This is a genomic window from Duganella rhizosphaerae, from assembly GCF_040364205.1.
In the GTDB taxonomy this organism is placed as follows: Bacteria; Pseudomonadota; Gammaproteobacteria; order Burkholderiales; family Burkholderiaceae_D; genus Rugamonas; species Rugamonas rhizosphaerae.
The window spans coordinates 166461-221661 of sequence record NZ_BPWK01000009.1; the positions used below are offsets into that span (position 1 = coordinate 166461).

The window sequence follows — 55201 nt, forward strand, 5'->3', positions numbered from 1 at the left end:
AATACATCGATCAACGGTTTACCTTGAGTCAAAAAGAAACAAACCTGCGCTTCAAACAAATAGAACTGCGTTTCAAAGACCTTGAGACACGCATGGATGAGCAAGCCTCTCAAATCCAAGACCTCCAGTCGGAAATCAAAGATCTCCGATCGGAATTCCGCTACATCACTCGCTGGATCATGGGCAGCCAGTTTGCCATCGTGCTATTCCTGCTGGGGCTGGCTGCAAAGATTTATTACCCGTCCTGAGCGGCGTCTTAGGCCAGCCGCACCAGCGGATTGGCGATGATGTTGTCGATCTGGCGGATCGCCTCGTCACAGGCGGCGGCTATGGCTTCGTCCTCGGTGTCGCGCATGAACTGCATGGTGGCGCCTTCGAACACTTCCACCCCGTCCGCGCCGGCGCGCTCGATGTCGCAGCTGGCGGTCCAGCGGCGGTCAGTGGTCGGCAACGCGGTCGGCACGATTTCCCAACCCTTGTAATGAATCTTGTCCATGACGCTCTCCTCGATAAGCAAACAGACTATCACGAAGCGCCAGGCGCGCCGCGCACGGATGCGCTGCGCGCCCGCCTGATCAGTCCTCGCTGTCCTGGTGCGCGGTGCGGCCGATCGGCTGCTCCATATTCGCCAGGAACCAGCTCAGCGAAGTCATCACCGCCACATGGCGCTTCAGTTCCAGCGGGCTGACCTTGTCCAGCGTGTCGGCCGGCGTGTGGTGGTAGTTGAAGTAGGCCGAGGAATCGACCATCGGCTCGAACACCGGCACGCCGGCTCGCTCCAGCGGACCGGTATCGGTCGGGCCGGTGATGTCGCGGCGCTCGAACTGCCCTGCACCGATCGGCGCCAGCGCATCCTTCAGCGGCGCGAAGTACTTCACCATCGGCGGCGTCACGCTGCCGATGAAACCGAACGGACGGCCGCCGCCGCTGTCCGACTCGATGGCGGCGAAGTGCTTATCCAGCTTGCCCTTGTTCGCCTCAAAGTAAGCCTTGCCGCCACGGGTGCCGTTTTCCTCGTTCATCCACGCGATCACGCGGATGGTGCGGCGCGGGTGCAGGTCCAGCTTCTTCAGCGTCTCGATCACGCCCATGGCGCCGGCCACGCCGGTGCCGTCGTCGTTGGCGCCGGTGGCCAGGTCCCAGGAATCGAGGTGGCCGGAGACGATCACCACTTCATCGGCCTTGTCGCTGCCCGGCCAGTCGGCGATGACGTTGAAGCTGTCGGCGTCCGGCAGGGTTTGCGGGGTCAGCGTCAGGTGCATCTTGACCGGGCCGCGCGCCAGCAGGCGATCCAGCAGCAGCACGTCCTCGGTGGTGATGGCGGCGGCGGGAATGCGCGCGCCGTCGACCAGGCCGGTCACGCCGGTATGCGGAATGCGGAAATTGGCGCCGCCGACCGAGCGCACCAGCGCCGCCGCCGCACCCAGTTCAGCGGCCATCTTCGGACCGCTATAACGGAAGCCCGCGCCCGGACCGTAGGCCGCGCCGGCGTGGCCGCGATCGGCCAGTTCCTGGTCGAACGGCACGTCCATCAGCACGATGCTGCCCTTCACCTGGGCCGCCTTGGCCTTCAATTCCTCCAGGCTGCGCACCACCAGCACCGGCGCGGTCAGGCCTGCGGCGGGCGTGGCGCCCGAGCCGCCCAGCGCCGTCAGCACGATCTTTTGCGTGATGCCGGCCGGACGGCCGTTGTAGTCCACCAGTTCCGCCGTCTCCGCGCCGCGCACCCAATGCGGCACCTTGACCGGTTGCAGCGTGACCTTGGCGCCGAGCTTGCGCATGGCGGCCGCCACCTGCTCCACCGAGGCCGCGGCGCCTGCGGATCCGGACAGGCGCGGCCCAATCAGGTCGGTCAGGTCGGCCAGGCGCTCGTAGGCCCAGTCGCTCTTCATCGCGCTGTCGCGGATCTGGGCCAGGGTGGCCGGATCGTTGGCTGGAGCGGCAGTCGCGCCAACGCTCAACAGACAGCTGGCAAGGACGGTCAGGGACAACGGGGACTTGAAGACGGATTTCATGCGTTTCCTATGGATGTGGAGGTGAGTTGCAAAAACGATCTAAACGATAACCTATCGTGGAGATCTTGTCATCAATGTTGATTTGTTATGGCCGTTGCACTACCATGAACCTTCAACCATGCGAAGAAAGCGCCTATGCTCAAGGGTTCACTCTGCACCGTGCGCCACCTGCTGACCGCCGACCTGAACACCTTCATCGCGCTGGTCAACGACCTGCCGTCGCGCGGCGACCACTTCTCCGCGCACTTCAAGTCGCCGGAAACGATGCGCAAGGAGTTCGTGCAAAACGGTTTCGTCAACGAGGACAGCGAGCTGTTTGTCATCGAGGACAGCCTGCACCACATCGTCGGCGTCATCACGCATTTCAAAAGCCGCACGCCGGTCACGCGCGAAATCGGCTACCGCCTGTTCGACCCCAAGCTGGCCGGACGCGGTTACGTGACCGAGGCATGCCGGATGCTGGTCGACTACCTGTTCAAGGTCCACCAGTTTCACCGCCTCGAGTTGCTGACCGCGCCGGAGAACGTGGCCTCGATCCGGGTGGCGCAAAAATGCGGTTTCAGCGCCGAAGGCACGCTGCGCCAGAGCTTTTTCATCAATGGCCGCTACCAGGATGTGCAGGTTTTCAGCCTGCTGCGCCCCGAATGGGAGGCGCTCAGGGGCTAAATGTTACAAGCCATTACCGGAATGGCCAGTTTGTAAGCATGTGTATAAGACGTGGTGTATTCCCTTCCAGGCTATATAGTGGAGTCACTGGCCGACGTATCATTCCGATCCGGGCCACAGTAAGGGGAAATACCATGTTGAGCAAAAAATTTATGGGTGTAGCGTTACTGGCCGCAGCAGCAGTATCGTCGTCGGCCTACGCAGGCGACCGTGATTTCAACACGGTAGCCGGTGCTGTGGTAGGCGCCGCCGTTGGCCACAGCGCCGGCGGCCGAGATGGCGCCATTGTCGGCGGCCTGGTTGGCGCGGCGGTGGGTAACAGCATCAACACCAATGACCGCTACTACGGTGGTGGGCGCGGTGGCCGTTACGTCGAGACCCGTGTGTATTCGCAGCCTGCACCGGTCTACTACGAGCCGGCTCCGGTCTACTATGAGCCAGCGCCACGCTACTACGCTCCGCCTCCGCGCGTGGTGTACGTTGAACCGGCCCGCCCTTACTACCGCGAATATCGCGAAGAGCGCTGGGAACATCATCACCACCATCGCGATCGCTGGGATCGTTAAACTCCCTCTAGAAGCCCCTCACACGTGAGGGGTTTTTTTTCGTCCCCCCCCCGCTAGTCCTGCGTAACGGCGCGGGCCGAGGGGGAATCATGACGACTACAGACGCAATCATCGCTTTGGAACTGGGCCACTACCGGCTGCGCGAGCAGATCGGCGGATCGGCCTACGGCATCATCTGGCGCGCCAGCGGGCCGGCGGCCACGCGCGATGTCGCCATCAAGTTGATCAATCGCGAGCAGATGGCGCGCGCCCTGCCCGCCCAGCGCGACCGCTGGATCACCAGCGCGAACAATGAAATCGGCTTCCTGCAATCGCTGGAGCCATGGGACGAGCGCCACATCGTGCGCCTGCTCGACAGCGGCTGGCACGAGGGCCTGCCGGTGCTGGCGCTGGAACTGATGGCGACGGACTTGGGCAAGCACATGATCGCGCTGAAGGGCCGCGGCGAGGCCGTCCCGCTGCCACGGATACTCAACTGGATAGGCCAGATCAACCAGGCGCTGGCCAAGGTGCATCAATACGGCTGGCGTTACCTGGACCTGAAACCGGCCAACGTGCTGCTGGACCGGGACCTGGGCACCATCAAGCTGGCCGATTTCGGCACCAACCGCCAGTTGGGCAGCCTGCAAGTTCACTCGTATGCCGGCACCGCCAATTGGCAGGCGCCGGAACAGTTCTTCCCGGCCGACGGCGGCGGCTATGCCACCGGCCCGCGCAGCGACTATTTTTCGCTGGGCGCGATGTTCTACTTCCTGATCACCGGCGGCCTGCCGCTGCGCTTCTGCAGCGATTGCGGCCACGCCTATCGCGAACACCACACCGGTGGCGCCAACCTGCTGCGCGGCTTGAACGGCGGCGCAATTCCGGCGGCGCTGCACGCCGAGGAAGAGGCACGCTTCGCCGCAGCGATTCCCGCGCAGATGCGCGATGCGGCACTGGAGCTGCTGCGGGCGCTGCTGCATCTCGATCCGGCGCAACGTCCGCGCCACGCGATCCAGATCAGCCGGATGCTGCACGCTATCCAGGGCCTCAAGCCGCAGCGCGGCATGTTCGATCCCCCAGGTCCCGTCCACTGCATGAATCGTCCGACCGCCGACAACCACTGGCACCACATTCAGGGGGCATGATGGCTATCTCGTTGCGCCGTGCTTTCACCGCACCGCCGGTCGCCCGGTCATCCACCGCGCGCCGCGCATCGTTCGCCAAACCACGCCTCGGCGACATGTGCGCTGCGATCGCGCGCGCAGCCGCGAGGAATATCGGCTTGGCCTTCACGCTCATCATATTGGCAGCCCTGTGCGGCATGCAGGCGCTGGCCTTGCTGCGCGCGCCGGCCGCATGGCTGCCGGCCGCTATCACGGTCAAGCTGGCGCCAGGCGAAACCATCGCACTGGGCCAGCACGAACTGGCCGCGCCGCAGTCGGACCGCAACCATTTATCCCTGCGGCGCGACGCGCAGGATGGCTGGACGCTGCGTAACCTGAGCGCGACCCGCCAAGTGATACTGCTGCGCGAAGGCAGCGAGCAACGCATGGGCAGCACGCCGCTGCTGGCTGGGCAGCGCTTCCAGATCGACGGCGCGCTGTTCGACGTGCGGGCAGCCGGTTCCGGTAGCATCACCTTCGCCCGCGACGGCCACGAATGGCGCTACGACGGCGCGGTGCTGTATCGCGACGGTCATCAGCAGGCCAATTGCCCTGAATCGCATGTGGCGTCCAAACTGCTGTCGCTGTGGAACCGCGCCATGCCGGGAGTGCTGACGATTTCACGTCCGCTGTCCTTCGGCGGAAATCTGTACTGCGACAACCGCCTCGGGCTGGCGCAAGTGACTCCCGGCGCGGCGCAAATCACGCGCGGCAACGGCGGGCTCCAGCTCTCGGCCGGCAATCCCGATGGCGACCGTGCGGCGGTGCTGGTTCACGGCGCCGGCGCGCAGTCCGACTTGCGCAGGCAGGAGGCGTCGCTGGATGGCGTGAAAGCGATTGTGGTAGGCCATACGCGCTTCCAGCTGAACGCCGGCGGCGGCCAGCTCACGCTGCAGCCCAGCCGCCACGTCAGCCTGTTCAACGCGCCGGATCTGAAGCTGCCGGAACACGTCACGTGGCAATGGCAGCAGCGCGCGCTGTGGGATGGCGGCCAGTCCAACGCCATCTGGACCGGCCTCGCCGCCAGCCTGGCTTGCATGGCGGCGAGCCTCGCACTGTCCGCGCGCCGGAACGAACGCGCTCAAGGCGCCGCCATGGCGCTGGCCACAGGCGGTGTGCTGATCTGCGGTGTTATCGCATTGATCGCCCAGCGCGCGGGCTATGCGCCCAGCGCCGCCAGCTCGATGCTGCTGGCCGCCTGCGCGCTGCTGCTGTGGCTCGCGCTGCCCGGCCGCCTCACGCTGCTGACCGCGGCCGGCGTGGTGCTGCTGGCCGCCGGCCTGCTGTCGCAGCTGGAGCTGGGCCTGGGCGCGCCCGAATCCTCCTGGCTGCGCTACTACCAGAAAAGCGCCGCCATGCTGGCGATAGGCGCCGGCCTTGGCGGCCTGCTGCGCCTGTGGGCGCAACGCCAGGCCGCGCGCGGCGCCCATATCCGGCAACGCAGCATCGAATGGCTGCTTGCCCTGTTCGCCGCCGTGGCGCTGGCCGCGCTGGCCGCGCAAGTGTTGTGGGGCGACGAACAAGGCGTCTTCGACCTGCAACCGGTGGAGCTGGCAAAACTCGCCCTCACCGCCCTCACCGCACACTGCCTGGCGCTGCGCTTCAACTGGCACGCCGGTGCGCAAAAGCTGTCCGAGCACGGCGCCCGCTGGCTGCAGCTGATCGCGCCCGCGCTGCTGTTCCTGGCGCTGCTGGGCCTTTCGCTGGTGCAGGTCGACGACTTCTCGCCGCTGATTCTGCTGCTCATCTGGAGCACCGTCATGGCCTTCGCCTACGCGCTGGCCGCGCGCAACCGCAGGCTGGCGTGCGCCCTGCTCGGCATGACGCTGACGGCGGCCGGCGCCATCGTCTACCTGCGCTGCGTCGGCACGGACGACCTGATACGCTGGGGCTTCTACGCCGACCGCTTCCTGGTCTGGCTCAACCCCGCCGAACATCCGCACACCGGACAACAGCTGCTGCTGGGCGCGCGCGCCATCAGCGAAGGCGGCTGGCTGGGCGCCGACCACTGGCTCGGCCTGCGCTCGCTCGGCATGGCGGCCGGCGGCGCGGTGCAGATCCCCGCTGTGCAGGACGATTTCGCCGCGTCCTTCTTCCTCAACCGCCATGGCCTGCTCGGCGGTCTGCTGCTGTGGGTGGCGCAAGCCGCTTTCCTGGCCGGCATCGCCTTCACGGCGGCCCGCGCCTACCAGGCCGGCGCAGCGGCGCGCGACTTCCGCCACGCCTGGTCCGGCCGCTTCCGCTATTTCGCGCTGTGCGGCGGCGGCGCCTTCGTGCTGGGCCACTTCCTGCTCTCGTGGGGCACCAACCTGGCGATCTTCCCCATCATGGGTCAGCCCATGAGCTTCCTCTCGGCCGGCGGCAGCCACCTGCTGTTTTTCCTTTGCCCCCTGCTAACGTTTAGTGCCATCAGCGCGCAATCTTTAGAAGGAGAATGAATCATGCCGATCTATGTACAACACGAAGTCCTGGGCCGCATCCCCGACGTCTTCAACGCCGAAGCGATCTGGCAGGCGCCTGGCCTGGCGCTGTTCTCGCGCCGCCCGCTGCTGCGCGACCTGCTGGAACGCAGCCCGCGCGAGCACAAGGGCCGCGCCGCCACGCGCTGCTTCTCCCACGTGACGCTGATGCTGCCGCAAGAAGAAGTCGACGACGACTACCACCTGACCCGCGGCGCCCGCGCGCGCGACCTGGCGCAGACGCTGACGGCGCTGCATCAGAAGGACTTCGGCGACCTGCTGGGCGGCGACCAGGTACGCTACGACGTGATCGGCACCTCGCAGCTGGCGCCGGGCGAGATCGAGGTCAAGTTCGGCCACGCCGTGTACCTGCCGGCGGCGGACGAGAAGATCCTCTACAACGTCAGCGTCTCGCGCGACAGCGCGATCTGGCATCCGGTATGCCCGATCTACCCCAACCAGCGCCTGGCGCTGATCGGCGGCGAAGGCGGCGAAGCGAGCTTCATCGCCAGCGGCTGGCCATTCGGCCCGGATGGCGCCATCCTCATCATCAACGACGGCCCGGATGCGCCGCCCGTCGTACAGATGCGCCCCAAGGACGCCTTCGAATGTAGCTTCGATCCGCGCAGCGGCTACTACACCATCAAATCCCTGCGCGAAGCGCCGGGCGGCAGCCCGCGCCTGATGCTCAAGATCGGCCGCACCGGCGCCGCCGCGTCGCGCCCCCAGGCCAGTGCGGCCATCGACGGCATCAGCATCAACCCGGTGGCGGCCAACATCGCCAGCAAGCCGGCGGTATGGCAGAGTCGCGCCAACGGCGGCGCCGCGCCCGAGATGACGGCGATCCCGGTCAGCCACAGGCCGGCCAACAACGCGGGCGAAAGCGACGCCACCTACGCGCCGATCTCGCAGCAGCGCGTCAGCCTGGTGGCGCTGGCCATGCCGCGCCTGAGCCGCTACCGCGACACCGGCGCGCAGGCGATGGAGCTGCCGTTCAACCGCGCGCTGGCCTTGTCCGCCGACGGGCCGGCGGCCATCAGCTTCGTGGTCGACGCCGCCGATGAGCTGTACGCCTGCACCGCCGAGGGACGTCAACGCATCACCGCCCCGGCCACTTTCACGCCGGTCGATACGCAGGCGATCCGCGTGCTGGCGGCCGCGCCGCAGATGGCGGACCGCTACCGCGCCATGATCTGCCTGGCGCAGCCGGTCGGCGCCTCGGTGGCGAGCGGCGCGCGTTTCAGCTTCGGCCGCAACTCGCCGATGCTGGCGGCGCTGCGCCTGCTCGATTCGCCGCGCTTCCTCAAGCGTGCCAACGGCGCCAACACCGCCAGCGCAGACCGCATCGGCCTGTCGCGCGAGGCCTTCAGTTTCGAGGCGACGGCGCAGGGCTACAAGATCGGCCGCCTCAGCGCCTCGCAGGCCTTGTACCACCTGGACGACAAGCTGGAATTCGTCGCCAGCGTCGGCGACGCCGATACCGGCACGCCCTACCTGCTGCCCAGCGGTCATCACCTGGTGGCGGGCCATTATGTGCTGCGCTTTGACGCCTGAGATCACAAGGAGCTTGCATGGAAACGGCTAAACTCTACGCCGCCGGCGCCTTCGCGGCGGGGCTGGTGATCACGCTGTTCCTGGCCGCCTACCTGACGCCGCGCCAGTGGTGGCGCCGTCCGAACGCGCGCGCGCTGCTCATCATGGTGGTTGGCGCGTGGGGCTTCGGCAGCCTGATACTGTACGCGGTGCACGGCCGTCAAACCGTGAACGACGTCGCCGTCGTTGCCACGCCGGACCGCAACGCGGAAGCGCGCGCCATCACGGCGGCAGCGACGGCGAGGGAGGCCGCAGCCCGCGCGACATCGGCATCGACGGCCCTGATCAGCGGCCAGTCGTTCGCCGTCCATCGCGACCTGAACCTGCGCACCGCGGCCGGCGTGCACTCGGCGCGCCTGGTCACCGTGCCGGCCGGCGCCACCGTCACGCCGACCGGCGCGCGCAACGGCGACTGGTGGCAGATCAAGGCCAGCGTCGCCGGGCATGAGAACACCGGCTGGGTCAACAGCCTGTGGCTGCGCCGGAGCGGCGAATGAGGCCCGGGCATTCCGCCACGCCGTCCCGCGCCAGCATTTTTTCGGCTAAGCTGTGGCCTTTCGCCTCCCGCGCCACGGCGCCCGCCCCGATGACACGAATCACCGACATGCAGGACTTCGGCCCCGGCCTGGACATCGCCGCCCGCAGCAGCGCCAGCATCAGCAAACTGCAAGTGCCGGAGAACCAGGACAACCTGCTCATCATCGACGCCACCGGCCACGCCGTCTTCCTGCGCGACCAGTGCCCACATGGCGTCACGCTGCCCGACTGGCCGCGCGGCCACGTGCGGCTGGCGGTATTGGACGGCATGGGCGGCCACGGCAACGGCCGCGAAGCCGCCGAAGCCGTCGCCACCGGCCTGCTGCTGGTCCCGGCCTGCGCCACGCAGGACGAACTGGGCGCCCGCCTCGACGCCCTGCACGCCCGCTTGCAGCAGCAGTTCCGCAGCGAGGGCGACGACGACAGCTTCCGCCGTCCCGGCACCACGCTGACGCTGCTCGAGATCCCGCCCGGCGCCGCGCCGATGCTGTACCACGTCGGCGATTCGCGCCTCTACGAAATCACCGCCCAGGGCGCCCGCCCGCTGACGGTGGACCACGTGCCCGCCACCTCGTTCGCCATGCACGGCCTGCTGGGCGAGCGCGAATGGTGGCAGCAGGTGCACGGCGAACACCGCGCGCAGATCGCGCAGGCCTACATCCTCGGCAATGCCTTCACCAATCCGCAGGTGCTGGACGACGGCCTGCTGGCGCTGAGCGCGGCCAACCTGCCGCCGTTCCTGCACCAGCTGGCCGACCGCCGCCTGCTGACCGTGCGCGCGGACGCTACCTATCTGCTAGCCACCGACGGCTTCTGGTCCTGCGGCCGGCCGCTGCAATGGACCGCGCGCTGGCCTGCGCTGCTGGCCCAGCCGGGCCACTCGGCCGGCGCCGCGCTCGACGCCCTGTTCAACGACTATGCCGACCATCCGCCGCCCGAGCTCCACATCGACAACCTGAGTGCCATCGTGCTGCGCTTCGCGCCGGCCCGCGATCCCGCGCACAGCGAAAACGTTGACGAAACGGCACTCCCGCACGCATCAATGCCGTCGCATTTTTGACAACTGGCGGCGCAGGTGTTGCGCCGCCGGGTTGAATGGCCTCGAGATCGCCACATCGATTGCCAAACAGCGTGTAAACCGCATAAACTGACGGGTATCCCATCGGTCGGTTCACCATGAAAAAATGCAGTAATGCCCAGCACCCGCATTGCACCTACTGGGTCATGCCAGGAGCGCAAGCTTGCGAAGGCGGCCACGCCCAAGCAGAGCCCTCCAGCTTCGACCTGCTGAGTGCCGTGCGCAGCACCCGTTCCGGCGTACCCGGCACGATGCTGGATGCCGTCCCTGCCGCCGCCCACGCACCCGCCACCTACGCCCGCCCCCTGCAGCGCGCCCAATCCGAGCGCCCGCAGCTGCACATCAGCGGCTTCGACCCGCGCGCCGCCGGCGGCCGCCAGACCCTGAAGATGGAATTGCGCGGCATGCCGGAAGCCTGCGCGCCGCAGCTGACGCTGCAGGTGCAGTCCGACCTGATCCCCAACGGCGCCGCGCGCCAGCAGTTCGTGCGCGCCACCAGCGGCGAATGGCGTCCCGTGTTTGTCGAGTTCTCCTCGCGCGGCAAGGAGCACGGCCAGTACCAGATCAGCATCGAGCTGTTGAGCCAACACGCCGAACTGGCCTCGCGCAAATGGGTGTGCACCTTCGTCATCCTGGTGCCGCGCCTGGACGCCACGCTGACCGAAATCCACCGCATCTTCCTCAGCACGCACAAGAACGTGCGCGTGATGGCGGACGACGCCTCCATCGCCCGCGTCAGCGCGCAGGGCGCCGACAACCTCGATATCGATGTCACCGCGCGCAACGCCGGCATCGCCCACCTGGACCTGAACGCACCGGCCGGCAAGGTCGACCTGGGCTTCACCACCATCGCCTGGGACGAGGACCTGATCGAGATCGACATGCCATTGGCGAGCGCCATGCATCCGCATCCGAGCCGCGCGGCCTGCCTGGTCAACGCCGCGCCGGAAGCCGGTGCGCAGCGCCAGATCCGCCTGTTCGCGATGGAAGAATGCGTGCTGGGACGCTTTGAACTGGTCGATCCGGAATCGCACCTGCTGCTGACCCACTACGGCGCCGACGGCCAGGAGACCAACGGCCTCACGCGCCGCCTGTCCGGCCGCCACGCAGTGATACGCCGCTCGGGCCAGGGGTTTGAAATTGAAGACGTGTCGCGCTACGGACTGCTGCTGGACGGCGTCTGGCCGGGCAAGTACAAGCCGACCGCGCTGCGCCTGGGCATGCGCATTGAACTGAGCGCCAGCATCAAGGGCATCGTGGTGTTGTCGGTGTCGGCCATCATGCCGCACGGCGTGATCCTGCACCGCATCGACCAGGGCGCCAATGCCGAATGCTTCTACCTGCTGATGCCGGAAACGCATCCGGGCTATCCGGTCAAGGCGTTCGCCGCCGCGCCGCACGCGGCCGCGCTGCCGCTGCTGCTGCATCGCGACGGCGGCTTCTGGCACCTGGACCAGTTGACCGGCAAGGAAACCGCGCTGGCGCCAACCGTGCCGCTCGATAAGCTGAGCCGCATCGCGCGCCACAACCGCTTCGCCAGCGATCCGTATCCGGAGCACTGGATCATCCGCACCGGCGCCACCGACCTGTATAGCACCCAGGCGGCCAACGCCATGTCGACCGCCTGAGCTGAAGCGCTTACGCCGGTTTCTTCGCCGGCAGCGGAATGAACTCGGTCTCTCCCGGCACTTTGTCGAAACGCTGCGCCTCCCAATCCTCGCTGGCCTGGACGATGCGCTCCTTGCGCGACGAGACGAAGTTCCACGACATGAAGCGGTGGCCGTCGAGCGGCTCGCCGCCGATCACCACGAACTGCGCATCCGCCTCGGCCTTGATCAGCTGCGCCGTGGTCGTATCCAGCAGCGCCATCGTGTGCAGCGCCAGCGGCGCGCCGTCGATGTGCAGCTCGCCGAAAATCGGATAGATGGCCGCTTCCGCCGGCAGGCCGCTCAGCGCCAGCTCATGGCCGGCCTTCAGGCTCACGTCCAGGTACAGCGTCTGGCTGTAGGTCTTGACCGGAGAGGTCTGGCCGAACGCCGAACCGACCAGCACGCGCACGCGCGCGCCGTCGACATCGAACTCGGGAATATCTTCGGACGGCGTGTGGCAGAAGCCAGGCTCGTCCTCTTCATGCGCGACCGGCAGCGCGGCCCACAGTTGCAGGCCGTGCGTGCGGTGCGGCTTGCCGACCAAATCCTTGGGAGTGCGCTCGGAGTGGACGATGCCGCGGCCGGACGTCATCCAGTTGATCGCGCCGGGTTCGATGCGCTGCACGCTGCCGATGCTGTCGCGGTGGTCCATCGCGCCTTCAAACAGATAGGTCACGGTGGCCAGGCCGATATGCGGATGCGGACGCACGTCATGGTCGGCGTCGAGCGGCACGTCGACCGGACCAAAATGGTCGAAGAAGATGAACGGGCCCACCGCCTGCTTGATCGCGGACGGCAAATAGCGGCGCACGACAAAGCCGCCGCCCAGGTCTTTCTCGTGGCCTTTGAGCAGATTCGAAATCGTCATGATCTTATCCCAGCACGGTGGTGACTTCCGTGGTCACGGAGGTCATCAGTTTGTGGATCGGGCATTTCTGCGCGGCGGCCAGCAATTCGTTGCGCTGGGTCTCGGTCAGGTTGCCGGTCAGGTGCAGCGTGGCGGCCAGGCGGTAGGTGCCCTGGCGCTCTTCGCTGGCGTCGCGCTCCATGCTCACTTCCACATGCTCGAGCGGGATGTTCTTGCGCTTGGCGTACCACACCACGGTCAGCGCCTTGCATGCGCTCAGCGCCGCGTCGTACAGGTCGTGGGGCGAAGGGCCGGCATCGTTGCCGCCCTCCTCCACCGATCCGTCCGTGGACAGGATATGGTTGCGCACATGGACGATGTGACGCATTGGCAGCGACTGGTCGCGCAGTACTTTGATAGTCATACGGTGGTCCTTGAAAACGGCATTATCAAAACCGTCACTCTACACCGTTTGACCTGGTTGCGCCTCCCCTAAACGTTCAGAGGCCGTTCAGCAGCACCAGCGAAAAATCGGCGCCGCTTTGGCGCAGCTTGATCAAGGGCGCGTGCTCGGGATCGTTGTACCAGGCCTGCGCATGCTCCATCGATGGGAACTCGACGATGATCTGCGTTTCCGGCAGCAGCGGCGCGCCTTCCAGCACCACCGGCGCCACTTTCGCCAGCGGCTTGCCGCCGTGTTTTTTTGCCAGCGCGGGCATGCGGGCGCTGTACTCGGCCACCCAGTCCGAGTTGCGTAAGGTGAGATATCCGATTGCGTAGGCTGCCATGATGAACTCCTTGCTGTTGAATGAGGCTTCATTATTATTCGAATCCCCAATAGCATAAATGAGCTAGAATTTCATGGACTCGTAACTAAAACTTCCGAATATGAGCGATAAACTCCGCAGCATGCAGGTATTCGTGGCCGCCGCCACCGCGCGCAGCTTCGCCGCCGCCGCGCAGACGCTCGACATGTCGCCGGTCATGGTCGGCAAACACGTGCAGGCGCTGGAACAGGAACTGGGCGCGCGCCTGATCGAGCGCACCACGCGCAGGCAGTCGCTGACCGAAATCGGCGCGGTCTACCTGGAGCGCTGCCGCGACGTGCTGGCCGGCGTGGAGGCGGCCGACCGCGTGGCCGAGCATCTGCGCGCGGAACCGCAGGGCAGCCTGCGCGTCTCCGCCCCCGCCACCTATGGCGAACACCGGCTGATGCCCGTCATCGGCGCCTACGCCGCGCTGTACCCGCAAGTGAAAATTGACCTGATGCTGACCAACCGCGTGGTCGACATGGCCGAGGAAGGCGTCGACGTCGCGATCCGCTCCGGCGCGCTGGCGGACAGCGGCTTGATCGCGCGGCCTTTGCGGCCGGGCCGGGTGCTGGTCTGCGCCAGTCCGGGCTATCTAAAAAGGCGCGGTACGCCGCGCCATCCGTCGGACCTGGAACAGCATGACTGCCTGATGTTCTCGGACTGGCGTCCGCATGCGACATGGCGCTTCCGCAAGGGAGAACAGGAGATCGAGGTGCCGGTGAGCAGCTCGTTCGTCAGCAACACCGGAATGTCGCTGGTGTCGGCCGCGATCGCGGACATGGGTGTGGCGATGCAGGCGGATGTACTGCTGGAGCCCGCGCTGGCGGCGGGAAAACTGGTGCGGCTGCTGCCGAAGTGGGAACTGCCGTCGCGGCCCATGCACATACTGCGCCGGCCGGAGGCGCGCCCCAGCGCCAAAGTCCGCAGCTTCGTCGACTTTGCGCTGGAGCGGCTGGGGTGATTACACGACTTTTTTAACGAACTCGGTTTTCAGGCTCATGGCGCCGAAGCCGTCGATCTTGCAGTCGATATCGTGGTCGCTGTCGACCAGGCGAATATTCTTGACCTTGGTGCCCACTTTGACGGTGCCGCCGCCGCCCTTCAGTTTCAAATCCTTGATCACGGTCACAGTATCACCGTCCTGCAGGATGTTACCGACGGAGTCGCGATACACCTTGGCGCCTTCTTCTGCCGCTTCGGCAGCGGTGGCGCTCCACTCGTGCGCGCATTCCGGGCACACCAGCTGGGCGCCGTCTTCATAGGTGAATTCGGAATTGCATTTCGGGCAGGGTGGCAAAGCGCTCATGATACGGTCCAATTTTTTTGAAGAAGGCAGCATTATACCAGTGCTTACCTGAAGTTAGACCAACTTTCGCGCCACACGGAAGCCAACGATATCGTTGGCGAGCACCGCGGAAAAGCCGTTGCGCACCGAGGAGCGCAGATAGCGCGGGTTGTACAGCCACGAGCCGCCGCGCAGCACGCGCCGCACCTGGTCGCCGCCCTCTTCCCATGCGCTGCCGTCGACCGGCGCGCCGATGTAGTTATCGTGCACCACGTCCTGGGTCCACTCCCACACGTTGCCGTGCATGTCGAACAGGCCCCACGGGTTGGGCTGGAAGGTCCCGGCCTTGTTGGTCCCTTGCAGATACGCGCCGCGCGGGCTGCCGTTGTAGGTGTAGTGGCCGTCGTAGTTGGCCTGCTCGGTGGTGATGGCGTCGCCGAAGCTGAAGGCGGTCTTGGTGCCGGCGCGACAGGCGTATTCCCACTCCGCCTCGCTCGGCAACCGGTAGGTCTGGCCGGTTTGCCCGGACAGCCAGCGCACATACAACTGCGCGTCGACCCAGCTGACGCCCACCACGGGATGCTCGTCGGTCTGCGCAAAGCCGGGCGCGCGCCAGTCGGTATCCGATTGCGACTCCCAGCCGGTGGCGCGCACGAACTGCCGCCACTGTCCGACCGTGACGGGCGAACGCCCCATCGCAAACGAATGCTCGATGCCGACCCAATGCTGCGGCGTTTCGCGCTCCAGCCAGTTTTTCTGCGCGCCGGCCTTGATCGCCGCCGCCTGCTCATGCTCGTGTGAACCCATCTGGAAACGGCCGGTAGGTATCAGCACCAGGTCGGGGCCGACGCCGGTGCCGTCGATAAAGCGGTCGCGCAACACGCCGTTGGCGTCGGCGACCGGGCTGCCCGCCGTCGGCATCAGCACGGCCAGTTCGGCGGCGTTGCGCTCGGCCTGCTGCTTGCGGTGGCGCTCCTGCTCGGAGCGATACGCCGCTTCCGCCTTCAGCTGCGCGGCTTTGCGCTGCTGCTCCTCGCGTTCCTCGCGCGCTTTCCTGGCGTCGGCATCGCGGCGCGCCTGCAATTGCTCGCGCAAGGCCTGCTTGCGGGCCAGCGCCGCGGCTTCGGCCTCGGCGCGCTGCTTGGCCTCCAGCGCGCGCCGCTGCTGGTCCAGCTTCACTTTTTCTGCCGCCGCTGCCTGGGCGTCGGCCTGGCGGCGCGCGGCCTGTTCCGTCGCCAGTGCCTGCCGTTTCTGTTCGGCGGCGCGGGCCTGTTCCGCCTGCGCCGCCTTGGCCTCGGCGTGCGCCGTTTGCTCGGACTGGCGCTGCCGCTCGCGCTCCTGCGCCTGCCGCGCCTGAGCCGCCAACTCTTCTTCGCTCGGACCGTCGGCGCGGCGCAACTCGGTCAACAGTTCGCCGACCGAGGCCGGGCGGCGCTCCTGCGCGTAGGCGAAGCCGTTTTGCAGCACCTTCCACTGCGCCGGGTTGAGCCCCTGCGGCGGCGACGGATGGAAGTCGGCCGGTCGCATATCGTCAAACGGCATGCGGCCTTCCAGCAGCTGGTAGATCATCACGGCGACGGCATAGACGTCCAGCTTAGGCGAAGGCTGGCGCTGATGCGTGCCCGCCTCCGGTGCGCGGTAGCCGACGGTGCCGGCGTTCGGCGTCTGCAAACCGAGGCTGCTGCCGGCGCTGCGCGCGCGCGAAGCGATGCCGAAGTCCAGCAGCTTGATCTCGCCGCGCTGGGTCAGGAACACGTTGCCAGGCTTGATGTCGCGGTGAACCAGCTTGTGCTTGTCCCATGCATATTGCAAGGCGTCGCCGATGGGCGTCAACAGGCGATAGACGGCTTCCAGCGGCAACGGGCCCTGCTCGGCCAGATAAGCATCGAGGTCCTGGCCCTCCAGGTATTCCATGATGATGAAATAGCTGGAGGTGGCCGGGTCCTGCGCCCATTCATAGACGCGGACGATGTTTTCATGCGCCAGCTTGCGCGCCTGCGTCGCTTCCTCGATCAGCAGCTTGGCGTGGGTGGCGCTTTGGGTCAGCTGCGGCGGCAGGATCTTCAGGGCCACCATCTCGCTGTGGCCCAGCTCCGCGTGGGTGGCCAAGTCGGTCGCCTGCCATACCTGGCCCATGCCGCCCATGCCGATCAGGCGCTCCAGCCGGTAGCGGCGGTTCTGCGGGCCGATCTCCTGGCCGGACATCAGCCCCAGCTCCGTACCCTGCCGCACCGGCGGCGCAGCCGTGACGCTGCCTCCCGGCGGCGCGTATTCCGCATCCAGGATGGCGTTCTTGCGGCGGTCGAACTCCTGCAAGCTCAGTAGACCGTCATCATGTAAGGCCCGCAGTTCGCGGATCTTGTCTCTTGCTGTTTGCATCATTAAGCGAAGTGTAACCGTTCCTGCATCAAGCTGTTCAAGCTAAAGGCACGCCACATTGGGCGCAGAATTTATCCAAAGGGTGGCCGGCCCGCGTCGGATGGCCGTTGGCGCAGTAGCGCACCGGCGCCGGTGCCGGCGCTGGAGCAGTAACGCCGGCCGCGTTGTGCACGTTCAGCAGATCGAGCTGGTGGCGACGGTCCTTGTCCATTTCCCTGTCGCGGCGCGCGCTCTCTTCCAGCACCCGCTCATGCGCCAGCTGCGCCGCTTCGGCCGGAGTGACGCCGTGTTCGGCCGCCACCACCAGCGACAACGCCTGTATCTGCTCGGCCGTCATGCCGCCCTGGATCTGCATCTTCATGATCTGCTTCAGCGCTTCGGCGTTCGGCGCGGCGGCGGTGGCCACTTTGCCGGTGTCGCTCAGGCGGCCGATGGTTTCGATGCGCGTCAGCTCATGCGACTGCTGCGCCAGCAGCACATCGTACTCGCCCTTCCAGCGTGCGAACTTCTCGTCGCGGTCGTGCTCCAGTTTTTTCAACTCGCGCTGCCACTGCGCTTCCTGTTCCTTCTGCTTGAGGATCTGGCGCTGCTCGTCCACCTCCAGCTGGTCCAGCATCGCCTGCTTGTTGACGGCGAGGTTCTGGCGCTGATGGACGCCGTCCGCCTCGATGGTGCGCAGCAGCTTTTCATACTGGGCCACCGAATCGGCCTGCGCGCCGGCACGCTTCAGTTCCTCGATCTTCTGGTTGATCTCCGCCACCTGCACGGCGTTGGCCGCGTCCTTGACGGCATCGCCGCGCAGCAGCTCGCGCTGGCGCGCCAATTGCAGCTGGTCTTCCCATTCCTGCACGCGCTCGGCCTCGCGGCGGCGCGCGGCGCTGGCCAAGGTCAGGCCCTGGATGCGTTCATTGTGGCCTTCGGCCTCGATCTGCAGCTCGCGCTCTTTCTCTGCCTTCTCGCGCTGGCGCAGCGCGGCCAGTTCGCTGCGGCGGTGCGACTCGTCCTCGATCAGCAATGCCTGCGCCATCTGGTTTTCGATGGCTTGCTCGCGCAGCTGGTGCGACAGGCGCTGCTGCGCCAACTGGCGCTGTTCGGCGGCGGTCTGTTGCAGCACTTCGAGCTCGGTGCGCATCTTGATCTGGGCCAGATGACGCACATGCTCCCAGTCCGCCTGCTCGCCGGCGCGGTGCGATTTGTTCTTCGCCAGCTCATGCTCCAGATCGGCCAGTATCGTGCCGGCGCCTTTGTCGACGGCGACCTTGCGGGTTTTCGATTCCATCACGCGGCTGTACAGGTCCACTTCGCGCGCGCGCAGCGCCTGCATGCGCTCGGACTCCTTGAACGTCAGCTCGGCCTTGTTGACGCCAGCGTCCTGGCGCAGCTCGGCGCGGCGCAGGTCGGAGCGCATCTTCTGCTCTTCGCGCCAGATGGCCTGCCATTCCTCTTCGTCGTAGATCTGGTCCAGCTGCTTGACGTGCTCCAGCTGCACGTGGCGCTCGTCCGCCACCAGCCACAGGGTGCCGATGCGCTCGCGGTTGTGATCGAATTTATCGTGGCGCAGCGCCGCGGTTTCAACGCGGTCGACGGCCAGGCCGTAGCCGGCCACGCGCAGCTTCAGCGCCGCTTGCAGGCGCTCGTCCAGTTGCAGGCGCAGGTCGGCGTTATGCGCCATGTCGCGCATCGAACGGCTGCCGATGAATTCGGCCACCACCTGATGCACCGAAGGCCCCAGCAGATCGTGCAGGTGCCGCGTGCTGACCGTGCCCGGCACGGTCATGAAGTGCTGGGCGAAGGCCGGCACGTTCTCGATGCGGATGGCGACCGTGAAGCGGGCCGCCACCTTCAGGTGCTCCGCCGTCTGCAGGTCGCTGAACGAGAACTCCACCGGCAGCGCGGCGCTGCGGGTGATCAGGATTTCCGCGTTCTGGTTGCGCAGCAGGTGGTTCAGGCGGGTGAAGAAGCCTTCGATTTCGTATTCGCCCTGCGGCACTTCGGTGGCCTTGTCGGCTTGCAGGATGTAGGCGCGCGAGGTGGCCGGCACGCGCAGCGTTTTGGTGAAGATGCCGGACAAGGCGCTGACGCCGAAGTAGACGGCCAGTTCGTCGTCGCCGGGGATCCAGCGGTTATCGCGCAACACAGGCTCGCTGCGCGGGGCGCCCAAGGTCAAACCGCAGTGCTTGCAGTAGCCCGACTGGTCGTCGTTTTTGTGCTCGCAACGCGGGCATTTTACGCCGCCAAAACCAAACATTTGGAACATGTCAGACTCCTTCTTCGATTCATCTTCCGGGCCGCCCTAGCATCTGCCGATTTTAGCAGGGCACGCCCGTTTTTAATTCTGCGCACGATACTGTGCCGCTTCAAATCATGCCGATCCGGTCGATACAGGCCAGGCTGGCGCCCTTTTGGCGCAGTTCGGCCGCGAAACCGGCCGGCAGCTCATCCTGCCAGGCCTTGGGCAACAGCACCCGGTCGCCCGCTGCCGCTTGCATAAGTATCAATTCCAGCTTGGGCTCGCGGCCTTCGACGCTGTCGACCCGGCCGGCATGCCAGGCGCTGGAGCAGCCGGTGGCGATGATGCGGCCGCGCGGCAGGAACTCGCGGCCGCGCGCGAGGCGGTCGGCCATCACCAGCGCCAGCTGGTACGAGCCACCCTGGAAGCGCGGCTGGCCGAAACGCACCACGCTGCGCCAGCGACCCAGCCCCTTGCCGTCGAAATGGCGGGCGGCGGCCAGGGTCTGACGCACTTCCAGCTGCGCGCTCAGGTCCAGGCCTGGCGCCGCGATGGTGTCTTCCTCGGTCGCCGCTGCCGGGTTGTGGGTGGCGCCGGCCGATGCGCCCTCCACTGCGGCGTCGCTTTCGATGGCGAAGACGCTGACCTCCACCCACGCCAGGCTGTCGTTGATGCCGCCGCTGTGCAGCGGGAACCAGGCGCGTACGGTGGAGACGCCGGCCGACGGATCGGCATGGCCGCTCAAGGCGCCAAGGTGGGTGATGTGCAGCGCGCGCGTCGGGCCGTCGCTGGCTGCGCCGCCGGCGATGATGCCGTCACCGGGGCCGATCTGCGGATGGTTCAGCGCCGTCGCGACGAGTGCTGCGCCCTGGGCGCGGCCGAGGTGCCAGGCGTCCGACCAGCCTTGCGCGTACTGGCGGCCGGCTAGCGCGGCTTGGAACAGGCCGCGCACCATGCGGTCCGCCAGCACTGCGGCCAGTTCCCAGTCACGGTCTGTGGCGCCGGGCGCGATGTCCATGCTGAGGACAACCTGGTCGCGGCTATCGAGCCGTACTTCGGTGTGGCGGGCAAGGCGGACCACTTCCTGCATCCGCTCGGCGATGGCCGGGGCGCCGGCGACGCTGCATTTGACGTCGGCGCGGTTGGCGCGCGGGCGGCGGCTGGCGGTGATCGTCAATACCCGGCCGTCGGCCAGTATGCTGCGGCATTCGGCGTTGGTCGGCACAGTGGCGGCGGATAGCGTGGTCATAGCGATGGTTCCGTGCGGGGCACATGCGGGGCGCGGCGGAAGGCCAGGCCGGTTTCCAGATTGGCGCAGATACGGTCCGCCTCCTCCAGCAGCGCCGGCCATTGCGCGTGCCCGGCGCGCTGGAAGCGGGCCAGCAACGCCCAGGCTTCATCCAGCGCCTGCACGGCGAGCAGGGTCTGGCTCGTGCGGCGAACCTGGTCTGCATACGCCAACGGCTGGTCCGGCGCGGCCCAGGCCAGCGAAGGCATGGTGTTCACGTTCAGAGCGGCCATGCCGAGGCGTAGCAACAGGGCCTGGTGCTGCTGGAAGATGAGCGAGCCCTCAGGCAGGAGCAGCAAGCGCAGGTCGCGGCTCAAGCCAGGCAGTTCGAGGAACAGACGGCGCAGGCCAAACGCATCCTGCCAGGCGACAGGCGTCGCGGCGGTGGAAGAAGCCGTGGCTGCGGGCCGCATCGGCGAGCCGCCGTCGGCGGCAGCGGCAGCGGTGGACAGCGTGTACGATGCTGGCTCGGCGCTGGCGGCGGGATTGCGCGTGTCCACAGGCGGAATATCGATCACCGCAGCGGCGGCACGGGCCTTCAGCACATCGGCGTAATCGACCTGGTCGCCCAAGTCCACCGGCACGCAGTCGTCGACCGTTACGCCGAAGCGGGTGTACAGCAGCTGATTGAGGCCGGCGCGGAAGGCGTGCCACTCCTCCAGCGTGGTGCACGGCGGCAGATCCAGCGCGCCTTGCGCCAATTCCGTTTGCAGCGCCGCTTGCGCCGACGCGCGGAACGTATCAAGCTCCAGCCGCTCCGTCATCTCGCTGTACAAATACAAATCGAACCGCTGCTGCGTCACGCGCGGATTGGCGACATCGACGACAAAGCGCAGCCGCAGGCCCCACTCCGGCGCCGCCGCGAACGGCGCCAGGTGTACCGTGTACGGTCCCGGATGAAAGCACAGCGCCAGCTCGCCCGGCTCGCAGGCCACTTTGCCGGCAGCCGCGCGGCGCGCGTGGCCGCCGGCGTTGAAAATCACAACAGTGCTATGAACCGGCGCAGCGTCCCCCGCATCGAGCCTCAGCGCGATCAGGTCGACTCCCAGGCCGTCGCTATCGACGGCTGGCTTGCTGCGTCGGGAAAATATGCCCATGGTCTAAGGCGCTACCGGTTCGACGGCAAAACCTGCGCCGTATATCTGGAAGTGGTGCGCCGGCGCGGTGGCGAAAGGCCAGCTGCATTCGTATTCGCCGTCCGCGTCCAGGCGGCCCTGCAAGACGATCGCCCCGCCGCCGTCGATCACGCGCACCATCACGCGTTCGCGCAGCAGGCGCGCGGCGAACGGCGCTTCCGCCGACAGGCTCAGGATCACCTGCCAGCCTTCGCCATCACCCTCTCCTGCCGGCAGGAAGTGCAGCGTCCAGCAGTTGTCGTCGGTGGCCAGCGATTCCAGCATCGTTGCACTGGCGGCCGCGCGCAGCATGCCGCTGCTGCCGGCCCATACCGGGTCGTTGGCGGCAAGCTGCGTCTGCGTCTGCGCCTGCGCATGCCGCTCCAGCGACAACTGGCGGAAGCGCCGCAGCGTCAGCGGCGACGCCGACAGCGCCTGGCGCTCGTTCGGCGTCAGTGCCCGGCTGCCGTCCAGCGCCGCCAGCAGCGTGGCGTCGGCCAGCATCAGGCGGTCGCCCGGCACGGCGCGCGCCAGCAACGCGCGCTCGCGCAGCCGTGCGTCTTGCTCATCTTGTGCTGATTTCAACTCGTTCTCCTTCATTTCGCCGGCGCGGCGTTGACCGCATACAGCTTGTCGATCGCTTCGTTGCGGCGCTTGCGCAGCGTCGGCATCGAAATCTGGTCCAGCGCCGCCAACTGCTGCAAGGTCGGCAGCTCGCCGGTGGCCGGGTCCAGCCAGGCGTCCGGATAGGTGTCGTCGGCGGCGCCCAGCAGTTTCTGGTACACGGCGAGGCGGATCGGCAGCGACTCGTCGCTCAGGATGCGCAACGCCCAGCTGCCGGCTTCCTGCGCCGCCCGCGCCAATTCCAGATAGCGGGGGGGCAGGGAAAGCGTGCCGGCCAGCGCCTGTTCGGCCGCCAGGTCGTGCGCCTTGAATTCATCCGGCGGCCCGGCGCCGTCGTCGTCACGCTCTTCCGCCGCGTCGTCCGCAAGGCTGGAGTCGTCGTCCGCCTCAGGCTCGGGCAGGATGCGATCCTCTCCCGGCGCCTCGTTCTGTTCGGACTCGCCGAGCACGCGCCAGTAGTCTTCCAGCCACAGCGCCGCCTCGCCGGCGTCGCCCTGCCAGTAGTCGGCGCGGTCCATATTGGCCGACAGTTCTTCATAATCGCCGATTTCCGCCAGCATCGCCGCGATCTTCTCCGGGCTGTTTTTCAGGCTGGCGAAGCGCTTGGATTTGGTGTGCAGCGGTCCCGGCGAGCCGGCGTAGCGCTCCTGCGACTCGCTCCAGCGGATGATCCACTCGGCCTTGCAGCCGCCGATGGACTTCATCTGCCGCACCTCGATCGGGCTGCCGTCCAGCGGACGCCCCAGGATGTCGCTCACCTGCGCCGCGTGCTGCCGCCAGTCCGCGAACAGGCCGGCGATCTCGCGGTAGGCGGTATCGAGCATGCGATAGGTGTAGATTTTGTTGGGCGAGCAGTCGCGGCCCGTGGTGACGATGTAGTTGTCGGCATCGACCTTGTCGCGCAGGCCGGCGTACATATCGTTGACCTTTTTGCGCATCACGCCTTCGGCGGCGGCGTCGAGCCAGAAGGCGCCGCTGCGCCCATGTTCGGCGGCGACGGCGGCGGCAAACGCCAGCCAGAAGGCCGGCTGCGCCTGCAATTCGAACATCAGGCTAAGCGACAGTTCGTAGACGCTGTCGCCGTAGCTGTTGCCTTCGGCCTCGGCGCGCGCGGAACGGGCGCCCGCGCGCAGGGCTGCGGCCACCGCATCGGTATAGCTGTCGAGCAGCGTTGCGTGCTGCCCGGGGTCGAGCAGCTGGTGCATCTCAAGCCGGCGGAACGCCTGCAACGAGCAGTGTCCCAACAGCTTGCGCACTTGTTCCCAGCCGTGCTCCTGATACCGGGTTCCTGGCAAGCGCATACAGTCCTGTCAATAAGAGAAAAACGAAAATGAGCGCGCTATGGCGGACGCCTCGAAATCATGCCACAAAAGCGGCGATTTCATTATCCCGTTTACAAGCCTATTTCCCCTTCTGTTCGCGGTTCTGGGCCGCCAGCGTGGACAGCACCGCCGCCAGCACCGGCGCCGCATGCTCGCCGCCGGTGGCGTTGGAATGGCTGACAAAGGCCGCCATCGCCAGCCGGTGCGTCTGGCCCGGCAGGCTGCCCGCTTCCAGCCAGCCGGTGAACCAGACGGTGGCGGTGTCGTCGCCGGTAGGCGCGGTGCCGGTCTTGCCGTACAGGCCGGGCCGCACGCCGGCCAGCGCGGCGCCGCCGAACGCGCCGGCGCCGGTGCCGACGTCGACCACGCCTTTCATGCCGGCGCGGATGCGGTCGAGGCGGATGCCGACCGGCTTCATCTCCGGCACGACGCTGTCGGCGCTGCCCAAGGTGAGCAGCATACGCGGCGCCACCACCTTGCCCTGCCCGACCGCCGCCGCAGCCAGCGCCATTTGCAGTGGCGTGACCTGCATGCGCAAGCCGATCGCCATCTGGCGCAGCTCGTGCCGCGTGTGGATCGGGTCGATATGCGCCGGCGTCGCCTGCAGCGCATCCCAGCTGCGCCAGTTGAAATCGGCCGGCAGCAGGCCGCCGTCCAGGCGCAGCGTTTGCTCGAAGCCCAGCCGGTGCGCAGCGGCGACGATGGGACGCACCGCATCGAGCGCGTCGGCGTCCAGCGCCTGCAAGTCGGGGGCGCCGCCTTCGGCGCGGCCGAACAGGCTATGGTCGCTCAATTCGCTGGACCAGGCGAACCAGGTATTGAGGCTGTAGGTCAGCGCCTGCGCCAGTCCCAGGCGGCCTTCCTGCGCGCGGCGGTCCAGGCTTTGCTCGTGGTAGTTGGTGATGTGGGCCAGGCGCGGATTGAGCGGATAACTGGCGGCGTCGGTCTGGAAGCCAAAGCCGCGCTGCTGCGCCAGCCGGTTGATGGCGGGCAGCGGCATGCCGCCCAACAGCGCATCGATCTGCGGATCGTTCTGCGCGGCCAGCTCCAGGCCCAGCGCGCTGATCACCTTGAACGTCGAGCCGGGGCTCTGGTGCGCGCCGCCGTCGTGCTGCAAGGCCGGCAGGCGCAGGGGGCTGCGTGCGGGGCTGGTGCGGTCGAAGTCGCGCACCTCGGCCCAGTTGGCGGCGCTGACCGCGCCCGCGCCGGCGCCGGCTGCGGCCAGTACGTCGCCGGTTTCGGTATCCAGGATCACCAGGCCGGCATGGCGGCCTTCCGCCGCTGCCTGGCCGCCGACGCAGGCCTTGCCGTCCCAGCGGCCGCGATGCATGCCGACGCAGTCCAGCACGCGCTGGCTCAAGGCCTGCAAGGGCAGGTCCAGCGTGAGGCGCGCGCCGACCGCCGCGCCGGATGCGCGCGAGACCGTGGCGGCCGATACCGGCAGGCGGGCCAGCATGCCGGCCACGCTGTTGGCATGGTCGCCGCTCACGCCCAGCAGCGGCGCGAGGCCGGCGTCGATGGCGGACTGCGTCGGCACGCCATCGGCCCACAGCAACGTGCCGTTGCGGTCTTCCAGCTGCACCGGCGACGGCGCGGCTGGCCGTGGCAGGCCGGGAGCGGTGTCACCGGCGACAGGCGACAGCGCCTGCCATACCAGACGGCCGCCGGCGACGCGCAGGTGGCGGTATTTTTGATCTTCCGGCGCGCTGAAGTCCAGCGGTTGCGCCGTCAGCTGCACGTTGTGCGCGCCCGCTTGCAGCGTCAGCGTGACCTGCTGCACATCCGCGCTGCTGGCGCAGGCGCGGCCGGTGCAGGCGGGCGCCAGTTGCGCGCTGGCGCCGACGGCGCCGGTGACGCGGCCGGCCAGCAGCAGCTGCATCACTTCGCCGCCGGCGGCGGCGCGCGGCAATGCGAGGTTGAGCCGCACCACAGGACGCGCACCCTGCCCTTCAACTGCTTGCGGCCAGCGGGCCACGCGGGTCCACGGCTGCCATCCCTGCGGCAGCGATGCGAACAGGCGCGAGGCGGCGACCGGCATCTGGCTGGTGGTGGCCACCATTGTCGGCGCGCTGCCGGATGCGGGGTCGCTGCCGGCGCTGGCGCTCCAGTCCAGCACCATGCCGGTCGGCGCTTTGACGCGCCAGGCCAGCAGCCGGCGTTCGCTGTTGTAGATGTCGATCTGCTGGCGGACGTAGGCGCCGTCGGCCTGGTAGTACAAGCGCTTGAACAGTTTGTGCGTGGCGGCGCCGGGCTTGACCTGCTTCCAGTTGTCCAATTCGGCGACGCGTTCGGCGGTGCCTGCGGCCTGCCATTGCGGCAGGTCGCGCGGCGCCAGTTCGATCGCGCCGGCGGCGCTCAGGCGCAGCAAGCCCTGGTCTTGCAGCGCGTTGAACAGCGATTGGTCCTCCAATGCCATCGGCGCGGCGGCCGGCACTTGATACGCGCCGGCCGCGAGATTGGTGCTCACCGCCCTGCCGCGCGCCGGGAAGGCAACCACCAGCGCGCTGGCCGGCGTACCGGCGGCGGCTGCGTCCTGCTGCGCCAGGCGATACATCTGGACCACCAGTTCTCCCGCTTGCGGACACATGGCGTTGGCGCGCCGTTCGATGCGCAGCGCCGAGGCGGCGCCCCACAACAGCCATCCCTGCTGGCGCAGCGCGACCTGGCCGCTGGCGCCCTGCTCGACCTGGCCGAAACTGGCGTCGCTGATCCAGCGCGCGCCGGCCTGCGCGCTGCGCCAGCTCAGTTGCAGCGGCTCGCTCAGCGGATCGGTAAAGTCCGCGCGGGCCGTGCCTTCGATCTGGATTTCCGGGATCGCGCCAGCGCCGGCGCCATTGTCGGCCACCAGCAGCACGTTGCGCAGCGAGATCTGGACGTTCGATTCTTCATTGCGCTTGACCCAGCGCTTGACGTCGTCGAAACGGTAGCCCAGCCGCAGCGGCAGCAGGCGCGGGTCGGTGGGGCTGCGCATCTGGCTGCACAGGTCCACGCGCACCGCCGGCGCGGCCTGCATGCCGGACGCCACCAGCAAAGCGCCGCCGGGTTGGATGCTGGTGCTCAGTCCCGCCAGCGCCGGCACGGTGAATGCTGCGCCGGGCAGCACGGATTGATAGGCATACGCGGCGCGCACGCTGTTGACGGCCTGCGGGGTACTGACCGTCGCGGCGGCCAGGTGGCGCGCATGGCCGGCGATCAGCGCGCCGCCGCCCGCCACCACGCACACGCCGACCACGGCGATCCACATGGCGCGCCGGCGCCCGAGCACCTGCGTCCCGGTGGCCGCCGGCTGGCGTCCGGCACGGGCCGGCGGCACCAGCCGCATCGACGGGCGGCCGCTGGCTCCGGCGCGCAGGTTGGCCTGCCGGCGCCGTGCGCGGCGGCGCTCGGCCCAGGCTTGCAGGATGGTGGTGATGAATCGCGGCATATGCCCCTCGCGCTGGTGGACGGTATCTGCCCAGCCTTAGCGGAGGGGCGGCGAAAACACGCCTTCCGTGGCCGAAAAGCCAACACCTCATCGCGCCTATCTGCATTTCGGGACGCAAAAAGCGCGGCTCGTCGCAATCCCGTGGCGGCTGGACAGGCCTTTGCATAAAGTGAGCACATCGAAACACACTTTTAACCACCGAAAGGAAGCAAAATGAACGTCCTGAAAAACTTCGAAGCCCTGTTTGTCGTGACCCTGGGCCTGGCCTGCGCCGCCAACTACGTACTCGACGAAACCACCGCAGCCCCAACGCCGGTTCAAGCCAGCTACACCGCACCAGCCGCCAAGGACATGCAAGTGATCGTCGTCAGCGCCAAGCGCCTGACCGCCGAACAGAAAAAACAATCGCTGATCGACGAGAGCAAATCCGTGCTGGCCGCCGACACCACCGCAGCGAGCAAAATTTGAAGGCCCGTCATCCCTTCGCCTGTACGCGCCACCGAAACGCCGCGTAACAGGCGAAGCCTTTAGCAGTCTCGCTCCACTTCCTCCGTAGTCCTCTCTGTGCGCCACCGCACACACCCCCACAGCTTTGTGTCAGATGTAAAAAGTTGCATCATCGGGAGCCTTCCCTGACGCTGCTTGCTATAGTTCGTTCAAGCGTTGCACGAAAACGCGCAAACGGAGAACACATCATGATCAAACGCTCGCACACCATTTACGCTGCCGCCATGCTCGCGCTGAGCGCCGCAGCATTCGCTCCAGCCATCGCGTCCGCGCAAGTCGGCGTCAGCGTCGTGATCGGCAACGCACCGCCGCCTCCACGTTTTGAAAGCCTGCCGGCGCCGCGCCACGGCTACGTCTGGGCGCCGGGCTATTGGAACTGGGACGGCTATCGCCACGTATGGCTGGCCGGCCGCTGGGAACAGGAACGCAACGGCGCGCAGTATCGCCGCGCCGAATGGATACGCGACGGCGGCAACTGGCGCCTGGATCCGGGCGGCTGGGTGGCCGTCGGCCCGGCCCCGGTGCAGGTTGACTATGTGACCGTCGCCCCGCCGCCGCCGCGCTATGAACGGATGCCGCCACCGCGCTACGGCTACGTCTGGGCGCCGGGTTACTGGGACTGGCGCGGCCACCGCCATGAATGGATTAGCGGCAGCTGGGTCGCCGAGCGCCCGGGCTACGTTTATGCCCAACCACGCTGGGTGCAACGCGATGGCCGCTGGCTGCGCGAGGAAGCCCGCTGGGATCGCGGTCCGAACGGCGATCGCGATCACGACGGCATCCCAAATCGCTACGACCGCCACGACAACCGCAATTACGGCCAGGGCCGCGGCGACAAGGACCATGACGGCGTCCCGAACCGCTATGACCACGACCGCGACGGCGATGGTGTACCCAACCGCGTCGACCGCCATCCCGACAATCCACGTCGCGACTGATGAACGAAACTGATTTCGAGGTACTGGCCACGGCCGCCTACAAGGGCGAGCGCGTGGCCGCTCGTCGTCTGGCGGCGCGTTCGGCGGTGAGCGAGGCGCAGGCCTTGCATCAGGTGCTGACGCAGGTGGCGGGCGTGCAGGGTTTGGCGCTGCTGCTGGCCGAGCGCAGCGCCTTGCGCCTGCGCGACCGGGAACTGCGCTCGGCAAAGTTGGCGGAGAAGGCGCGGCAACTGGAACAGCGCGCGGCGCGCATGCTGCCGGCCGCCGATGGCTGGCGCGGATGGTTCGACGGTTCGGCGCATCCGAATCCGGGGCAGATAGGCATTGGTGCGCTGCTGTGCGGCCCGGATGGCGAACGGGTGGAAATCAGCCGCCGCGCCGGCCATGGCAACAGCGGCGAGGCGGAATACCTGGCGCTGACGGCCTTGCTGGAAGCGGCCGTGCGCCTCGGTGCGACCGGGTTGGTGGTGCATGGCGACAGCCAGGTGGTGGTCAACGATGTGAACCTGAGTGCGCAGGCGGTGGCCGCCGGCCGTGGCGCCAAGGGCTTGGAAGAACATCGCCGGCGCGTGACGGACTTGATGGCGCCGCTGGGCGCCGTGAGCCTGCGGTGGGTGCCGCGTCACCGCAACGGCGACGCGGACCGCTTGTCGCAGCAGGCGATCGACAGATCGCCCGGCGACAGTACCGACGCTTAAGCCGACGCTTAAGCCAACGTTTAAGCCGACGCTTAAGCGCGGCTGGTCAGACGCAGCGCCGGGCGTGATGCTGCCGCGCGCGGAGCCGTGCCGCGCGCACGCGAGGACGACGCCACACCATCCACCTTGAACACGCTGACCGCCTGCGCCAGCGCCGCTGCCTGCTGCTGCATCGATTCCGCCGCGGCGGCGGCCTGTTCGACCAGCGCGGCGTTCTGCTGCGTCACGCCGTCCATCGCGCCGATGGCCTGATACACCTCATTGATGCCGGCGCTCTGCTCGGTGCTGGCCGCCGTGATCTCGGTGATGATGTCGCTGACGCGATGCACGCTGCCGACAATTTCATCCATCGTCAAGCCGGCATCGGCCACCAGCTTGCTGCCCTGGTTGACCTTCTCGACCGAATCGCCGATCAGCGCCTTGATCTCCTTGGCCGCCGACGCCGAGCGCTGCGCCAGGTTGCGCACTTCCGTCGCCACGACGGCGAAGCCGCGTCCCTGCTCGCCGGCGCGCGCCGCTTCCACGGCGGCGTTCAGCGCCAGGATATTGGTCTGGAACGCGATGCCGTCGATGACGGCGATGATGTCGACGATCTTGCGCGACGACTGGTTGATCGAATCCATCGTCTCCACCACCTGCGACACCACCATGCCGCCCTTGACTGCCACCTGCGCGGCCGATGCCGCCAGCTGGTTGGCCTGGCGCGCGTTGTCGGCGTTGTGCTTGACGGTCGATGTCAGCTCTTCCATCGACGATGCGGTTTCCTCCAGCGCGCCGGCCTGCTGCTCGGTGCGGCGCGACAGATCCTGGTTGCCCGCCGCGATCTCGCTCGACGAGGTGGTGATATGGTCGGTGCCGCTGCGTACCTCGGTGACGATGCCCAGCAGGCTGGCGTTCATCTCCTTCAGCGCGGACAGCAGCTGGCCGGTTTCATCGCGGGCGCTGTCGTCGATATGGCCGGTCAGGTCGCCGCCGGCGACGCGCCGCGCGGCCGTCACCGCCACTTGCAGCGGGCCGGTGATGCCGGTGGTCAGCAGCCACGCGCTGACGGCGCCGAAGGCCAGCACCAGCACCGCCAGCACATACAGCAGGTTGCGGCTGCTGGCCGCCACTTCGTCGATGTGGACGGCGGTGGCGTCGATTTTCGCGCGCTGCATCTTCAGCAGTTCCTGCATCAGCGCCTGGTAGCTGGTGGCGCCCGGACGGAACACGTTGGCGAAGACCTTCTCGGCCTCTTCCAGTTCGCCGGCGCCTTTCAGCTTGGCCACCTGGTCGCGCGACGACAGGTAGATCTTGCGCTGCTCGCCGATGCGGCCGAACAGTTCCTTCTCGTCGGCGTCGACGATCAGGGTTTCCACTTTCTTTTGGTATTCCGCCGAGATGGCCGACGAGGCTTTCGATTCTTCGGCGAAGAAGGCGCCCAGCGACGGGTCGCTGCTGCGGGCGATGGCGGTGGTGCGGCGGATAGCGCTATCAATCTTGCTCGACCAGTCGGAGATCATGCGCTCCTTGGCCAGCGGCACCTGCATCATCTCGCGCGTGGCCGTGGCCACGCCCTGCAGGCGCCAGACGCTGATCGCGGTGATCAGCATCGCAAACGCCAGGATGATGCTGAAGCCAAGTGCCAGGCGCTTGCCGATGCTGATATTGGCCAGCATCGTCATCACGCCGCCAGCGCGGTGTTTTCGACCAGGCCCATGTCGGCGCTGGACATCAGCTTGTCGATATCGACCAGGATCAGCATGCGCTCGTCGAGCGTGCCCAGGCCGACGATGTGGTCGGTGTTGATGGCCGAGCCGATTTCCGGCGCCGGCTTGACTTGTTCCGGCATCAGCGTGGTGACGTCGGAGACGCGGTCCACCACCATGCCGACCACGCGGTGGCCGATGTTGAGGATGATGACGACGGTGAACTGGTCGTACGTCGGCGTGCCCAGGTTGAACTTGATGCGCATGTCGACGATCGGCACGATCAGGCCGCGCAGATTGACCACGCCCTTGACGAAATCGGGCGCGTTGGCGATGCGGGTCGGGGTTTCGTAGCTGCGGATCTCGGCTACTTTTTGGATATCAATGCCGTACTCTTCCTGGCCCAGCGTGAAGGCCAAATACTCGCCGGCGGGGGTCGTTGCGTGCAGTTCGCTTACATTACCAGACATGGGGTTTCCTTCATTGCTAAAGTGACTGGCAGCAATGTTACCTCAAGTCAAGTAAAGACGCAGCAAATAAATGCATCTGAGAAACAAATCAACTTAGCGCAACTTCCATCTTGGTTTTTCCACCAGCTGGGAGGCCGGGGCGGGCAAGGCGCGCAGCACGGTGGTGGCGACGGCGCGCGGATTCGGCGCCTGGGGCTCCGGCCTGGCCGGTTCGGCCTCCGCCGCAGTGCGCCTGGCCGGCAATGGCAGACCGATGACGGGATTCGGACGCGCAACGGACGGCCGGAAATCTTCCCCCTTCAGCTGGAAATGGGGCGCCACGGTCGGCGTGTCGTCCAGCGCCAGCGCATGGCCGCAGGCCAAGGCCAGTAATATCAGTGCAAGCGCCGGGAAGTTACGCATCATCATGCCTGTTATTATCAAATATGGTTGCATTTTGCACAATTTCATTGTACTTGGCAAGCAAACAATTTTTAATCGCCGCCCAGTTACCCTGCACAAGGGCTGAATCAGGCTGTATGATTTGAAAAAATAATCGCCTCAGACATCACGGGAGACTGATGAACAGCTTGCTGAACAGCTGGCACCCGCGCCTGGTTCGCCTGGCCAGTGCCGCCGCCGGAGTCGATGGAGCACACGATACCAACCACCTGCACCGGGTCTGGCGCAACGCCACCCTGCTGCTGGACGATTACCCCGAGGCCGATGCGCTGGTCGTGCTGGCGGGCTGCTATCTGCACGATCTGGTCAACCTGCCCAAGAACGATCCCGAACGCCACCTGGCCTCGCGCAAGGCGGCGCTGCTGGCCAGCCGCCAGCTGGCCGAACTCGATTTCCCGCCCAACAAGCTGGCCGCCGTCGCGCATGCGATCGAGAGCCACAGTTTTTCCGCCGCCATCCGCGCCGAGACCATCGAGGCCAAGATCGTCCAGGATGCCGACCGCCTCGACGCGCTCGGCGCGGTGGGACTGGCGCGGCTGTTCTACACGGCCGGCCGCATGGGCACCGCGCTGGCGCATGCCGACGATCCGATGGCGCTGCACCGCGAGCTCGATGAAAAAGCCTATGCGCTGGACCATATCGACACCAAGCTGGCCACCCTGCCCGGCAAAATGCAAACGGCCGCCGGCCGCCGCCTGGCGCAAAACCGCCTCAACGAGCTGACCGCCTTCCGCGACAGCTTCATCGCCGAATGGGCCGCCAGCCCTGCCGCGCCGTGACCTCTCGCCTGCAGACCACATGACCCCGCCCGATACCGCCACCACCGTCATGCCGGCCGCCGCGCCGGCGGGCAACCTGAACTTCATCCTGATCTGCGTGTTCATCGATATGCTGGGCATCGGCCTGATCGTGCCGGTGTTGCCGATGCTGATCGGCGAGTTCGCCGGCTCGCGCGAAAACCAGACCCACTGGTTCGGCATCATGAGCGCGGTGTTCGGCCTGATGCAGTTCATCTTCATGCCGATGCTGGGCGCCGTCAGCGACCGCATCGGCCGCCGGCCGGTGCTGCTGTATTCGATGGCCGGCATGTGCATCAACTTCCTGTCGACGGCGTGGGCGCCCAACCTGGCCTGCCTGTTCATCGGCCGCGTGGTGGGCGGCATGTCGTCGGCCAGCATGTCGGTGGCCTCGGCCTACGCGTCCGACGTGTCGACGCCGGAGAACCGCGCCAAGAGCTTCGGCAAGGTCGGCGCGGCGTTCGGCCTGGGCTTCATCTGCGGCCCCATGCTGGGCGGCCTGCTGGGCAACGTCAATCTGCACCTGCCGTTCTACGTGGCGGGCGCGCTGTCGGCCGCCAATTTCGTCTACGGCTATTTCGTGGTGCCGGAATCGCTGCCTGCGACGCGCCGCTCGCCATTCAGCCTGGCCAAGATCAATCCGCTGACGGCCCTGTTCAAGCTAGCGCGCCGCACCGACATCCGCGGCCTGGTGGTGACCTTCGCGCTGGTCACCTGCGCGCAGATGATGCTGCAAACGACGTGGGTGCTGTACACCAGCTTCCGCTTCGACTGGACGCCGGGGCAGAACGGCGCGGCGATGTTCTGCGTCGGCCTGATGGCGGCGGTGGTGCAGGCCGGCCTGCTGGGCATCCTGATCAAGCGCTTCGGCGAAGTGCGCCTGTCGCTGCTGGGGATGTGCTCGGGCGGCCTCGCCTACCTGTTTTACGGCCTGGCCACGCAGGGCTGGATGATGTATGTGCTCATCATCTGCAACGTGCTGTCGTTCGCCGTCGGTCCCGCGCTGCAGGGCATCATCTCGAAATCCACGCCGCCCAACGAACAGGGGGAATTGATGGGCTCTTTGCAATCGATCAGCAGCTTGGGGGTGATCTTCATGCCGCTGCTGGGCACCGCCATCCTGGCCGAAGTTGGCCACCTGCCCGCCAACGACTGGCGCATCGGCAGCACCTTCTACCTGTGCGCGGTGATGCAGGCGCTGGCCATCCTGGTGGCGCAGCGCTACTTCCGCCAGCACCACATGCAGGCCGCCAAACCATGAGCTGGCGCGGTATCGCCACGCTGCTGGCGGCTGGCGTGATGCAGGCCGGCGCCGCCGCCGAGTGCTCGCGCGATATCGCGGTGCCGGTGTCGGCCAGCGGCGCCAGCGTCCAGGTCGAGGGCACGCACATCGGCGGCATCTATCCCGACCTGTTGCGCAGCATGGGCGCGAAGAACGGCTGCAACTTCGTCTTCACGCTGGTGCCGCGCGCGCGCCAGGTGGCGATGTACAAGGACGGCAAGGCGGACCTGCTGCTGCCGGCCTCGCGCACGCCGTCGCGCGATCTGCTCGGCGCCTTCGTGCCGATGATCAGCCACCGCGCCATGCTGATTTCCGTGGCCGGCCAGCGGGCGCCCATCACCAGCGCGAAGAACTTGCTGGAACGGCGCGAGCTGCGGGTGGCGGTGGTGCGCGGCTTCGACTACGGCGAGCAATATACGGCGTTGATCAACGAACTGGCCAAACAAGGCCGCCTGTTCGTCGAGGTCGACGTGGTGGCGGTGGCGCGCCTGCTCAACGCCGGCTCGGCCGACGTCACCATCATGGGGCCGACGCTGATGGCCGGCGCGATCCAGCGCGACCAGCGCGTCAACGGCATGCAGGAAAAGCTGCGCATGGAAACCATACCGGAATTGCCGTGGCATGAAAGCGGCGCCTATGTGTCGCGCGCGCTCAAGCCGGAAGACCAGCGGGTGCTGGTCGACATGCTGGAAAAGATAGGCAGGTCGAACCAGGTGATGGACGGCTACCGCCGCTACTTCCACTCGGACGTGCTGACCGACAGCGTCCGTCCCCGCTAGGCTAAACGGTTTATTCCGTTTAGCTTATTTACCCTCCACCACCGGCAGCTCCAGCGCGCTGCTCTCGGCGCCGGCGTGGTACACGCGCAGCGTCGCCTTCTTGTAGTCGGCCGGCTTGGCGTAGAAGATGTTCGGCACGTAGGTCTGCGGATTGCGGTCGTACAGCGGGAACCAGCTGGACTGGATCTGCACCATCACCCGGTGGCCCGGCAGGAACACGTGGTTGGCGTTGGGCAGCGCGAAGCGGTATTTCTCCACCGCGCCCGGCGTGATCGGCGACGGGTGCTCCAGGCTGTTGCGGTAGCGGCCGCGGAAGATGTCCATCGCGATGCCCAACTGGTAGCCGCCCAGCTCCGGCTGCGACGGCACTTCGTCCGGGTAGACGTCGATCAGCTTGACCACCCAGTCGGTGTCGGTGCCGCTGGTCGAGGCGTACAGGTTGACCATGGCGGCGCCGGCGATCTGCAGGCGCGCCTTGAGCGGCTCGGTGACATAGCTCAGCACATCGGTGCGGTCGGAGACGCCGCGCTGGTCGCTCACCAGCCATGGACGCCAGACATTCGCATCGTTCATGTGCACCGGGCGCGGCACGAACGGCACCGGCTTGGCCGGGTCGGACACGTATTCGTCGTAGGCGGCGCCGTCTTTCGGCGCCTCGGTGTCCGGCTTGAAGTCCAGCTTGAAGTCCGGCTTCAGGTAGATCGGCTTGAGCGGCGCCGGGCAACCGGCCTCGCAGGCCAGCGGCCAGCGCGCCAAACGCTGCCAGCGATTGACGCCGGTCTGGTAGAACAGCACCGGCGGCGTATCAGCGGCGGGCGCGCCGTCCTTCAGGTATTGGTCGAGGAAGGGTTGCATCACGTCGCGGCGGAATTCCAGCGCGGTGTCGCCGGTGAACTTGAACGCGCCCAGGCTGGAACCCTCGTAATTGACGCCGCTGTGGCGCCACGGCCCCACCACCAGGAAGTTCTTGTTGTTGGCGCTGTCCTGCGGCTCCACCGCCGAGTAGAAGGCGTAGGCGCCGTAGATGTCTTCCTGGTCCCAGTAGCCGACCACGGTCATGGTCGGCACCTTCATCTGGCGCTTGGCCAGGATCTTGTCCAGCGCCTGCTGCTGCCAGTAGCCGTCGTAGGCCGGATGCTCGAACAGCTTGCGGGTGAAGTTGAGCTGGTCCAGGCCGAACTGTTTGGCGTAGTCGGCGGTCGAGCCGCCGCGCAGCGCGCCTTCGTAGTCGTCGTAGACGCCGGTGGCCAAGGTCTTGCCGCTGCCTTTGGCGGCGGTCTGGCCGGCGATATAGCTCAGGTTGGGCAGGCGGAAGGCGCCGTTGTGGAACCAGTCGTCGCCGCGCCAGCCGTCGACCATGGGGCTCATCGGCACCGCGACCTTGAGCGCCGGATGTGGGTCGACCAGCGCCATCAGCACGGTGAAGCCTTCGTAGGACGAGCCTATCATGCCGACGTTGCCGTTGCTTTCTGGGGTGTTCTTGACCAGCCAGTCGATGGTGTCCCAGGCGTCGGTGGAGTGGTCGGTGCGGGTGCCGTTGAGCGCACCCTTGACCGGGCGGGTCATCACGTACTCGCCTTCGGAGCCGTATTTGCCGCGCACGTCCTGGAACACGCGGATGTAGCCGTTCTCCATCATCACTTCGTCGCCCTGGCCGACGGTGGCCAGCACGCTGGGGCTGACGTTGCGCTGGGCGCGGCCGCTGGCGTTGTACGGGGTGCGGCTGAGCACCATCGGCGCGTGGACGGCGCCCTTGGGGATGACGATCACGGTGTGCAGCTTGACGCCGTCGCGCATCGGGATCATGACCTCGCGCTTGACGTAGTCGGCGTTGGGGACGGCGGTGTCGAACTTGGCGGGGATGTCGGGCGCCATCGGCGGCGTGGGCGTTTGCGCCGTTGCGGCGGAGACCATCAGGGTGGAAAGCACTGCAACTGCAAGGTCACGCATATCGGCTCCGGTAAGGGGTATTGCTCAAGATCGGCAATACTACCTTATCGTTTAGATTAATGCATGAGCTTGAAGAGCACGGCGGTCAGGCCGGTTTGCACGACGACCACACCGACCATCCACTGTATCAACTCCGACTTGAGCTGCGCCAGGCGCATGTCGAGGTAGTTCTTGGTCACCAGATGGCTGTCGACAAGCTGAAACATGGCCGAGGCCAGCGCCTTGGCCCGCTTCTCTGGCATGCCGCCTTCAATCAGAGTATCCATAAATGCGACCGAATCGAAGTTATCAGGCATTTTAATCTCCTTGGGCTTAGGCCGCGAGCACTCAATCTAGTTCCCAATCCCGCGCCGGGCCTTGCGGCGCCTCACACCTTGACAGACCGGCGCTGAGCTGCAACCATACGCGCATGAAATTTTTTACTACACCTCACGCCTGCCTGATTTGGCGCCGCTCCTAGCGCGCGGCCACTGTCTACCCATAGTGATGTGATATTTTTATCAACGCCGCCCTTTATCTGGTGGCGTTTTTTATATTCGTCGCGCCAGAACGGGGCAACGTAAAGGAACCCCTGATGAGCTTGACCGAACAGTCCGAAGTAATCGCCAGCGCGCCGGCCGCGTCCAAAGGTCCCACCGTGATCCTGACCGGTGACCGCCCGACCGGCCCGCTGCACCTCGGCCACTTCGTCGGCAGCCTGCGCAACCGCGTCGCCTATCAGCACGAGTACAAGCAGTTCATCATGCTGGCCGACGCCCAGGCGCTGACCGACAATATGGACGACACCAACAAGGTGCACCGCAACGTGGTCGAAGTGGCGCTGGACTATCTGGCGGTCGGCATCGACCCGGCCAAGTCGACCATCCTGATCCAGTCGCAGATCCCGGAACTGGCCGAGCTGACCTTCTACTACCTGAACCTGGTGACCGTGGCGCGCCTGGAGCGCAACCCGACCGTCAAGACCGAGATCGCGCTGCGCGGTTTCGAGCGCGACATCCCGGCCGGCTTCCTGACCTACCCGGCCTCGCAGGCGGCCGACATCTCGGCGTTCAAGGCATCCCTGGTGCCGGTCGGCGAGGACCAGATCCCGATGATCGAGCAGACCAACGAGATCGTGCGCCGCTTCAACCGCCTGGTCAACCAGGACATCCTGGTCGAGTGCAAGGCGCTGGTGCCGGAAATCGGCCGCCTGCCGGGCACCGACGGCAAGGCCAAGATGAGCAAATCGCTGGGCAACACGATCAACCTGGGCGCCACCGCGGCCGAGATCACCGCCGCCGTGAAAAAGGTTTATACCGATCCGCTGCACCTGCGCGTGGAAGACCCGGGCCACCTGGAGGGCAACGTCGCCTTCATCTACCTGGACGCCTTCGATCCCGAGCAGGACAAGCTGGCGGAAATGAAGGCACATTACGTGCGCGGCGGCCTGGGCGACTCGATCGTCAAGAAGCGCCTGGAAGTGGTGCTGCAGGAGATGCTGGCGCCGATCCGCGCGCGCCGCGAAGCGCTGGCGCAGGACAAGGGCTACATCATGCAGATGCTGAAGGAAGGCACGCTGCACGCGCGCGAAGTGGCGGCGCGCACCGCCGACGAAGTCAAGGCCGCCCTCGGCCTGAGCTACTTCTGAACCCGGTGACGCCGGACGCCCTGCCCTCGCAGCTTGCGCTGCTATGGCTGGCGGCGGTGTACGGCGTCGCCAGCATCATCTGCTTCATCGCCTACGCGGCCGACAAATCGGCCGCCATCAAGGGCCGCCAGCGCACGCCCGAAAGCACGCTGCTGTTGTGGGGCCTGGCCTGCGGCTGGCCCGGCGGCCTGCTGGCGCAACGCTGGCTGCGCCACAAGACGGTCAAGACCTCGTTCCAGATCGCCTACTGGTGCAGCGTGGCGCTGAACCTGTCCGCGCTGGCCGCCGTGTGGTGGCTGTGCACAATCTACTGAGGAATTCGACGATGTGGCATGGCGTGATGTGCGGTTTGCTGGCGGGCGCCATGTGGGGCATGGTGTTCATCGTGCCGGAATTGCTGACGGCGTTCACGCCGCTGGAAATGGCTTGCGGGCGCTACATCGCCTACGGCCTGATCGCCGGCGCCCTGATGGCGCGCCGCCTGCCCGCGCTGCTGCGCCGCCTCGACCGCTGCGACGTGGTCGCGATGGTCAAGCACGCGCTGGCCGGCAACATCGTCTACTACATGCTGCTTGCGCTGGGCGTCAAGTTCGCCGGCGTGGCGGCCACTTCGCTGATCATCGGCGTGCTGCCGATTTCCGTCACGCTGGTCGGCCAGAAGGACCACGGCTCGGTGCCGCTCAAGCAGTTGATGCTGCCGCTGCTGCTGGTGGCGGCCGGCATCGTCTGCATCAACATCGACGTCTTCACCCACGACGCGGGCAACGGCGCGCCGCTGGCCGACAAGATCCTCGGCGTGCTGTGCGCGGCCGGCGCGCTGCTGTGCTGGACCTGGTATTCGGTGGACAATGCGCGCTACCTGAAGCGCAATCCGCATTTCAGCAGCGGCGAGTGGTCGGCCCTGTACGGCCTGTCGAGCGGCTTGATCGCGCTGGCCATTGCGCTGGCCGGGCTGGCGCTGTTCCATGCCGACGTGACCGGCGCCGGCGCCGTGGCCAGCGGCCGCGATTGGACGCTGTTCTGGATCGTCAATGCGCTGCTGGCGTTGGGCGCGTCGGTGATCGGCAACCACCTGTGGAATATCGCCAGCCGCAAGGTGCCGCTGACCTTGTCCGGCCAGTTGATCCTGTTCGAGACCCTGTTCGCGCTGATGTATGGCTGCATCTACAAGCAGCAGCTGCCGCGCGGGCTGGAGATCGCCGCCATGCTGCTGCTGGTGGCCGGCGTGATGTGGTCGATGCGCGTGCACGCGCTGGACGACGCCAGCGAGGCGCACGCCGGCTAGCCCGACTAGCCGGCCGGTTATTCGGGCTTGAAGCGCTCCGTCACCAACTCGGCCATCGCGCCATCCTGCAAGCCCGCCGCCACGCCGCGTTGATCGGCGGCGCTGCGGTTCTGGCTGACCTTCCATTTGCCTACCAGGCTGTCGATCGGGATCTCGATGCCGATGATGGCTTTCATCGTCGCGGCCATGAAATCGATAGGCGCGTCGTCCACCTCCCACGGCTGCGGCAGGCCGCTTTCGTGCTTGTTGGTCAGATGGTCGAGCAGGCGGCGCAGCCAGAACGCATCGTCCACCACCCGGCCCACGCCGCGCGCCTGCACCATCGCGTAGTTCCAGGTCGGCACCACCTTGTGCGTGGTGCGCTTGGTTTCATACCAGCTCGGGCTGATGTAGGCCTCCGGCCCCTGGAACACCACCAGGCATTGCGCCCCCGCCTCCAGCTTGCGCCACAGCGGATTGGCGCGCGCCACGTGGGCGCGCAGCACGCCCAGGCCGCTGCCGCCCTCGTCGGCATACAGCAGGAAGGGGATCAGGTCGGCGCTGACGCCGTCGGCATCGACCACGATCAGCGTGGCCAGCGGATAGGCGTGCATCAGTCCATGGCGGACTTCCAGGCGGTCTTCGGCAAAAGCGGGTTGCAGGTACATGGCTGGGCGGGTGGCGTGGATGATGGGGCCAGTGTAGCAGCGGCGCCTGCCGGGGCACAGAGCCAGCGCGGCGCCCGGCGATGGGGCCATGTTCAGTCGAGCAAGCCGTTCTCGCTCAGCACGTCCTGGATCAGCTCCAGGCGCAGCACCGGATTTTCCTGCAGCAGCAGGCGCTGCTTCTCTTCCACGTCCAGCCGCAGCAGCTCGCACCAGCGGTTCGCCACCCAGCCGGCTTCGTCGAGCCGGTACGGCGGCGCCAGCGGCATGTTGGCGGTGGAGATCTGCTTCTTCTGCAAGGAGCGTATCAGGGAGCCCAGCGCGTTGGCGACGTCCTGCTGCTCGCTGGGAACCGGCACCACCATGTCTTCGGCCACCTCCTCTACCTCGGCCATCCACAAGCCATGCTTGAGCTGCTCGGCGGATTTGATCTGGAACCGCGTGGTGCCGATGCAGGAGATTTGCAGCAGGCCCGGCAGCGGCGCGGTCCAGTCGAGGATGCGTGCCATGGTGCCGGCGGAGGACAGCGTTTCATGTTTGTCGGGCACGCGGGTTTCGCTGCCTTCGAGCAGCGGCACGACGCCGAATTCTTCGCCGCGGGCGATGCAGCGCTTGACCAGGTCCAGGTAGCGCACTTCAAACACCTGCAACGGCAAATGACCGTCCGGGAACAGGATGGTATTAAGCGGAAAAAGAGGAATTGATGCCATTCCGCTATCATCGCATGAAATGGCTGTGCTCGGTTTAGACAGACAGCACTAACCTTACGGCTTCCTTAAGGCCGGCGGAAAACCAGGCCGTCTTTCATCACAAAAGCAACGCTGCGCAGCGCGGCGATATCCCGGGTCGGGTCGCCCCGCACCGCCACCAAGTCGGCCAGGTAGCCGACGCGGATCCGGCCCAGCGAGGCGCCGCGGTCCAGCACCGACGCGTTGACCACGGTGGCCGCTTGCAGCGCCTCGGTCGGCGTCATGCCCAGCCTGACCATCCACTCCAGCTCGCGCGCGTTGTCGCCGTGGGCGAACACGCCGACGTCGCTGCCGTTGCCGATGACGACGCCCAGCTTGCGCGCCAGCTGGAAGGCGCGCGCGGCGGCCTGCATGGACGGCGTCGGCGGCCCGCCGCGCTGGTATTTCTGGAAGTATTCGCTGGTCGCCTCGGGCGCCGTCAAAGTCGGGAAATAGGCGACGCGGCGCTCGGCCATCAGGCGGAAGGTGGTCTCACTGCCGCCGTAGCCATGCTCGATGCTGTCGACGCCGGCCAGCACGGCGCGGCGCATGCCTTCGTCGGTGCTTGCATGCGCGGAAACCTTGCGGCCCGATTCGTGGGCGGCGGCCACCAGCGCATTCAGTTCGGCCTGCGAGAAGGTGGCGTGGGCGCCGCCGTCGGCGCCGGTGCGATAGTCGGCGTAGACCTTGATCCAGTCGGCGCCGCGCGCGCCCTGCTCGCGCACCGCGCGCGTGACCTCGTCGACGCCGCTGGCTTCCTGCGCGCCCTTGGGCAGGTCGACGTCGGCGCGATAGCTGCGCGGCGACGGACCATAAGTGCCGGTGGCGACAATCGCGCGGGTGGCGATGAATAAACGCGGACCGGGAATAACCCCGTCTTCTATCGCTTTTTTAATCGCGACATCGGCATACAAAGCGCCTTCGGTCCCCAGATCGCGCAGCGTGGTAAAGCCGGCTTGTAATGTGGCGGCGGCGTGGCGTGCCGCCAGCAAGGTGCGGTATTCCACCGACTCCTTTAAGACCTGGTCGTCCCACGAGGTTTCGTTATACGGATGCAGCAACACATGGGAATGCAGATCCATTAATCCCGGGATCAGCGTGGCGCCGGGCAGGCGGATACGCTCGGCGCCGGCGGGGACATTCATTTTATCGCCGGGGCCGACGGCGGCGATCTTGCCCTGCACGATAAGCACCGACCAATCGTCATGCGCGGGGCCGTCGCCGGTCCAGACGCGGTCCGGGCTTAATAAGCTGTCGGCGGCCTGCGTGGCGGGAGTAAAGAGGGAAATTAAAGCGGAGAATAATACTGCGGCACGGCGCATCATGGATCGCGTCCCAAAAGAGAAAAGCCGGAGCCGGGGTTTATAAGAAATATAAACCCGCACACCCCGGCCTTGCAGCGAGCTTGCCGACTAAGCTTACTTAATCAGATACTGCTCTTTGTCCTTGCCTTCCAGCCATTTTGGCGCGCGGCCACGGCCGGTCCAGGTCTGGCCGGTTGCGTCGTCACGGTACTTGGTTGGCACCGGTGCGCGGGTCTTGACCGTCTTCACCTTGGCTACGCCGCCCAGATCCGCCACGGTCAGGCCGTATTCACGCATGATAGCCGTGACTTTCTCTTTGGCCTGCGCGATTTCATTCTTGCGGGCGCTTTCGGCCAGGTTTTCCAGTTCGGCGATCTTTGCTTTGTATTCCTGGTAAGTCGTCATCTTATTTCCTTCTTATCGGCGGGTTAGATACTAAAAAAAACCACTGGTGACAATGTGTGAGAATTGATTAGCGCAATTTACCATAACTTTGCGCTGATTCTCCAGAGATATATGTGACAAATACCAATATAGCGATAAAAACGAATAATTTCCACCACTGTTGTTCAAATGAAGCGCGTATCAGACGCTTTTACGGCGATACCGCAATACCCAGGTGGAGAGTCCCGTTATAAAGAATAAGGCCGGCAACAAACCGGCAATCACCATAAGCCAGCGGCCTATCGCACCGCCGAATTGGCCTGAATGCAGCGGAAATAAAGAAGCCAGCAAGCGGTCGCCGCCAGTGCCGGCCAGCGGATTAACCGTTTCAATCACGGCGCCGCTGCGGATATCGATCAGCAGGCGCAAGGTGCCGGTGCGCTGCCAGTCGTCGGCGCGGCGCAGGCGCACCTGGTACAGGCCGCGGTCCGGCTGGCGTTGCAGCGCCAGCAGCACGGCGCCGTCGCTCAGGTGCTGCTCGGCGATGGCTTTGGCGTCGTTCCAGGAAATCGTGGTCTCGCCTTTTTGCACGGACGGCATGGCGATGTTGCGGTGCTCGGCGCCGACCGCCGCCACCTGTCCCACCAGCGCGCGGCCCAGCTCCGGCAAGCCGTTATAAAAGCCGGTGACGGCGACCACCAGCATCAGCACGATCGCCAGCAGGCCGGCCGAGCGGTGCAGGTCGAAATGGCCGCGGTAGGCGTTCTGGCGCAGATTGACCCGCAAAGCCCGCTGCCAGCCCGGCGTGGAATTCGGGGTCGGCCAGGCCAGCAGCAGGCCGGCGATCAACAGCGCCACCCAGGCCAGCGCCAGCCAGCCCAGCGCGGCGCGGCCGGGTTTGCCTTGCAGCAGGCTGTTGTGCCAGCGCAGCAGGGTCGGCACCAGATGCGGCGCGTCGAAACCGACTTCTTCGCGATTGCGGCTGCCCAGCAAGGCGCCGCTGCACGAGTCCAGCATGGCCTCGTTGTCGGCCACGCCCGGCGACTTGAAATACAGGCCGTAGCTGGCGCCGGCATGGCTGGGCAGGTACACCGAGCTGACCTTGGCCTGCGGCCACACGCGCTGCAAGCTGGCGACCGCGCTGGCCACATCCAGCGGCGCGACGCAGGGCACGGCGTTGTGGACCAGCCGGGGATTCAATTCGGCGTCGAGCTCGTGCTGGAACACCAGCAGGCTGCCGCTCAGGCCGGCCAGCACCAGCACCAGGCCCAGCGTCAGTCCCAGCCAGCGGTGCAGCCACAGCACGCCGGGACGGATGATCCGGCGCAGGCTGCGCGACGGTCGGTGAGCTGGATGGTGGGCGGTGGACATTGGCTTCGGCATCAAAAGAGGACGCCGATTATACTAAAAGTTTCATCGCGGATGCGAACAATTCTCAATTACCGTTCATTCGCACAGGGGGCGGTGCTCGATGCCGTCCTTGACGACCTTGCGGATCAGGTTGGCCAGGCGGCAGGTCGCGGGGCCGGCCACTTCCGGGTTGGCGACGATCAGCGACAGCGACAGCTTGCGGCGCTGCCCCACCCGCAGCGGCAGCGGCTTGAGCAAGCCCTGCTCCAGCTGGGTCTGGATCTTGTGCTCGGCCAGCCAGCCGAAACCGAGGCCGTTGCAGATCATCTCCAGCCGCGTGTGCGGACTGGTGACGCTCCAGCGCTGATTGCTGTTGAGCCAGCCATGGTCGCGCGGATTCAGCGTGCCGGAATCGCGCACCACGATGTGCAGGTTGCGGCTCAGGTCGTCCACTTCCAGCTCGCGGCCCAGCGCATGCAGCGGGTGGCAGGGATGGGCCACGGCGACGAATTCGATATCCATCAGCGCATCGCCCAGGAAGCCGGGCGGGACGCGGCTGGCGATGGCGATATCGACCCGCTGCTCCACCAGCGCATCCTCGGAACCGGACAGGATGGTCTCCTCCAGGTTGACGCGGGTGTGCTTGGCCCACGGCTCGAAATCGCGCAGCACCTGCACCAGCAGTTCGACCGGGAACAGGCTGTCGACCGCGATGCCGACCTGCGGCTCCCAGCCTTCGGCCAGGCTGGCGGCCAGCTGCTCCAGCTGGAAGGCGGCGCCCAGCAGCTCGCGCGCCTTGGCCAGCAGGGCCTCGCCGTTCCTGGTCAGGCGCGCGCGGCGGCCGTCGATTTCCAGCAGCTCCACGCCCAGTTGCTCCTGCAATTTGGCCACCATGTAGCTGACCGAGGACTGGCTGCGGTGCAGCGCCTCGGCCGCCTGCGCATAACCGCCGCATTCCACGATCGCCTGCAAGACCTGCCATTGTTCCAGCGTGCTGCGGGGGATCTTCACTTCGATTCCATGACAAAAGTGCCGTCCCAGTCGTCGGGCGGCGGTGTGGCCGCCATCAGGCCGCAGCGCTCGATGTACAGCGCGGCCACCTTGTCGTGCGGATTGAGCGCCAGCACCTCGTCGAACAGCCTGCCGGCGGCGGCCCAGTGGCGCTTGCGGTAGCTTTGCAGGCCGTTGCGGAACAGGCCCATGGCCTCGGCCAGGTTCGGATAGCTGTCCTCGCTGTGGAAGTCCATCACCTCGTAGATCGAGACCGGCTGGGTCTTGCCCTTGACCACCACGATGTCGACTTCGCGCAGGCGGTAGGTGCCGCGCAGCGCGCGGTAGGTGAACTCGCTGATGAGGATGCGCGCGCCGTACTGCTTGCACGCCGATTCCAGCCGCGCCGCCAGGTTCACGCCGTCGCCGATGATGGTGTAGTCCATGCGCTTCTTGGAGCCGATGTTGCCGGACACGACCTGGTCGGTGTTGAGGCCGATGCCGATCTCCACCGGCGGCTTGCCCTCGCGCGCGCGCAGCTGGTTCCAGGCGCCCAGCTCGTTCATCATGGCGATGGCGGTGCGCAGCGCGCGGTCGGCGTCGTCGTCGTGGCCGACCGGGATGCCGAAGGCGGCCATGATGGCGTCGCCGATGAACTTGTCGAGCATGCCCTCTTCGCGCTGGATGCAGTCGACCATCATCGTGAAGTATTCGTTGAGCAAGGTGACCGTGCCCTGCGCGCCCAGCTGCTCGGTGATGGTGGTGAAGCTGCGGATGTCCGAGAACAGCACCGTGGCGTGCACGTTTTTACCGCCCAGCATTTCGGCGCCGTTGGCCACCATCTGGTCGGCGATGCCGGGGTCCATGTAGCGCGACATGGTCGAGCGCAGCCGCTTCTCGCTGGAGATGTCTTCGAGCATCAGCATCCAGCCGATGCGCTTCTTCTCCATCGACAGCAGCGGCTGCACGCTGAAATTGACCGACAGCGTGGCGTCGTCGAGCACCAGTTCGGCGTCCATCAGGTGCTCGGCCGACTGGTTCTCCTCCACCTGGCGCAGCTTGTCCAGCACCCAGCTGTTGGCGGCGCCGAAGAAATCGGCCGCCGAACGGCCGACGATGCCGTCCGCCGCGGTGCGCAGGATGCGCAGGCCGGCGGCGTTGCAGGTGACGATGCGCTCCTGGCCGTCCAGCGTGATCACGCCGTTCGACATCGACTCCAGCATGGCCTCGTTGTAGTTCTTGATCTGCTGGACGTCGGCGAACAGCTTGGCGTTTTCCAGCGCGATCGAGATTTGCGCGGTGAAGGCGCGCAGCCGCGATTCGTCCTCGTGGGTGAACGGGCCGCCGCGCTTGTTGAGCACCTGCGTCACGCCGATGATCTTGCCGGCCTTGTTGACGATCGGCACGCACAAAATCGAGCGGGTGAAGTAGCCGGTGCGCTTGTCGAACGCCGGATTGAAGCGCAGGTCGGCGTAGGCGTACGGGATGTTGATGGTTTTGCCGGACGTGAACACGGCGCCGGCGATGCCGGCCGTGTTGGGCAGGCGGATTTGCAGCGACTCCAGGCCCTGCCCCACTTCCGACCACAGCTCGCCGGTTTTCTCGTCGTTGAGGAACAAGGTCGAGCGCTCGGCGTTGAGCAGGCGCGTGGCCTCGCCCATCACTTTTTGCAGCAGCGAGCCGAGCTTGATGTCGGCCGTGACCTCGGACACCACGTCGATGAATTCCATCTCCTGGCGCCGGATCTTCTTCATGCTTTCGAGGAAGCGCGCGCTTTGCAGCGCCAGCGTGCCTTGCGTGGTCAGCGCCTCCAGCAATTGCAGGTCGGCGCGGGTGAACTTGCCGCGGCGCTTGTTGAGCGTCTGCGACACGCCGATGATCTCGCCCTTGAAGGTCTTGATCGGCACGCACAGGATGTTGCGGGTGACGAAGCCGGTCTGCTCGTCGATGGAACGGTTGAAGCGCGGGTCGGCGTAGGCGTCGGCGATGCTGACCGCCTCGCCGGTGGTGAACACGTGGCCGGCGATGCCGGTGTGGTTGAGGAAGCGGATCTCGCGCTGGATATTGCCCTGCGCGACGCGCGAGAACAGTTCGCCGGTCTCGGCGTCGTTGAGGAACAGCGTGCCGCGCTCGGCATCGAGTTCCTCGGTGGTGACGTCGATCAGCGCGGTCAGGATTTCGTCCAGCGTATCGTAGGCGGCCATGCGGCGCGACACCTCCAGCAGCAGCTCGACCTGGCGCAGCCGCTTGCGCTGGGCGCCGGCCACTGCCTGCGCCGAGGCGGCCTCGCCCTTGACGACCGGCTTGGCCGGCACGCTGCGGATCGCAGGCTTCGAGGTCGACACGGGATCTCTCATGCGCGCGCCTCCAGCGTGTCGCGCAGCGCGCGGATGGTGTCGTGCAGCTGGGCGATTTCGGCGTGGCGGACGGTGTTGGCCTGTTGCAGCGCGTCGATTTTTTCCTGCGTCAGCTTTTCCAGGCTGGTGCGCAGGGCGGCGACGGTGTCGCGCAGTTGGCTGATCTCGCTGTGGGCGAACGACAAGGCGTCCTGCACCGCGTGCTGGCGCTCGTTGTGGGACAGCTCCAACTCCGAGCGCAGCACGACCACGGTGCGCTGCAAATCGCGCACCTCGGCCAGCGCCAGACGCAGGCTGTCGTCGTCGGGCTGGAGCATCTCGGTAACTTTAGGCTTTTTCAGGGGAGGCCCGCTGCAATAAGTACACTGCAGCATCATATCATCTTGGAATCACTGCACCTCGGAATCACGCCGTCAAAACCGCTTTTCGATGGTGACGCGCAACTGGGTTTCGCCGCTGGCCACCGTCAGCCGGTTCTGCGTGCCGCTGGCGTCGCTGTACAGGCTTTCCGTCGTGTAGTCCTGCGCCAGCAGGTTGGACACGGCGACGCGCAGATTGTTCTGGGTGTCGATTTTCCACAACGCGTACACGTCCAGGTCGCGCCGCACGCTGGTGTAGCCGCCCTGGGTGCCGCTCAAACGGGCCAGGCCGCCGTTGCGGAAGCTGAAGCTGCCGCCGGTGCTGAGCATGCCGTTCGGGCTCTTGTAGTCGACGCCCAGGGTGGCGCTGAGTGGAGTCTGCTGATCGAGGCGGTTGTCGGGGCCGGGCACGCTTTCCACGCGCGACCAGTTGCGGCTGACGCTGGCGCGCAGGTCCAGCGCCGGCGCGTGCTCGATCAGCGCGCGCACCGGGAACTTGGCTTCCAGCTCGATGCCGCGGGTTTCGGCGCGGCCGTCGTTGATCGAGGTCGAGACCCAGCGCTGGTCTTCGTACAGCAGGCCCTGGTGGGTGTAGTTGTCGATGCGGCGCATCGAGGCGCTGGCGCTCAGCAGACCGCCCTCGCCCCAGTAATGTTCGAACGAGGCGTCCAGGCCCAGCGCCAGTTCCGGCTTGAGGTGCGGATTGCCGCGGCGGTCCGGTTCGGTCGGGCTGTTGTTGGTCGAGGTGAACTTGCGCGGAATCAGGCTGGAGGTGGACGGCGCCTTGTAGGTGCGGGTCAGCGCCACGCGCAGCTGGTCCTTCTTGTTGGGGAACTTGAACAGCGTCTGCATCAGCGGGCTGAACACGCTGGAGCGCTGCTGTACCGCGTCAAAGGTGTTGCCGTCGCTGCGGGTGTCCAGGCCTTCCCAGCGCAGACCGGTGTAGAGCGACCATTGCGGCGTCAGGTTCCACTCGTCCTGGCCGTACAGCGCCAGCCGCGTGACCTTGGCCGAGAAACCCTCGTCGCTGTTGTCCGGCGGGAGGCCGCCCGGCAGCGCCGCTTCGCGCTGGCTGCGGTGGTCGTCGCGCTGGGTGATGCCGGCGTCCCAGCCCATCGCCAAGGCGTGCTCGGTCGGCGCCTCGCCCTTGCCGTCGACCGGCGCCGCGGCTAAGGTCAGCGGCCGCGAATACTTGCCCTGGGTGCTGAAGCCCTGCTCGCTGCTGGTCGAGATGACGGTGCGCGCCAGCGTCGCCGGCAGGCCGTTGTTGCCGCCGAACTGCAGGGAATCGGCGGTGTTGCGGTTGTCGCTGACAGCGACCTTCAGGTCGAGCTTGGCGCCCTCACCCAGCTTGTGCACCCAGTTCAGGTCGCTGCGGCCGAAGCCGTTGTGGCTGCTGAAGGTGCTGTCGACGCGGTCGTAGTCCGGGCCTTTGCCCACCGTGGTCTTGGTGCGGCTGTGGCTGTTGCTGACGAACTGGTTCAGGTTGATGAAGGTTTGTGAGGTCAGCGTGTCGCCGTTGTCCAAGGTCCAGTTGATGCGCGGCGACAAATTCATGCCGTCTGCGCGGCCCTGGTCGTGCCAGGTGGCGGCGCGGTCCAGGTTGGGGACGCCGGCGGCGTCGGTCCCGGTATCGAACGACGGCGTCACGCGGTTGTACATATAACGCCAGGCGTTGCCGCCGAACGAGTAGGACGTGCTGCCGAGCTTGTCCGACATCTGCAGGCTGACGGACGGCGAGCTGAACTTGCTGCCCTTGCCTTCGCTGAACTTGACTTCGCGCTGGGCCGCCTTGAGCGCCTTCTTCAGCACGATGTTGATGGTGCCGGCGATCGACTGCGTGCTGAACTCGGCGCTGGCGGCGCGCAGCACCTCGATGCGCTCGATGACGTCGGGCGACAGGCTGTCGATGGCGAAGCCGGCCGGGGCGCGCTCGCCGTTGATCAGGATCTGGGTGTAGCCGTTGCCCAGGCCGCGCATGCGGATCTCGCCGCCGCTGCGGCCGGCCGCGCCGCTGACGGTGATGCCGGGCACGCGCTTGAGCACGTCGTTGACCGAGGTGTCGCCGTATTTCTGGATTTCCTCGCTGGTGACGACGGTCTTGCTAGCGGTATCATCGCGGCGCGCGTCATAGCTGGCGGCGGCGCCCTTGATCTCCACCTTCTGCATCGGCGCCGCTTCGGCCGGCTTGGCCTGCTTAAGCTGTTTAGCGGGGGCTTCCGGCGCCTCGGCCTCGGCGTGGACGGCGCCGGCGGCGAAGTAAATGGACAGGACGGCGGCAGCGATCTGCGTCAGGCGAAATTGGCGGGCAGGCATGATTCTTAAGGGCAAGTGGTCGGACAAGTGGCGAGCCTGCATTATGCCTTGATTTATTCAAAATGTTCAGCATTTAACAAGACGCTCGGATTGTTTAGTACGAATTCCTAAACCCCGGCGCTATAATGCGCGATCGTTTATTGTATGGATACCCTATCGTGTCTCGCCTTGCCGTCCTGCCACACTACCTGCTTCCCAAGGGAGCGTTGACCAATTTTGCCGGCCGCGTGGCCGGCGCCAAGGGCGGCAGCAAGACCACCTGGCTGATACGCTGGTTCGTCGGCAAGTACAACGTCAATATGGACGAGGCGCTTGATCCGGACATTTCCCATTACGCCAGCTTCAACGAATTCTTCACGCGCGCGCTGCGTCCCGACGCCCGCCCGATCGCCGACGCCGACTTCATCTGCCCGATCGACGGCCGCATCAGCCAGTTCGGCGACATCAAGGATGACCAGATCTTCCAGGCCAAGGGCCACAATTTCAGCACCACCGCGCTGGTCGGCGGCGACGCCGAGCTGGCCGCCAAGTTCCGGAACGGCAGCTTCGCCAATCTGTACCTGAGCCCGCGCGACTACCACCGCATCCACATGCCTTGCGACGGCAAGCTGACCCGCATGATCTACGTGCCGGGCGAGCTGTTCTCGGTCAGCCCGGCCGCCGCGCGCGGCATTCCCGGCCTGTTCGCCCGCAACGAGCGGGTGGTGTGCGTGTTCGACACCGCCAACGGCCCGTTCGTGATGACCCTGGTCGGCGCCACCATCGTCGGCAGCATGGCCACCGTGTGGCACGGCGTGGTCAATCCGCCGCGCATGCCGCATGTGTGCGAATGGCAGTACGACGACCAGAACATCGTGCTGAAAAAAGGCGAGGAACTGGGCCGCTTCCTGCTCGGTTCGACCGTCGTCATGCTGTTCCCGAAGGATGTGCTGAGCTTCAATCCGGCGTGGCAACCGGCCGGCGCCGTCCAGCTGGGCCAGCCGATGGCCCAACTGAAGCAGTAAGCCCTACACGCCGACCGGCCGGCCTTCCTCGAAGGCAGCCTCCAGCATGTCGAGGAACACCCTGGTCTTGGCCGGCATCAGCCGGCGGCCGGGGAAGACCGCCCACCCGGTCACGATCGGGAACGACCACTCCGGCAGCACCCTCACCAACGCCCCCGTCTGCACATGCTCGCGCGCGATCAGCTCGGTCGAGGCGGCGATGCCCACGCCCGTGGCCGCCATGCGCACCAGCAGTTCCGGCGAGTTGGCCAGCAGCCGCACCGGCAATTCGCGCTCCCATTCCGTCTTGCCGCGCAAGAGCTTCCAGCGTATCAGCCCGTTCACCCGTGGCGGCAGGCTGAGCAGGTCGTGCTTGAACAAGTCGTCGGGGTGTTCGGGCAGGCCGCGCAGCGAGGTGTAGAGCGGCGACGCGTACAGGGCGATCTTGCTCAGCGTGACCCGGCGCGCGGCCAGCGAGGCGTCGTCCGGCAGGTTGCCCATGCGGATGGCCAGGTCGAAATTTTCCGCCACCAGGTCGACCCGGCGCGGCGACAAGTCCAGTTCCAGCGCGATGGCCGGGTACTGGTGCATGAAGCGCGTCATCATCGCGCCCATCGCCACGTTGGCGAAGTCGGCCGGCATCGAGATCCGCAACAGGCCGCTGGGCGCGCCCTGCCGGTGCTGCGCCAGCGCGCCGGCCTGCTCGGTTTCGTCGGCCACGCGGCGCGCATGTTCCAGCAGACTGGCGCCGAATTCGGTCAGCACCAGCTTGCGCGTGGTGCGCTGGAGCAGGCGCTCGCCCAGATGCGCCTCCAGCAGCGAAATCCGGCGCGATACCGTCGATTTCGGCAGTTGCACCCGCTGCGCCGCCAGGCTGAAGCTGCCGCATTCAACGATGCGGGCGAATAACAGCAGGTCTCCAGGGTCGATTTCCACGCATTTACTCCTCAATTGTTCCATCAATGGATTAATGTTATCCATTTTAACGGCTTCCGGAACGAATATGAAACGATTAAAGTAACTCCATCGCAACACAAACCAGACAACAGGAGCAACACCATGAACATCTTGCAAATCAACTCCAGCGCCCGCAGCACCGGTTCCGAATCCACCCGCCTGGCCGACGCCATCGTCGCCAAGGTCCGGGCCGCCAATCCGGCCGCAACGCTGCTGCGCCGCGACCTGGCAACCGATCCGCATCCGGTGATCGACGAGCCGACCCTGCAAGCGCTGTTCACGCCGGCCGACCAGCGTACCGAAGCTCAGGCGGCCCGCGTGGCGCTGGACGATGCGCTGATCGCCCAGGTGCAAGCTGCCGACGTGATCGTCATCGGTGCGCCGACCTACAACTTCGGCATCACCGCGCAATTGAAAAGCTGGTTCGACGCGATTGCCCGCGCCGGCGTGACCTTCAAGTACGGTCCGACCGGCCCGGTAGGCCTGCTGACCGGCAAAAAAGTGTATGTGGCGCTGTCGCGTGGCGGCCTGCATCGCGATGCGCCGACCGACACGCAACTGGCCCACATCAAGATGTTCCTGAACTTCGTAGGTCTGAGCGATGTGCAATACATCTTCGCCGAAGGCCTGGGCATGGGTCCTGAAGCGGTGGCCAAGGCGCAGGCGGCGGCGGAAGCAGAGATCAACGCAGTACTGGTGTAACGCAAACAACAAACCAAGGAGCAAAGTCATGACCGATCAAGTAAACACCCCTCGAAGCGTAGAGCGCGTGATCAGCGGCCAGGCCGTGATGGACGGCGCAGGCGTCAAGATCAATCGCGTCCTGACCCAGCCCTTGCAGCGCCGCCTGGATCCGTTTTTGATGCTGGATAATTTCGGCAGCGACCAGGCCAACGACTACATCGCCGGCTTCCCCAGCCATCCGCACCGAGGCTTTGAAACCGTGACCTATATGCTGGAAGGCCGCATGCGTCACAAGGACAGCGCCGGCAACGAAGGCTTGCTGACCAACGGCGGCGTGCAATGGATGACTGCGGGGCGCGGCGTGATCCACTCGGAAATGCCGGAGCAGGAAGCAGGCGTGATGGAAGGCTTCCAGCTGTGGCTGAACCTGCCGGCCAAGGACAAGATGCAGGCGCCGTGGTATCGCGATTTCAATGGCGCCGACGTGCCGGCCTTTACCACGGCCGACGGCGTGGCGGTGAAAGTCATCGCCGGCAGCAGCCACGGCGTGGCCGGCGCGGTGCAGCGTGAGGTGACGGAGCCGATTTATCTCGACATCCATCTGCCGGCCGGCGCCAGCTTCAGCCAGGCGCTGCCGGAAGGTCACAACGCTTTCATCTTCACCTATCGCGGTGAGGTGAATGTCGGCGACAAGGCGGTGGCGTCGGGTCGGATGGCGATCCTGGCAAACACCGCAGGCGCCGACGGCGTCACGGTGCATGCGGCGCAAGACAGCCGTCTGATCCTGGTGGCCGGCCAGCCGCTGAACGAGCCGATCGCGCAGTACGGCCCGTTCGTGATGAACACGCAGGCCGAGATCTTCGCCGCCGTTGAAGATTTCCGCGCCGGCAAGCTGGGCGAGGAAGCCCACGCTTAACAGTAGCAACAGCCGCCGGACAGATATGCTGCCCGGCGGCTGCCTTATTTCTACGCTACGGCGAGGGAGGGATTTCCTTGCGATTGTCACGCACGGCGAGCAAGCCGCGCATCAAGCGTTTGAGGCCATCGATCCTCGCACGTTCAATTCCTTCGACGCGCAATTTACGCCGCTGCCGGAAGTTCCCAATGGCATATGCCACCAGCGCGGCAATCGCGAAGGCGTCCAGCGCCCATGCGCCTGCGTAGCGCCAACTGACTGACGCCAGCACCGCGCAAACAATCCCGACGATTAGCAAAGCAAAGCGGTCGAGCATAAGAGGCTCCGGGCACGTTGTCGATGTTGGGCGATTTTACACCCGGCCCGGTAGAGCGTCCCGACTCAGGATAAAATGCCGGCATGATGCCCACTATCCTCAAATGGCTGCGTTACTTGAGCCACGTTCTCGGCTTTGAGACGGCCGACTCCTTCCCGCCCGGCCATCCGTACGAACGGACGCGCTGGAATGGCGCCTATTTCGACATCGCTTCCGACGTCAAGCCGGACCAGATCGAGAGCCGCCTGTGCGAGGCGATCGGCAACACGCCGCTGGTGTTCGGCTACATCACCAACCCGACGCCGCGCATGCAGCGCGCGTTGCTGGCGATGCTGGAGGAACGCATGCGCAACAATCGCGGCCGCGCCAGCGAACTGGCGGCGCTGCTGGTGGCCGCCTACGACAGTCCGCATATCACCGAAGTGGTACCCGGCCTGCGCGCCGCAATCGCCGCCACCCGCCACGAGGACATGGCCGAGCGTGCGCGCAGCGTCATGATCTTCCTGGGTTCGATGCAGTCGCCGTTCGACGTGATTGAGCTGAACTAAGGGAAACTCGCTCCCCTCCAGGCATATGCACATGGGGGGTGCCCGCCCCGCTCCCCTGCTCCGCGAAAACGACGTGGTTTTGCGGTATCAACCGAGTAGTCTCGAGGTGCTAATGGCTAACGCGACGAAGCTAATAAATTTTGGATGGACGGCGGTTAGTTACAATATAATAAATCTTTTATAGCAACCAAAAGGAGCTGCCGTGAAGAGTGGATTTTCCGTCTTATCAACGACTGGGGCTTTCTTGGCCATGGCTTTTTCAAACCTTTCGTATGCGCAATCTAAGGCCCCTGACGTAGTAGGTATCAAGCTAGGCATGTCAGTAGACGAAGTTCGTGCAGCCATTAAGGCACACGACCCCAATATGATCATCGTCGAATGGGCTTCGTGGAACGCTCGACCCGGTGTGCCTGCCTCGTTGGCGAAGATTCGGGGCTGTATCGATCCGGTGAAGGGTACTCCAAAGCTTTATCAGGCCTGCCGCGATTTGGTCGAAATCACCTTCGGCCACATGTCCAAGAAAGCCCTTTTCCTGCATCGCGAGTTGGACATGGGTGACAGTACTTTGCAGCAGGTCGCCATCGACAGCTTGGAAAGCAAATACGGTTCGCCGACTTACAAGAACATAAGGCCAAACCAGCCAGTAACCCAGTTCCAGTGGGCATTTACGCCCGCAGGCGCGCCTGTCGAAGGGGTGGCATGTGCAGTCGGTGACGCCTCGGGCCTTGAGGATGGTCAAGTCAAGAAACAGTGCGGTACGGTAGTCGGTGCCTTGCTGTACGCTGGCAAGGGTGCGCTGGCACGCAGATTTATTGTCGACGTTTACCAGAACCAGCGTTTTGTGGATGAAGGTGCTCTTTTCAACGCGG

Annotated in this window: 53 protein-coding genes (2 of these 53 only partly in view); 24 read left to right on the top strand and 29 right to left on the bottom strand. The window is 66.1% G+C overall.

What is annotated here, in order from left to right:
* On the top strand, positions 1 to 248 hold the 3' portion of the coding sequence (locus RUGAMON1_RS20295; RefSeq protein ID WP_445232232.1) for a hypothetical protein. It extends 196 nt beyond the left edge of the window; 248 of the gene's 444 nt are visible here — the last part of the coding sequence; its start codon lies beyond the left edge, outside the window; the stop codon is at positions 246 to 248.
* An 8-nt stretch (positions 249 to 256) separates the two neighbouring features.
* On the opposite strand, the gene RUGAMON1_RS20300 is transcribed toward RUGAMON1_RS20295, so the two are convergent.
* Together RUGAMON1_RS20300 and RUGAMON1_RS20305 are read right to left on the bottom strand one after the other, a co-directional pair.
* A complete protein-coding gene (locus RUGAMON1_RS20300) occupies positions 257 to 496 on the bottom strand; it encodes a DUF6566 family protein (protein WP_008447763.1) in 240 nt (79 codons plus the stop codon).
* 79 nt (positions 497 to 575) lie between these two features.
* Positions 576 to 2015, bottom strand: a complete 1440-nt coding sequence (locus RUGAMON1_RS20305) for a M20/M25/M40 family metallo-hydrolase (RefSeq protein ID WP_445232233.1) — start codon at positions 2013 to 2015, stop codon at positions 576 to 578.
* Positions 2016 to 2150: 135 nt separating this feature from the next.
* Here RUGAMON1_RS20305 and RUGAMON1_RS20310 point away from each other — a divergent pair, with 135 nt between their 5' ends.
* From RUGAMON1_RS20310 to RUGAMON1_RS20345, 8 genes are all read left to right on the top strand, one after another.
* The gene (locus tag RUGAMON1_RS20310) at positions 2151 to 2681 is read left to right on the top strand and encodes a GNAT family N-acetyltransferase (RefSeq protein ID WP_445232234.1); all 531 of its coding nucleotides are present in this window, start codon (positions 2151 to 2153) and stop codon (positions 2679 to 2681) included.
* A gap of 152 nt (positions 2682 to 2833) precedes the next feature.
* Entirely contained in the window at positions 2834 to 3247 is a 414-nt protein-coding gene (locus RUGAMON1_RS20315) for a glycine zipper domain-containing protein (RefSeq protein ID WP_445232235.1), read from the top strand.
* Between the two features lie 89 nt (positions 3248 to 3336).
* Complete coding sequence (locus tag RUGAMON1_RS20320) at positions 3337 to 4374, top strand: serine/threonine-protein kinase (protein WP_445232236.1); 1038 nt, start codon at positions 3337 to 3339, stop codon at positions 4372 to 4374.
* Positions 4371 to 6830 carry an FtsW/RodA/SpoVE family cell cycle protein gene (locus RUGAMON1_RS20325; RefSeq protein WP_445232237.1) on the top strand — a complete coding sequence of 820 codons (2460 nt, stop codon included), beginning with the start codon at positions 4371 to 4373 and terminating at the stop codon, positions 6828 to 6830. Before RUGAMON1_RS20320 ends, RUGAMON1_RS20325 begins: the two co-directional genes overlap by 4 nt.
* Before the next feature lie 3 nt (positions 6831 to 6833).
* Positions 6834 to 8405, top strand: a complete 1572-nt coding sequence (locus RUGAMON1_RS20330; RefSeq protein WP_445232238.1) for a hypothetical protein — start codon at positions 6834 to 6836, stop codon at positions 8403 to 8405.
* A gap of 17 nt (positions 8406 to 8422) precedes the next feature.
* The gene (locus RUGAMON1_RS20335) at positions 8423 to 8941 is read left to right on the top strand and encodes an SH3 domain-containing protein (protein WP_445232239.1); all 519 of its coding nucleotides are present in this window, start codon (positions 8423 to 8425) and stop codon (positions 8939 to 8941) included.
* 89 nt (positions 8942 to 9030) lie between these two features.
* Entirely contained in the window at positions 9031 to 10041 is a 1011-nt protein-coding gene (locus RUGAMON1_RS20340; protein WP_445232240.1) for a PP2C family protein-serine/threonine phosphatase, read from the top strand.
* A 116-nt stretch (positions 10042 to 10157) separates the two neighbouring features.
* Positions 10158 to 11687 carry an FHA domain-containing protein gene (locus RUGAMON1_RS20345; protein ID WP_445232241.1) on the top strand — a complete coding sequence of 510 codons (1530 nt, stop codon included), beginning with the start codon at positions 10158 to 10160 and terminating at the stop codon, positions 11685 to 11687.
* A 10-nt stretch (positions 11688 to 11697) separates the two neighbouring features.
* Here RUGAMON1_RS20345 and RUGAMON1_RS20350 read toward each other — a convergent pair whose 3' ends face one another.
* The 3 genes from RUGAMON1_RS20350 to RUGAMON1_RS20360 all read right to left on the bottom strand — a co-directional run bounded on the left by RUGAMON1_RS20350 (position 11698) and on the right by RUGAMON1_RS20360 (position 13343).
* Positions 11698 to 12576, bottom strand: a complete 879-nt coding sequence (locus tag RUGAMON1_RS20350; protein WP_445232242.1) for a pirin family protein — start codon at positions 12574 to 12576, stop codon at positions 11698 to 11700.
* 4 nt (positions 12577 to 12580) lie between these two features.
* Positions 12581 to 12979, bottom strand: coding sequence for an OsmC family protein (locus RUGAMON1_RS20355; RefSeq protein WP_445232243.1), 399 nt, complete (start codon positions 12977 to 12979; stop codon positions 12581 to 12583).
* Positions 12980 to 13055: 76 nt separating this feature from the next.
* Entirely contained in the window at positions 13056 to 13343 is a 288-nt protein-coding gene (locus RUGAMON1_RS20360; protein ID WP_445232244.1) for a DUF1330 domain-containing protein, read from the bottom strand.
* A gap of 100 nt (positions 13344 to 13443) precedes the next feature.
* On the opposite strand from RUGAMON1_RS20360, the gene RUGAMON1_RS20365 reads away from it, so the two are divergent.
* Complete coding sequence (locus tag RUGAMON1_RS20365; protein WP_445232245.1) at positions 13444 to 14328, top strand: LysR substrate-binding domain-containing protein; 885 nt, start codon at positions 13444 to 13446, stop codon at positions 14326 to 14328.
* Here the strand turns inward: RUGAMON1_RS20365 and RUGAMON1_RS20370 are convergent, their stop codons facing one another.
* From RUGAMON1_RS20370 to RUGAMON1_RS20405, 8 genes are all read right to left on the bottom strand, one after another.
* Positions 14329 to 14673: a zinc ribbon domain-containing protein YjdM gene (locus RUGAMON1_RS20370; RefSeq protein WP_217943297.1), complete on the bottom strand. Its 345-nt coding sequence runs from the start codon at positions 14671 to 14673 to the stop codon at positions 14329 to 14331.
* Positions 14674 to 14727: 54 nt separating this feature from the next.
* Positions 14728 to 17034 carry an SUMF1/EgtB/PvdO family nonheme iron enzyme gene (locus RUGAMON1_RS20375; RefSeq protein WP_445232246.1) on the bottom strand — a complete coding sequence of 769 codons (2307 nt, stop codon included), beginning with the start codon at positions 17032 to 17034 and terminating at the stop codon, positions 14728 to 14730.
* Positions 17035 to 17068: 34 nt separating this feature from the next.
* Positions 17069 to 19288: a hypothetical protein gene (locus RUGAMON1_RS20380; protein ID WP_445232247.1), complete on the bottom strand. Its 2220-nt coding sequence runs from the start codon at positions 19286 to 19288 to the stop codon at positions 17069 to 17071.
* A gap of 100 nt (positions 19289 to 19388) precedes the next feature.
* Complete coding sequence (locus RUGAMON1_RS20385; RefSeq protein ID WP_445232248.1) at positions 19389 to 20510, bottom strand: hypothetical protein; 1122 nt, start codon at positions 20508 to 20510, stop codon at positions 19389 to 19391.
* Positions 20507 to 21646, bottom strand: coding sequence for a hypothetical protein (locus RUGAMON1_RS20390; RefSeq protein ID WP_445232249.1), 1140 nt, complete (start codon positions 21644 to 21646; stop codon positions 20507 to 20509). The genes RUGAMON1_RS20385 and RUGAMON1_RS20390 overlap by 4 nt, the downstream gene beginning before the upstream one ends.
* 3 nt (positions 21647 to 21649) lie before the next feature.
* Positions 21650 to 22249: a hypothetical protein gene (locus RUGAMON1_RS20395; protein WP_445232250.1), complete on the bottom strand. Its 600-nt coding sequence runs from the start codon at positions 22247 to 22249 to the stop codon at positions 21650 to 21652.
* 11 nt (positions 22250 to 22260) lie between these two features.
* Positions 22261 to 23589, bottom strand: coding sequence for a hypothetical protein (locus tag RUGAMON1_RS20400; RefSeq protein ID WP_445232251.1), 1329 nt, complete (start codon positions 23587 to 23589; stop codon positions 22261 to 22263).
* Positions 23590 to 23689: 100 nt separating this feature from the next.
* Entirely contained in the window at positions 23690 to 27034 is a 3345-nt protein-coding gene (locus RUGAMON1_RS20405; protein WP_445232252.1) for a penicillin-binding transpeptidase domain-containing protein, read from the bottom strand.
* A gap of 213 nt (positions 27035 to 27247) precedes the next feature.
* Between RUGAMON1_RS20405 and RUGAMON1_RS20410 the strand changes: the two genes are divergently transcribed.
* The 3 genes from RUGAMON1_RS20410 (at position 27248) to RUGAMON1_RS20420 (ending at position 29177) form a co-directional block, all read left to right on the top strand.
* The gene (locus RUGAMON1_RS20410; RefSeq protein ID WP_445232253.1) at positions 27248 to 27502 is read left to right on the top strand and encodes a hypothetical protein; all 255 of its coding nucleotides are present in this window, start codon (positions 27248 to 27250) and stop codon (positions 27500 to 27502) included.
* Between the two features lie 227 nt (positions 27503 to 27729).
* Entirely contained in the window at positions 27730 to 28479 is a 750-nt protein-coding gene (locus tag RUGAMON1_RS20415; RefSeq protein ID WP_445232254.1) for a chromosomal replication initiator protein DnaA, read from the top strand.
* A complete protein-coding gene (locus tag RUGAMON1_RS20420) occupies positions 28479 to 29177 on the top strand; it encodes a ribonuclease HI family protein (protein WP_445232255.1) in 699 nt (232 codons plus the stop codon). Before RUGAMON1_RS20415 ends, RUGAMON1_RS20420 begins: the two co-directional genes overlap by 1 nt.
* A gap of 32 nt (positions 29178 to 29209) precedes the next feature.
* Here the strand turns inward: RUGAMON1_RS20420 and RUGAMON1_RS20425 are convergent, their stop codons facing one another.
* From RUGAMON1_RS20425 to RUGAMON1_RS20435, 3 genes are all read right to left on the bottom strand, one after another.
* Positions 29210 to 30841, bottom strand: a complete 1632-nt coding sequence (locus RUGAMON1_RS20425) for a methyl-accepting chemotaxis protein (RefSeq protein WP_445232256.1) — start codon at positions 30839 to 30841, stop codon at positions 29210 to 29212.
* Entirely contained in the window at positions 30841 to 31335 is a 495-nt protein-coding gene (locus RUGAMON1_RS20430; RefSeq protein WP_116990000.1) for a chemotaxis protein CheW, read from the bottom strand. The genes RUGAMON1_RS20425 and RUGAMON1_RS20430 overlap by 1 nt, the downstream gene beginning before the upstream one ends.
* Positions 31336 to 31428: 93 nt before the next feature.
* On the bottom strand, positions 31429 to 31743 hold the full coding sequence (locus RUGAMON1_RS20435) for a hypothetical protein (protein ID WP_445232257.1): 315 nt from the start codon (positions 31741 to 31743) through the stop codon (positions 31429 to 31431).
* A gap of 152 nt (positions 31744 to 31895) precedes the next feature.
* Between RUGAMON1_RS20435 and RUGAMON1_RS20440 the strand changes: the two genes are divergently transcribed.
* The 3 genes from RUGAMON1_RS20440 to RUGAMON1_RS20450 are packed head-to-tail and all read left to right on the top strand — an operon-like array spanning position 31896 to position 34634.
* Positions 31896 to 32555: an HD domain-containing protein gene (locus tag RUGAMON1_RS20440; RefSeq protein WP_445232258.1), complete on the top strand. Its 660-nt coding sequence runs from the start codon at positions 31896 to 31898 to the stop codon at positions 32553 to 32555.
* Positions 32556 to 32574: 19 nt separating this feature from the next.
* Positions 32575 to 33834, top strand: coding sequence for a TCR/Tet family MFS transporter (locus tag RUGAMON1_RS20445; protein ID WP_445232259.1), 1260 nt, complete (start codon positions 32575 to 32577; stop codon positions 33832 to 33834).
* Positions 33831 to 34634: a substrate-binding periplasmic protein gene (locus tag RUGAMON1_RS20450; protein ID WP_445232260.1), complete on the top strand. Its 804-nt coding sequence runs from the start codon at positions 33831 to 33833 to the stop codon at positions 34632 to 34634. Before RUGAMON1_RS20445 ends, RUGAMON1_RS20450 begins: the two co-directional genes overlap by 4 nt.
* 24 nt (positions 34635 to 34658) lie before the next feature.
* Here RUGAMON1_RS20450 and RUGAMON1_RS20455 read toward each other — a convergent pair whose 3' ends face one another.
* Positions 34659 to 36584, bottom strand: a complete 1926-nt coding sequence (locus RUGAMON1_RS20455) for a CocE/NonD family hydrolase (RefSeq protein ID WP_445232261.1) — start codon at positions 36582 to 36584, stop codon at positions 34659 to 34661.
* 56 nt (positions 36585 to 36640) lie between these two features.
* Positions 36641 to 36880 (bottom strand): hypothetical protein, encoded by a 240-nt coding sequence (locus RUGAMON1_RS20460; protein ID WP_445232262.1) that lies wholly within the window; start codon positions 36878 to 36880, stop codon positions 36641 to 36643.
* A gap of 278 nt (positions 36881 to 37158) precedes the next feature.
* Here RUGAMON1_RS20460 and trpS point away from each other — a divergent pair, with 278 nt between their 5' ends.
* From trpS to RUGAMON1_RS20475, 3 genes are read left to right on the top strand one after another with little or no spacing between them, the layout of a single operon-like run.
* Entirely contained in the window at positions 37159 to 38211 is a 1053-nt protein-coding gene (gene trpS, locus RUGAMON1_RS20465; protein ID WP_445232263.1) for a tryptophan--tRNA ligase, read from the top strand.
* A 5-nt stretch (positions 38212 to 38216) separates the two neighbouring features.
* Entirely contained in the window at positions 38217 to 38525 is a 309-nt protein-coding gene (locus tag RUGAMON1_RS20470) for a DUF1294 domain-containing protein (RefSeq protein ID WP_445232264.1), read from the top strand.
* Between the two features lie 11 nt (positions 38526 to 38536).
* Complete coding sequence (locus tag RUGAMON1_RS20475; RefSeq protein ID WP_445232265.1) at positions 38537 to 39496, top strand: DMT family transporter; 960 nt, start codon at positions 38537 to 38539, stop codon at positions 39494 to 39496.
* A gap of 17 nt (positions 39497 to 39513) precedes the next feature.
* Here the strand turns inward: RUGAMON1_RS20475 and RUGAMON1_RS20480 are convergent, their stop codons facing one another.
* The 9 genes from RUGAMON1_RS20480 to RUGAMON1_RS20520 form a co-directional block, all read right to left on the bottom strand.
* Entirely contained in the window at positions 39514 to 40143 is a 630-nt protein-coding gene (locus RUGAMON1_RS20480; protein WP_445232298.1) for an FMN-binding negative transcriptional regulator, read from the bottom strand.
* Positions 40144 to 40235: 92 nt separating this feature from the next.
* Positions 40236 to 40850, bottom strand: a complete 615-nt coding sequence (locus tag RUGAMON1_RS20485) for an LON peptidase substrate-binding domain-containing protein (protein WP_445232266.1) — start codon at positions 40848 to 40850, stop codon at positions 40236 to 40238.
* A 65-nt stretch (positions 40851 to 40915) separates the two neighbouring features.
* Positions 40916 to 42193, bottom strand: a complete 1278-nt coding sequence (locus tag RUGAMON1_RS20490; protein WP_445232267.1) for a metal-dependent hydrolase family protein — start codon at positions 42191 to 42193, stop codon at positions 40916 to 40918.
* 93 nt (positions 42194 to 42286) lie between these two features.
* Entirely contained in the window at positions 42287 to 42577 is a 291-nt protein-coding gene (locus RUGAMON1_RS20495; RefSeq protein WP_008447725.1) for an H-NS histone family protein, read from the bottom strand.
* Between the two features lie 180 nt (positions 42578 to 42757).
* Entirely contained in the window at positions 42758 to 43927 is a 1170-nt protein-coding gene (locus RUGAMON1_RS20500) for a PepSY-associated TM helix domain-containing protein (RefSeq protein ID WP_445232268.1), read from the bottom strand.
* A 75-nt stretch (positions 43928 to 44002) separates the two neighbouring features.
* Positions 44003 to 44917 carry a LysR family transcriptional regulator gene (locus tag RUGAMON1_RS20505; protein ID WP_445232269.1) on the bottom strand — a complete coding sequence of 305 codons (915 nt, stop codon included), beginning with the start codon at positions 44915 to 44917 and terminating at the stop codon, positions 44003 to 44005.
* Positions 44914 to 47253, bottom strand: a complete 2340-nt coding sequence (locus RUGAMON1_RS20510; RefSeq protein ID WP_445232270.1) for a GAF domain-containing protein — start codon at positions 47251 to 47253, stop codon at positions 44914 to 44916. The genes RUGAMON1_RS20505 and RUGAMON1_RS20510 overlap by 4 nt, the downstream gene beginning before the upstream one ends.
* Positions 47250 to 47570: a hypothetical protein gene (locus RUGAMON1_RS20515; protein WP_445232271.1), complete on the bottom strand. Its 321-nt coding sequence runs from the start codon at positions 47568 to 47570 to the stop codon at positions 47250 to 47252. Before RUGAMON1_RS20515 ends, RUGAMON1_RS20510 begins: the two co-directional genes overlap by 4 nt.
* A 96-nt stretch (positions 47571 to 47666) precedes the next feature.
* Positions 47667 to 49928 carry a TonB-dependent receptor plug domain-containing protein gene (locus RUGAMON1_RS20520; RefSeq protein ID WP_445232272.1) on the bottom strand — a complete coding sequence of 754 codons (2262 nt, stop codon included), beginning with the start codon at positions 49926 to 49928 and terminating at the stop codon, positions 47667 to 47669.
* Positions 49929 to 50083: 155 nt separating this feature from the next.
* On the opposite strand from RUGAMON1_RS20520, the gene asd reads away from it, so the two are divergent.
* Complete coding sequence (asd, locus tag RUGAMON1_RS20525; protein ID WP_445232299.1) at positions 50084 to 50932, top strand: archaetidylserine decarboxylase; 849 nt, start codon at positions 50084 to 50086, stop codon at positions 50930 to 50932.
* Between the two features lie 3 nt (positions 50933 to 50935).
* Here asd and RUGAMON1_RS20530 read toward each other — a convergent pair whose 3' ends face one another.
* Positions 50936 to 51847 carry a LysR family transcriptional regulator gene (locus tag RUGAMON1_RS20530; RefSeq protein ID WP_445232273.1) on the bottom strand — a complete coding sequence of 304 codons (912 nt, stop codon included), beginning with the start codon at positions 51845 to 51847 and terminating at the stop codon, positions 50936 to 50938.
* Between the two features lie 123 nt (positions 51848 to 51970).
* On the opposite strand from RUGAMON1_RS20530, the gene RUGAMON1_RS20535 reads away from it, so the two are divergent.
* Both RUGAMON1_RS20535 and RUGAMON1_RS20540 read left to right on the top strand, forming a co-directional pair.
* Positions 51971 to 52570, top strand: coding sequence for an FMN-dependent NADH-azoreductase (locus RUGAMON1_RS20535; protein ID WP_445232274.1), 600 nt, complete (start codon positions 51971 to 51973; stop codon positions 52568 to 52570).
* 28 nt (positions 52571 to 52598) lie between these two features.
* The gene (locus tag RUGAMON1_RS20540; RefSeq protein WP_445232275.1) at positions 52599 to 53468 is read left to right on the top strand and encodes a pirin family protein; all 870 of its coding nucleotides are present in this window, start codon (positions 52599 to 52601) and stop codon (positions 53466 to 53468) included.
* 55 nt (positions 53469 to 53523) lie between these two features.
* On the opposite strand, the gene RUGAMON1_RS20545 is transcribed toward RUGAMON1_RS20540, so the two are convergent.
* Complete coding sequence (locus RUGAMON1_RS20545; RefSeq protein ID WP_445232276.1) at positions 53524 to 53784, bottom strand: hypothetical protein; 261 nt, start codon at positions 53782 to 53784, stop codon at positions 53524 to 53526.
* An 83-nt stretch (positions 53785 to 53867) separates the two neighbouring features.
* Here RUGAMON1_RS20545 and RUGAMON1_RS20550 point away from each other — a divergent pair, with 83 nt between their 5' ends.
* Together RUGAMON1_RS20550 and RUGAMON1_RS20555 are read left to right on the top strand one after the other, a co-directional pair.
* Positions 53868 to 54332, top strand: coding sequence for a hypothetical protein (locus RUGAMON1_RS20550; RefSeq protein ID WP_445232277.1), 465 nt, complete (start codon positions 53868 to 53870; stop codon positions 54330 to 54332).
* A gap of 202 nt (positions 54333 to 54534) precedes the next feature.
* A protein-coding gene (locus RUGAMON1_RS20555) for a hypothetical protein (protein WP_445232278.1) crosses the window boundary here: on the top strand, positions 54535 to 55201 show its 5' portion. 62 nt of this gene lie beyond the right edge of the window; only the first 667 of its 729 coding nucleotides appear in the window; its start codon is at positions 54535 to 54537; its stop codon lies beyond the right edge, outside the window.

Bases quoted from the DNA above. Each gene is read 5' to 3' on its own strand.
- RUGAMON1_RS20350 (WP_445232242.1), bottom strand. From the start codon at position 12,576: ATGACGATTTCGAATCTGCTCAAAGGCCACGAGAAAGACCTGGGCGGC.
- RUGAMON1_RS20520 (WP_445232272.1), bottom strand. From the start codon at position 49,928: ATGCCTGCCCGCCAATTTCGCCTGACGCAGATCGCTGCCGCCGTCCTG.
- RUGAMON1_RS20385 (WP_445232248.1), bottom strand. From the start codon at position 20,510: ATGACCACGCTATCCGCCGCCACTGTGCCGACCAACGCCGAATGCCGC.
- RUGAMON1_RS20455 (WP_445232261.1), bottom strand. From the start codon at position 36,584: ATGCGTGACCTTGCAGTTGCAGTGCTTTCCACCCTGATGGTCTCCGCC.
- RUGAMON1_RS20430 (WP_116990000.1), bottom strand. From the start codon at position 31,335: ATGTCTGGTAATGTAAGCGAACTGCACGCAACGACCCCCGCCGGCGAG.
- RUGAMON1_RS20550 (WP_445232277.1), top strand. From the start codon at position 53,868: ATGATGCCCACTATCCTCAAATGGCTGCGTTACTTGAGCCACGTTCTC.
- RUGAMON1_RS20515 (WP_445232271.1), bottom strand. From the start codon at position 47,570: ATGCTCCAGCCCGACGACGACAGCCTGCGTCTGGCGCTGGCCGAGGTG.
- RUGAMON1_RS20410 (WP_445232253.1), top strand. From the start codon at position 27,248: ATGAACGTCCTGAAAAACTTCGAAGCCCTGTTTGTCGTGACCCTGGGC.
- RUGAMON1_RS20305 (WP_445232233.1), bottom strand. From the start codon at position 2,015: ATGAAATCCGTCTTCAAGTCCCCGTTGTCCCTGACCGTCCTTGCCAGC.
- RUGAMON1_RS20360 (WP_445232244.1), bottom strand. From the start codon at position 13,343: ATGGCAGCCTACGCAATCGGATATCTCACCTTACGCAACTCGGACTGG.
- RUGAMON1_RS20415 (WP_445232254.1), top strand. From the start codon at position 27,730: ATGATCAAACGCTCGCACACCATTTACGCTGCCGCCATGCTCGCGCTG.
- RUGAMON1_RS20440 (WP_445232258.1), top strand. From the start codon at position 31,896: ATGAACAGCTTGCTGAACAGCTGGCACCCGCGCCTGGTTCGCCTGGCC.
- RUGAMON1_RS20445 (WP_445232259.1), top strand. From the start codon at position 32,575: ATGACCCCGCCCGATACCGCCACCACCGTCATGCCGGCCGCCGCGCCG.
- RUGAMON1_RS20320 (WP_445232236.1), top strand. From the start codon at position 3,337: ATGACGACTACAGACGCAATCATCGCTTTGGAACTGGGCCACTACCGG.
- RUGAMON1_RS20380 (WP_445232247.1), bottom strand. From the start codon at position 19,288: ATGTTCCAAATGTTTGGTTTTGGCGGCGTAAAATGCCCGCGTTGCGAG.
- RUGAMON1_RS20450 (WP_445232260.1), top strand. From the start codon at position 33,831: ATGAGCTGGCGCGGTATCGCCACGCTGCTGGCGGCTGGCGTGATGCAG.
- RUGAMON1_RS20495 (WP_008447725.1), bottom strand. From the start codon at position 42,577: ATGACGACTTACCAGGAATACAAAGCAAAGATCGCCGAACTGGAAAAC.
- RUGAMON1_RS20315 (WP_445232235.1), top strand. From the start codon at position 2,834: ATGGGTGTAGCGTTACTGGCCGCAGCAGCAGTATCGTCGTCGGCCTAC.
- RUGAMON1_RS20365 (WP_445232245.1), top strand. From the start codon at position 13,444: ATGAGCGATAAACTCCGCAGCATGCAGGTATTCGTGGCCGCCGCCACC.
- RUGAMON1_RS20300 (WP_008447763.1), bottom strand. From the start codon at position 496: ATGGACAAGATTCATTACAAGGGTTGGGAAATCGTGCCGACCGCGTTG.
- RUGAMON1_RS20335 (WP_445232239.1), top strand. From the start codon at position 8,423: ATGGAAACGGCTAAACTCTACGCCGCCGGCGCCTTCGCGGCGGGGCTG.
- RUGAMON1_RS20340 (WP_445232240.1), top strand. From the start codon at position 9,031: ATGACACGAATCACCGACATGCAGGACTTCGGCCCCGGCCTGGACATC.
- RUGAMON1_RS20355 (WP_445232243.1), bottom strand. From the start codon at position 12,979: ATGACTATCAAAGTACTGCGCGACCAGTCGCTGCCAATGCGTCACATC.
- RUGAMON1_RS20540 (WP_445232275.1), top strand. From the start codon at position 52,599: ATGACCGATCAAGTAAACACCCCTCGAAGCGTAGAGCGCGTGATCAGC.
- RUGAMON1_RS20425 (WP_445232256.1), bottom strand. From the start codon at position 30,841: ATGACGATGCTGGCCAATATCAGCATCGGCAAGCGCCTGGCACTTGGC.
- RUGAMON1_RS20535 (WP_445232274.1), top strand. From the start codon at position 51,971: ATGAACATCTTGCAAATCAACTCCAGCGCCCGCAGCACCGGTTCCGAA.
- RUGAMON1_RS20375 (WP_445232246.1), bottom strand. From the start codon at position 17,034: ATGATGCAAACAGCAAGAGACAAGATCCGCGAACTGCGGGCCTTACAT.
- RUGAMON1_RS20500 (WP_445232268.1), bottom strand. From the start codon at position 43,927: ATGTCCACCGCCCACCATCCAGCTCACCGACCGTCGCGCAGCCTGCGC.
- trpS (WP_445232263.1), top strand. From the start codon at position 37,159: ATGAGCTTGACCGAACAGTCCGAAGTAATCGCCAGCGCGCCGGCCGCG.
- RUGAMON1_RS20435 (WP_445232257.1), bottom strand. From the start codon at position 31,743: ATGATGATGCGTAACTTCCCGGCGCTTGCACTGATATTACTGGCCTTG.
- RUGAMON1_RS20405 (WP_445232252.1), bottom strand. From the start codon at position 27,034: ATGCCGCGATTCATCACCACCATCCTGCAAGCCTGGGCCGAGCGCCGC.
- RUGAMON1_RS20310 (WP_445232234.1), top strand. From the start codon at position 2,151: ATGCTCAAGGGTTCACTCTGCACCGTGCGCCACCTGCTGACCGCCGAC.
- RUGAMON1_RS20460 (WP_445232262.1), bottom strand. From the start codon at position 36,880: ATGCCTGATAACTTCGATTCGGTCGCATTTATGGATACTCTGATTGAA.
- RUGAMON1_RS20510 (WP_445232270.1), bottom strand. From the start codon at position 47,253: ATGAGAGATCCCGTGTCGACCTCGAAGCCTGCGATCCGCAGCGTGCCG.
- RUGAMON1_RS20480 (WP_445232298.1), bottom strand. From the start codon at position 40,143: ATGTACCTGCAACCCGCTTTTGCCGAAGACCGCCTGGAAGTCCGCCAT.
- RUGAMON1_RS20390 (WP_445232249.1), bottom strand. From the start codon at position 21,646: ATGGGCATATTTTCCCGACGCAGCAAGCCAGCCGTCGATAGCGACGGC.
- RUGAMON1_RS20420 (WP_445232255.1), top strand. From the start codon at position 28,479: ATGAACGAAACTGATTTCGAGGTACTGGCCACGGCCGCCTACAAGGGC.
- RUGAMON1_RS20490 (WP_445232267.1), bottom strand. From the start codon at position 42,193: ATGATGCGCCGTGCCGCAGTATTATTCTCCGCTTTAATTTCCCTCTTT.
- RUGAMON1_RS20370 (WP_217943297.1), bottom strand. From the start codon at position 14,673: ATGAGCGCTTTGCCACCCTGCCCGAAATGCAATTCCGAATTCACCTAT.
- RUGAMON1_RS20330 (WP_445232238.1), top strand. From the start codon at position 6,834: ATGCCGATCTATGTACAACACGAAGTCCTGGGCCGCATCCCCGACGTC.
- RUGAMON1_RS20345 (WP_445232241.1), top strand. From the start codon at position 10,158: ATGAAAAAATGCAGTAATGCCCAGCACCCGCATTGCACCTACTGGGTC.
- RUGAMON1_RS20325 (WP_445232237.1), top strand. From the start codon at position 4,371: ATGATGGCTATCTCGTTGCGCCGTGCTTTCACCGCACCGCCGGTCGCC.
- RUGAMON1_RS20475 (WP_445232265.1), top strand. From the start codon at position 38,537: ATGTGGCATGGCGTGATGTGCGGTTTGCTGGCGGGCGCCATGTGGGGC.
- RUGAMON1_RS20485 (WP_445232266.1), bottom strand. From the start codon at position 40,850: ATGGCATCAATTCCTCTTTTTCCGCTTAATACCATCCTGTTCCCGGAC.
- RUGAMON1_RS20545 (WP_445232276.1), bottom strand. From the start codon at position 53,784: ATGCTCGACCGCTTTGCTTTGCTAATCGTCGGGATTGTTTGCGCGGTG.
- RUGAMON1_RS20400 (WP_445232251.1), bottom strand. From the start codon at position 23,589: ATGCGCTTGCCAGGAACCCGGTATCAGGAGCACGGCTGGGAACAAGTG.